The organism is Flavobacterium sp. FG139, assembly GCF_057809695.1.
In genome coordinates this window covers 1-57,671 of record NZ_JBMDKL010000012.1, presented here as the reverse complement: position 1 = coordinate 57,671, position 57,671 = coordinate 1, and the positions used below count along the sequence as shown (strand labels likewise).

Below are 57,671 nucleotides of genomic sequence, written 5' to 3'. Positions count from 1 at the left end.
GGTTTTCGGGAAGGACATTAATATTAATTCAAAAAATATATTTCTAAGTAAATATGAAATTGTTCTTATAAGCGACTCTGATTTCTTCGAAATAGATAAAGCAGAAGAACAAAATGAAGATGAATTTTCTAGATTAAAATTTATTGATCAATATATGATAGGATTTGAAAATGGTTACCATAAAACTTTTGACGATAAGGTAAAATATTTCGAAAGCTTAATACTTGGTAATAATTCCTTTGAAATATATGAAAGGCTAATGAAAATTCCTTAGTAAGTGAGCTACAATTTTAAATTTTAAAGAAAAGCTATGACATTAAGTCACGGAAGAAAAAAAGTAAAAGAAAAGGATAGAAGCATTAAACAGTTGAAAAATTAAACTTATTCTTAGTTGTCTTTCTGTGATTAACAATTAGTTCGTACGCCTCATTTATGCTTACAGTAATTCTATGTCTTGAATCTTTATCTTCTGTACTTTTATCAGGGTGGTATTGCTTTAGCAAATTTTTCCAAGAGCTTTTGACTTCTTCGTCGGTTGAAAATTTTGTAACCTTTAGAGTTGCGTATGCTTTATCTAATTCCGTGTGAAAAATAATTTTTTGTCTTCTTCGTATGTCAATCTCACTTTTAGATTCTATGATCTCTTTAAAAAAATTAAAAATATTCATACCTGTTGGCACTTCCATTGTCTGAGAAAAAGTCAATAATCCCGAAGCAAAACTTTTTTGTGAAATTCCTGATATCACTCCAAACGCTAGGCTAAGCCATAAAGATGCTTTTACAATCCCCGGATCTAATTTTGAAATGTCAAACGTGCCAGGATGATAACCAACTAATTTCGAATTTTTGAAAAGATAATACCCAGGTAGCATTTGTTCGCCTTTCTCCAATCCTATTTGCTCCATCTGGTCTCCAACCAACGATTTGATAAAGGAATCGCTATAATCTAATTTTTGAGTATTAATGGTTGCAGTACTCAACTCAATTTTATAGAATTGCTTTAATTGTCCATATAAAGCACTATTAAATATTGAAGACATTTCCAACCCCGCCTTTAAGACACAATATTTGTTACTAAGGGTAAATTTCAATAAATCTGACGAGGTAATTTTGGTTGGTTCGGTTTGCATAATATATTGGTTTTCTTAAAATTATGCTAAAATCGTTCCATTTATTTTAGTGCATTTTTTACTGCCATTTTAGCAGTTTATAAGCTTATATAGTTTATGACAACTAATCTTGTATAGCTGCCAATTTGAATTTCAAATCTTTCAATAGTTTTCGATGCATTTTTTGATGATTTTCGAGATAATTTATATTAAACTTTAATTTTTCAATATCCATTCTTTTTACGTAATTTTCTTTAGCAGCTGTGTCTTCATTTAAATCAAGAAGCTCACCTTGATCAAGAAGAATTTTAATAATAGCCATATCGATATCACCGGTTAAATTGGGTGAATTTTGAAACCAATACAGTTGTTCTTCATTTGTTAAATCTGCAGTAGCGTTAGCTAGCGCATAGTCTACACAAATTCTGGCATACTTATCAAAATGACTGGCTACCTGCAACCAGGAAACAACTTTACTTTTTTCGTTTGTAACTGTTTTTCTACTGTCACGCAAATCATTATAATAAAAAGGGGCGTTTCTATTAGGGTTAAACTTGCTCAAAAATTCAAACATGGGTTCGAAATTTTTAATTGGGTTTGAGTTAGCATTAATCTTCCATCTGTGATTCCAAATCTGCAAAATTGTATCAAAGCATTCTTTTTCAAGAATAGCTTTTTCTTTACCTAATGCGTTTTCAGCTTCAGACATTTTCAAAGCTAAATAGTGTGCCAACCATCTACCAAGGGTATCAACACTTTTATCAAGGTTAAGCTCTTTCACTAATAACTTACCCAAGTTGATAACTTTTTCCTGACTCTCTGATTTTTCCATCCGATGATAATATAAAAATTTTACTTTTTGATTCTCTGTATTTTTCGTCATCCATCCGATAACGATGGTAAGTATTGCGACCAATCTGCACTTCAATAATAAGTTCGCATTGTAACTGGGCGCAAAGTAATTTTAAAAATGTCAATGAGCCCATCATCTTTATTCCTTTTTGTGCAGGTTCATCATCCCGGGAATTGTTGTAATTTGCGTAAAGAGTACTAATAAGTGCTGGAGTTGAACTTGACTTTAAGTGCCATTTTTTTCCATCATCAGAAACTTTTAAACCCAATGCCTTTCTAATTTTTTTCCCTATTGTATATGGAGGGTAATAAATTTCGGCCGCATAGGGGTCAAATTCATCTATTCCTTTAGAGGTATCTCTTTCATTTATCCAACCTTTAAGCTCAAATTTTCCGGTTTTAATCTCCATCCGTCTTTCTTTATAATTTGGAAGTTTAAAATCATGAAAATCATCACAAGTGCTTAAAGCATTCAGCAGGGATTCTGACGTACTGGTCGAAACTAAAGCTGATGTAACGTAGTAGGTTCCTGTTACAGAGGAGTCGTTTTCATTCCAAGAGCCTTTGATATTTATCCATTGTTCTCCATCAACTTGCTCAATTAGCGAATTAAGGAATTCATCTTCTTGAATTTCCAGCTGAGCTTTCCCACTATAGTCACGGTCAAGCCAGGAAGGTCTATTCAAAGGAACCGGATCTCTAAAATCAGAAAGCCACAATCCGTCAGACCTTGTTAGCAAATGCCTCGACAACCAATCATTCCATTCATCATCTTCATAGTCTCCTCTTTCTAGGATAGGCATGTTTTCAAGTAAATCTGCAGCAACAACCATCATCGAGTGGTAGGATAAGTAAAAATCATACCTATCTGTAGTTGGATACTCTGACTTGCTGTACCATGTACTACGATCATTTGAGGAATTCCACAAATTTACTCTTGGGTCTTGGTTGTACCCTCCTCGTTCAACTACTCCCCAACTGCTTATTACATTTGCAGCAAGGTCTTCTACTTGTTTGTTTGGAACTCCAAATACGTCTCCTAAAGGCTGAAACCAGTAGCTGTCAAAATCATATCCAAAATGATAGTCAATCTCTCGGTTTACTTTTCCCTTAGCATGGCGATAACTATTTGTTTGAAAATTGTAATCAACCTTTTTTACCGGATACTTTGATTTTAAAATTTGTTGCAAAGCTTTTGTTTGATCCTCAGTAAAAAGTTGAGAATTTTCATTTTGCATTGCAGTTGCCACATCACCGGCGAATTTCTGAATAAGTATATGTTTTTCATTCAGGGCATAATGAATGACAAGATCTTTTTCTTTTATAAAAGTTCCAGGATTATTGATGGCAGCCCTACTAAACGCTATAAATAAATATAACTTTGCATGCAAATTATAAAAGGGATAACTCTTCATTCCAAACGAATCGATCGAGTCGTGCTTCAGCCACCAAAAAAGTTCATCTATAATACCTATACATTTACCTTCTACCAATTTTTTCACGCAGTGTGCAGCTTTCCATCTGATTTCTGATTCAGGGGAACCAAGCGACGAATAAATAAATCCGGCTAATACATTGTTTAGGTCATCGTTATCAACATTCATATCATCATAGGATCCGTCAGCAAACTCCTCATCAATATGCAATTCAAATCTTGAAATCGCAAACTCTAGAAGCTCAGTAGCTTCATTAATTGCTAGATATGGACAGGTTGTTACTGCAAATCCGAATAACATTTCGGAATTTGCAAATTCATTGCCCGATGACAATATTTCGAAAATCCCCTCTTGAAGTATTAAAAGTTGCTCTTTGTCAAGGTCTAATTTGGTTTCTAGCGAGTTCTTATAGTATGGAACAACTAATTCGTAGGCAAACTTCTGACCCAATTTCCGAATCAGTTTAGCAAAATTCCTTTTAAAACTAACCTTCTTTTTCCACGCTTCCGGAATAACTTGGAAAATCTCTTCAATATCATATAAATTTAAATCCTCAACTTGAAGAACTGTATCAAGAAATTGGAAAGCAGAATTTTCATTGATTTTTAAAATCATTTCTTTCCAAAACTCTCGATGTGGCATATATAACTTTACTTCCTTGTTCCTTTTCTTAAAATTAGCCCTTGCTAAAGTCATTCCATCTTTTGCATTCAGATCTAAATCTAAAAAAATTTCATTCCAATTAAATCCAGTGCTGCTTTCAACAGCAGGTGGTGTTTCTTCCGCTAGCCGTGCTTCTACTTTAGTTGCTGCAAAGAAACTTACAACTTCATCTAATTCTTTATTGGCTATTTTTGAAATATTGCAAGCAGTCTTAATTGATTTCCAATAACTCTCGCTTATGCCTTCATTTTTTATGATGGGCATCAATGCGTCAATCAACTTTAATTTATCTTCTTTGGAAATTTTTCGGTGTAAACATTTTAAAAGGAATTCGCAAATTTGTCCAATGTTCAAAAATGAGGTCATCGCTACAGCAATTTCAATTGAAATTTTCTTTTCGTCGATAAGTTCTAATAGTAAAGCAGCTTCAAGCCATTCAAACCTTCCTACATGCCTCTCACGCCATTTACTCAAAGATGATATACCTGCAAAATTTGACATCCTTGTGCAAATCTGTAACGCCTCTCCGCGATCCCAGTGCTTTTCCCTTAAATTATCTCCAACTAATTCAGCGATTCTGATGTATCTGAAAGCAAGGTTCGCATTGTTAGTACCACTTTTTGCAGCTTCTTTTGCCAAAGCAGTTGTAGCTTCCCATCTTTGATAGAGTTCATCACCGAATTTTGATACAATATCAATTGCATATTCAAAGTAAATACTGGCGTCATCAATTGAATCTACAAGTACAGCTCGTGCTATTGCAATATATCTCCCTGCAATCTCATCTGGTCCGTCGTCTGTAATAGACTTGATTAAATTAAAAGCGCTCTGTTCGCACTCCTTTCGATAATTTGTCAAATGATTTAGACGGTACACTGCTCTTAATAATTCTAAATGATGATAAGCATAAAAACTATCCTTGTTTCCAATCCATTCTCTAAAATACTGGTCAACTTCAATTTGGGGAAGATTACCTGACCATTTAAGAATCGAAATATAAATAGAATTTAGTTCCGAAGGAATTGAATCACTACTGCGGTATCTTCCCTGGAGAGCTTGATGGGAATTTTTACTCGTCTCACGTGCTGAATCAGGTAAATTTAGAGTCTGATTTGTTATTACTTTTAATCTAAGTAAGTACCAGGGCAATAAACCGTTTACCAAATATTTAAACTCTTTTAAATCGTCATCTGGTCTCCTTTTTTGCTCAGGGTTTATCAGATTGGAAGGAATAATGCGGTCCATTATTACATCCTCATTTTTATTTATATACATCCGGATTGCCAAAGCCCTTAAAAATAGTTCTCTATCGGTGCTAAAGTGGGAACTATGAACCATTTGATTTGCTCTTTCCGGAAAATAGTAATTCAAAGCCTTTAGAATTCTCTTGGAATCTAAATTTCTGAGTACGCAAGCTTCTAAAAATGATAGTATTGCAAGATGCAAGGTATCACCGTAACTTCGTGGTCCAACTTTTATTCGAGTTTTGCTTAAACATAACGATTTAAGGCAGTTTTCTAAAAAATTTAATGAAGGAGCATGTCCTACCTTTGCCAATTCATCCGTAATTGCAATTACGTAATAAGGATATTCAGAAACTGACTCAGATAGTTTCTCAATTTTTGCAAAATCACCAATATCAATAAGCTTTGCTGTCAGAGATTTAATAACGTTATAAACTGCCGATGCAGGTTTCAATTTTAAAATAAACTCAACTAAACCTTCTAAACCATTAATATTTAATTGTGCATAACACAGCTCCAAAACATCACCATCCTCTAGCTTAACATCATTATGAGATCGCTTCTTTTTCTTTCTTGATTCATCGAAGTATACATTAAGCCAGTACAATGCAGCTCTCAAATATCCTCTTGCTTCACCTTTATTACCTTCGATAGAAGACAACAATGAAGAACTGTAAACATTCTCTGATCCCATCCAACTTCCAGATAGTGTTCTCTTAAAAGCTATTTCCCTTACTTTATCTTCACTTTGCAACAATACGAATAAATCTAGGTTTTGCTGTAGGAGAGATAATTGGCGTTGTTCTCCGGCCATTTCTTCCCCGGCTCTAATCGCTAGTTTTACAGCATCTTTAAAACTCTGTAATTTTAATGCTGCTTTAAAAGCAAATTGAAGTCGGTAAATTCTAATATTTCTAGCATCTATAGGATTCTCTGTCGGTAAAAAATCGTCAGATAAGGCCGTGGTTATGAGCTTGTCATATTGTTCAGCTTGCAAATATAATTGCGGCAATACCTGCGAAACATATGCTGAATTATAAGCTAGTGGTTCTAGTGAAGAAATATAATCTCTAAAGTCACTAACGCTTCCGCAGAATTTTTTACGAAACCAGGTTTCAGTAGGTTCATCTCTAAATTGTACAGTAGAGTCTGAAATCCACAATGGCCTACCAATATCTGAAACAAAGCTCTTTACATTGGCATTTTCTACATTAGCAGCTTTTGCAAGAACTTCAATAGGAATATGCGGTGAAAGACTGGCTAAACCGGTACATATAGATTTTACTTGCTCTTTAAATTCATTAGGATATAAATCTTCTATTCTTTCTACTGCACGCGAAAGTTGAAGTTCAATTTGATCTTCTATGGTTGTTCCAGCCGGGCCCAAATTTTTCAACAACTCAGCTACCGATTCTGTCTTATAGTTAAGAGCATTAGCTTGTACCCTTGGATTACCATTAGTCAATCGATGAAATTCAACACCATCGTTTTTCGAAGCCTTAGGGAAATAGTTTTTTAAATTTTCGTAAGACTCAACTTCATTAAATCCAAGTAATTCAAACTTTTCATTTGAATTTAATGGTTGCAGAAGTTGCATTCTTTCAGTGCGGCACAAAAAGACTATTCTACAGCCTGCGGGCAATTGCTCTCTGATAAGTTGATGAGCAAAACAGGATTCATTAAATTCTTGAGCAGCCATCTCAGCGTTATCTGCAGCGTCTATTAACAATACCAACTGAGCATTACTACTAGATTTTAATAGTGCAGAAGCGGCAATTGTGATTCGGTCCAAAAAGGTACTCATTATTTCTATGTCTAATGAAGTACTTTGGGCCAGCATTGGCGGACAAAGTCCCTTGGCTGAAAGTTCATTTGCAATTTGTACTAATGCAGTTCGATGCATATGCCTTGTTGTACTGCGATTTCGATAATTTCCAGCCCCAAAACAATCGTATGCTATTCCTATCGATCCTTCAGGCAATGACTTCAACACCTGTCTCGTAAAAACAGATTTGCCAACTCCACCTTCAGCATGTATAATTATTGGACAAGTTGCTAAAAGTATATTTTCTATAAGGGTAGTGTGTTGTGATCGCGTGATTGTTTTATCAACATCTTCCCAGATAGCTTCGGCCGGATACATATCTCTTTCAGATGAAAAACCAAATCTCCGTAAAACATCGTTTTTGACAATTAATCCATTAGAATCAGGAAGAACTTTTTCTTGAATCAGCGTTGTGATTGTATCTATTGATGAATCGTCAAAAGTACCAGCGAGTAATTGAGATAGTTCTACTCGTAATTCTTCCCTCTGAGTATTATAATTTCCTTCTCCATCTTCAAGTAAAAGAGTGGCACAAAAATCGTATAATTTTTGCCCTGAAAAGCCAGTGTATTTCTCAATAGTTAATCTAAATGAGTTATCAACTTCCTTTCCATCACTGAGTAGTTTAATTTTCTTTTTAAAATTAATGTCAATTTTACGATTGGTTATTATTGTAAATGAAACTTCTTTTAATAAAAGCTCATCTTTGACACAATGTTGATCGTATCTTTTTGCAAAACCCTCAAGTGTGATTTTTAAATCACTTAAAATAAAAGGCTTATCTCCTTGTACTGTTGTGTGCTTGAGTTGAAAGTATTTTATTATTTGTTTTTCATTACTAGGCAAATATGTTTCCGTAACATCTATGACATACTCCCCAGCTTTCTCGACCTCTGGTGAACCTTCTATGGTAATTGAATCCAGTAAGGTGTTGGGATAAATTAATTGAAGAGATCTTCTTGCAGCCCATCTATAGTGAAATACATCACCTGCCCGAGAATACCCTACCAAATCATTTGACATCTTTTTTTATTTTGATTCAATTAATAATGTAAACTTGAAGAATGAAAGTAAATAAATAACATTCTTATCATTACTGCTTTAAAAAATTCTGCGATTATTTTATTAATGCAAATTGTACGAGTTAATAATCCGTTCTTAATTACAAAGATACCCAAACCCATTATTATGAGCAATAGTAACTAAGGGCTGAATACTCTCTTTATACTTATTATACTTAAAGCCATCAACACTAACCAAATCTGGGTAAATAGTCAAATACTCTTCCAGCAATTTACTTTTCGGGCTGTGTTGGTGCATGATTTCAAAAGCAGTTTTTTGTAGTTTAAAAAAGCTGTCAAAATGCGTTTCTATATTGGGCAGCTTATCGCTCTTAGTTGAGTTAAAACTGGTCTCAATGGGCACCAAATTCCAAATCAAATCATGTGATACAAAAGCATGGGGCACAAAATGGTCTAAGGCATAACGGTCTATGGTCAAAGCAGTATTGGTAAAAATGCAATCTAGGGTTCCAAGTTCTTTAAAAACAATATCCCAGTAATTCTTCCGTTGGTTGGTAAGTGAGCCTCTAAATGGCGGTCGTATCAACTTATTGGCTATATCCGGCACATTCGGGTTACGCACCTGCAAAAACAAGGTCAGGTTCCAATAAATATAATCCTTGAGTATTCTGGCATTTGCCTTTAGGTAATCAACCCATTTAGGGTTAACTACAATATGCTCATCATAAAGCGCATACAAACAATCATTTTCAAATACCTTTGAAGAGCTGTAAATCCTTTTCCGGTAAGTAACATCATTCTCCCCTCCCACTTTGGCAAACCACGGAGATAAAAACCAATGAGGTACATTTTTATTAAAATGAAACAAAGTTTGTTGAGTAGTTTTTAAGTTGGAGTCTTCTAATACGGCCAATAATACATTTTTCTTTACATCAATAGTCAATTGCTCCTGCTCTAATATTGAGAGTACTGCCTGCTGTATCAAATCCTGTTTCCCAAATGATACATGAAAATAATTCACAGTATACCAGGCATTCCCAATCATTCGGGCAAATAAATGCCGCTTTGGTATCGTTACCTGTCCTTCCTCCACCAATTCCAATATAGCCAACAACCAATAGAATTTATAAGTTGCAGAAGTGTTCCCAAACGAAGCGGCTAGTTTAGATACAGGAAGCAAACTGTTATGCGGAAGATTCATGTAGTATTTTATTGTGGTAGTGCTAAGATAGCAAAATTAAACTTTGGCAAAAAAGGAAATAAAATGCCAAAACTTAATCTTGAATTTGTATAATCAAATACGCTGAAAATCATTTTTTTTTGAGTGTATAATTGCTATCATAAGAGTTTCCACAAAGGATACTTTTACTACGTTCAATATCCCCCTAGAAAGATAAAAGAGTTGACCACGCAATTGTATAACTCGAGTAAATAAAAACGCCTTGATTTGTAATGCCTTAAAGTATTTTTCCGTTTTCCGGTCAAATAAAAACGGTACCATTGGCAAGCTGGTTTGCAATACTACACGCATCCTTGCAATGACATTTTGCAAACTCGAGCAAATAAAAAACCCTTTATTTATAAGGGATTAAAGCAATTTTCCGTTTTCCGGTCAAATAAAAATAGTATCTTTTGCAAACAGCTTTGCAATACTGGCATACCATGATTGCAGTGTATTTTGCAAACTCGAGCAAATAAAAAACCCTTTGTTTATAAGGGATTAACTCAATTTTCCGTTTTCCGGTCAAATAAAACCAGTACCATTGACAAACCGCTTTGCAATACTACCACACGATGATTGCAATCTTCTATAGTAACTCCTCTTTATTCACCCACTTATTCACCCACTTTAAATACAACTCCATCTATGGCAACACTATTAACATAAGTAACCTATTGCAATACTATTGCAAAATGCATTGCAATCTCCTGTAGTAACTTCTATTTATTCACCCACTTATTCACCCACTTTAAACACAACACCATCTATAGTAACACTATCAACATAAGTAACCTATTGCAACACCATTGCAATCTTCTATAGTAACTTCTATCTATTCACCCACTTTGGGAGCTATATAATGAAGAACCCAGTTACCTCCTTTAGTTCCTTCTCTTTCAACAAGTCCTGCATCTTTTAATGCATCTATATTTTTATCCACAGCACTACCACTAAGACCTGTTAGTTTTTCTAAAGCAGTCTTTTTTATAGTAGGATCATGATGCATTGCAGTTAGGATTGCAATACGTTTTTCAGATAAGTGATTCACCCACTTATTCACCCACTTTTCATAATCAAACGGTCGTCTTAAAGTTACAGTAAACATACCATCTGTATTAAATTCCGGAGGTGTCAAACTTTCATCACGCATCAAGTCTCGCATACGGGCAATTCCGGAACCAATTTGCTCAACCATTCTTGCTTTCTCAAATAATTTAAAAATTAACGGGTTACGGGTATGACTTCTTTTCCCAAATTCACTCCTCGGAATAGCACTTACTAAACCGCCCGGATTCGCTATTTCTACTCGGTCATCAAATAGTTCAATAGTTATCCTACTCCCTAAATCTGAGTAATCCCTATGAGCAAGCGAATTAATAATAGCTTCCTTAAATACAGTTTCCGGTATCTCCCAAAATTCTTTCCTCGGTCCCGCCCCGGCGCCTTCAATGTCATATCTTACATTAAGCTTGCTTTTAAGCCAGTCCATACTTTTAAAATATTGCTGCAATAATGTTCCCTCCATTACCTTATCGTCAATAATATATCTTTTGTCATTGCCTTCAAATTGTACACAACGAATTACTGCTTTTTCAAAAAACCGTTGGAGATCTTTTGCAAAAAATAAAGCAGCACCATTTTTCAGGTAACCATCACGGCTTATTAATTTCAGGTTCTGCATTATTTGTTCTCCTGAAATCCCAGGACTTAAATTAGCACGAGCCTTAAAGTCATCAATATGTGATGAGGGAATATCTTTTGATATATCAACTTCAATACAGGCTGCATCGTCAAAATAAATTCGTTCTGATTCTTGGTAAAAGCTTCGTATCTCCTCGGCAGCAGTAATCTTTTGCGAATTTGCACCTTGTCGTTGATAAATTACGCCCGATAGTGTATAAGGTTTACTGGTTCCTTCAGGCACTTTAATAACGGCAACAGTTACACCATCAACATCCACAAAATAAAATTCACAGGGCAGTGAAGGTGAAATTTCCCTTAAAACATTCTGAAGACTTGACCGCTTCGAATTATCTATTGTTACACCAACAATAGCACTGGTTTTATCGTCAATACCAATTAGGACAATACCTCCCGAAGCATTAGCGAAAGCACATACTTCTTCGGCTACATCTTTCAGTTTAGAGGGTAGAGTTATTTTAAATTCTGTACTATGTCCTTCTCCTAAACGAACTAATTCTTTAATGTCTTCTTTACTGAGCATAGAGGTATCTGTAGCAATTTAAAACAAAGATAGGAATATTAACGTTCAACTGTTTTGGGATTTAGTTTGCTTCTTCAATTCTTGCTCTTTTAAGAACCGCTCCACTTCCCTCAAAATATGCTCATTTGCCAATCGCTTTTGTTCTAAAAAACGCCTTTTGTCAAGCTGCACTTCCCGGAAGAACAAAATGACAAATACAATAAAAAGAAAAATCTCAAAAAATATTGCTATCATATCGTGTGAGTCAAAACCCAAATAAAAAATATACTCTCAAAACTTGGTATGCAATTCCAGAATATCCACTATGCAATTCGGATTTGAAATTAAAAGGAGGACTGCCGGTGGCAGTCAGGTATACGAACTTTAGTTCGTTCAAAATATTGTATGCAATTCGGGAATCTAAACTATGCAATTCTGGAATCACACACCTTTATCCTTGCACCCAACACCCTACTCCAATAGATTTGCCGAAAACCAACTTTCAACCAAAAGCACAAATGAAATCACTGGCAGCTTCCTTAAAAGCAGAGGTAGACAAGAGATTAGCTCTAATTCAGGCAGAAAACAGCAACCAAGTAAAGGCAGCACAGGAAGCCATAAAATTACTAATTAGTAGTTTAGAAAAATTAAAAACAGCCTGCCTGCAATACAATTTCGAGAGCAAATCGGAAGAAATAGAATTTTTTCGCAATACTAAACCCCAATTGGCTTGCCTTCTAATCTACTACAATGAAATCTACACTATAGAGAGTAATAAACCCTTTGGAAGCAAAAAAACATTGCGAAAATACTATAACAAGGAACTTTTAAAATTAGAGAAATTCTTCCGTGAAAATCTCGAATTCTACCGTTACTACCGCAGGGGCAATAACAGTCTTGACAAAAAATACTTTCTTCGCGGCAAATACGATATTCAGGTTTCACTCGATAGTTCCTACTTCCAGGCTGACCACCGATTCTCCACTTCTCATGATTATAAGGTAGCTCAAATCCTGGCAAACGAAAAGATAAAAGGATACTTGGAGGCAGAAATGGCCAAACTAGAAAATAACGAAAGTCAATCCCAAAAGAATACAACCAAATTTCCAAAATGGACAGGTTCAAAAGTAGCACTGACGGAGTTACTTTTTGCACTGCATACCGAAGGGGTATTTAATAACGGTAAAGCAGAACTCAAAGAATTGGCATCATTTTTTGAAGCAGTCTTTCAAGTAGATTTAGGCCAATTCCACAAAACCTTTCTCGAAATCCGGGAACGCAAATCCGAACGCACAAAATTCCTAAACGCATTAAAGGAAAATTTAATTATCCGAATGGAACAAGCTGACGAAAATTAAACAAAGCACCCCTCATTTGTGAGAGGGGTAGCTAAGTGTGGCTAAGGGGTGGTATTTAGTAATTTCGTTTAGCCGGTTGTAATGATACTATTGGTTAGACACAATCCCTGCAACCAATCCCTCAGTAATACTTTCAGCCATCCCAAACTCGGCACCATCTTCTGCAGTAGCTATATGCAATATGAGGATAGTCCAATCAGGGTTTGTATTCTTCTTAGGTTTCTTTCTTGCAAGATAAACTGTATGACGGGCAATCGAGGTTGTAGTTAACATAAGCTGCTTATCTTTGCTAGTGAAAGTAGCGTTATCTACAACCGTCTTTTCATAGGCAGCTACATAATTATAAAGTAGATCACAACTGGTCTCCACAGCAAATTTCTCATCCAAGGAGACCATAAAGTTACTAAGACTCAATTTGGCATTACTACTAAGAGTGGAATTAGCAATAACTTCAGAAACACAAGTTCCTTTATGGTCCAAAAGATATTGAATCCGTTCCTCAGAAACAGGATGATAACTTGCAGTCTTTATAACCTTAAAGTTTGAATTAGAATCCGCTATGGCTTCAACTCGGCTAATAACGCCGGCAATGGTTGTGGGCTTGGTTGAGCTTTCATAATACGTTTCAAAAAGTTCATTATGAATCCATCCGGCTTCATCATAAGGGTTGGCTGTATTACCCGGTAATTCGGTAGCAATTCTGCCGGTAATTCTGCTGTTGACAACATTTGGCGTTGCAATGGTAGCGTCATCATCACAGGAAATAAAAAAAGTCAAAATAAATAGGCATGAATATAGTGTTTTCATGTTGGTTAGTGTGTTAAAATGTTACTGATTACTTTTTTTCATCAGTTCATTTAGCCCGGGGTACTCTGAACAGTGGCTTGGTTTTGCTCATAACAAAACCGTTTGAATTCAGGGCAAAGCTACAGGGCGTTTTCTCGCTCCACAAGCCAACAAGTGTTACATTCTGGAATCTAATAAGTGAGATTCGGGAATGTAACAGTAAGGTTTTTAAAATAAAAATCAAGAGTTCAACTACTTAGATTAAAATCAGTTTATTCTCAATTTTCTCCATTTTAACCACCCATGTTTAATTTAAATTATTTACATTTATTCGCATTAATTTGACCGTTTCAGCCAATTATTTTGCATTATTTATTGGTTTAGGTTCCAATTGTTTAAAATGTTTAAAAAAGAACCATTAATCTTATGCTTCGTATTACTTTGCTTTAAGGCAGAAGCACAGCAATTAAAATCGAATAGTCTTGACAGTCTTTCATCAAAAAGTTATGACTACATAAGTAAATCAGTAGCCGAGAATAACACAGATACTGGTAAAGCTAAAATATATGCTCAGGCATGGGTTACAAAAGCAAAGCAGGAAAAAGAGTTTAACCAATTAACGCAGGCATATAAAGCCTTGTTATATACCTCAGAAAAAAAGCATTGGTTACAATATGCTGATAGTATGGTAGCATCAGCCAACAAAACTTCTGACAATATTCTGATGGGCACTGCCTATATGACAAAAGCAGCCGTATACTATGACCGGGGAACAATTAAAACAGCACTCGACAATTTTATTATTGCCGATAAGTACATTGTTAAAACACCTGATAAAAATGCCATATTTGAAGTCAAATTTGGAATAGCACAAACCAAATATTACCTAGGATTTTATGACGAAGCAATGGCGTTATTCAAGCAATGCATAGAATATTTCAAAGAGGAAAATGACCGTGCCTACCTCAACTCCCTACATGCATTAGGCGTATGCTACAATAAAGTAGGCAATATTTCATTGTCTTCGATAACTAACCGATTGGGTATCAACGAAGGCAAAAGATTGGAAAATAGGGATATGCAACCTTATTTCATACAGTCTGAAGGAGTTAATCAATGGGCAATAAAGAAGTATAAAGAAGCAATCCTAAATCTAAACAATACGCTTCCTTATTTTCTAAAGAATCAAGATTTTGCAACAGTAATGGTGACATATTGCTACATCGGCAAATGTTATTGGCAGCTAAACGAAAGAGACAAAGCAATTACCTATTTTAAAAAAGTAGATGCACTGTATAACGAACACAACTACATACGTCCGGATGTAAGAGAAGGATACGAGCTGCTGATTGACTATTATAAAAAAACAAACGATAAAGAATTGCAGTTACTCTATATCGATAAGCTATTAACCATTGACCAGTTACTTCATCAAAATTACCGGTACCTTTTAAAAAAAATAATTAAGGAGTATGACACTAGAAAATTGCTGGAAGCAAAGAAAGATATAGAAGACGAAATGAATTTCAGAACAGCTATTGGAGTCTGTATATTGGCAATGCTTTTAATGGTTATTGGTCTTTTGATAAATCGTCAACAAAAGAACAAGCGATTATTCCGGGAACTCATGAATCGTAATACGAATCTCGAACCTTCAAAAAAAGAGGATAATGAATCAAAGCCGTTTGTTCAAGAATTAATACCCGAAACGGAAAACAGTATTTTAAAACAGCTCGAAAAATTTGAGCGCACTAAAAAATACCTTGAAAAAGACATGACCCTGGTAAAAATGGCTTCAATATTAAATACAAATACAAAATATGTATCCAAAGTAATTGTAAAACACAAAGGAACCGGAACAATTGAGTATATAAACAAATTGAAAATTGATTATATAATCGAAAAGCTGAAAACGGAAAGTAAATACCGCAACTACACCAACAAAGCATTAGGAGAAGAAGCAGGATTCGGCACTACACAAATTTTTACAAGAACCTTTAAAGCACAAACGGGTATTTCACCAACGTTCTTTATTTACCAACTAAAAAAGGCCACAAATACAGATAGTTTAGACTAGATTCTAATTTTTTCATTCCCAACTTGGGAAGGACTTGGGATATAATACAAATCAAACTAAACAATTTTGCACCATAACTAATTAAATTATACGTTATGGCAATCGAAGTACTTACCAAGGAAGATTTAAACGAATTCCGCACGCTCCTACTTTCAGATTTTAAAGAACTTTTAAAATCAACACCTCAACAAACTAAACAGTGGCTCAAATCTAAAGAAGTCAGAAAACTGTTAAACATCTCTCCAGGAACATTACAAACCTTACGGATAAATAAAACGTTGTCTTATACCAAGATAGGCGGAATTATATATTATGCGCAAAAGGATATCGAAAAACTACTCGATGAAAATAAAGTAAGTGCAGAGCATTTGAAATAAAAAGGAGGACTGCCAGTGGCAATCAGGTACAAAAAGCAGCTTGCTGCTTTTCTTTTCTAATTTAATTCTCAATCTTCTAATCATGAATTACATTAAACACTTAACGGGTTTTTTTGATAAAGTATCTAAAGATCGGATGCTGAATCCAACGCATGTAAGTCTTTACATGTCCTTGTTCCAATTTTGGAACTACAATAGGTTTAAAAATCCGATAAGCATCTCCCGGGATGAAGTAATGAGAATTAGTAAGATTAGCTCAAAAGCCACTTATCATAAATGCCTCAAAGCTCTGCATGCACAAGGTTACATTAAATATGAACCATCATACAATCCGTTTAAAGGCAGCCATGTTTATTTATTCAATTTTTCTGATGACCTAAAGCCTTTACCAAAAAGCACCAGTACAAATTTTAAATCTGTTGATGAACAAGTTGCAGGCAAGTTGCAGACCGGTACTGAAACAAGTCCTGAACAAGTTACTGAACAAGTCGTAGTACCTTATATAAACAATACAAACAATACAAACGATGTAAACAATTCAAACAGTTTAAACTTGGGCGAGCAAGAAAAAAAAATGGAAGAAGAACAATTTGTTTTTAAAAGTGAGACGAACAATCCAAAAGAAAAAAGTTCCGCGCAAAAAGAAAAGGTACAGATGCCACAACTGGAAGAGGTGTTACAGTTTTTTCAACTCCAGGGTTATCCGGAACTTGAAGCAAACAAATTTTTCAATTATTTCAAAAGTATTGGTTGGCTGGTTGGTGGCAAAACGCCAATGGCCGACTGGCAGGCTGCTGCTAAGAACTGGATGCTCAATGCTGAAAAATTTAAAGGAGCAACAATAAAACAGCAACACTTGAGCACCAATAGTGATAAAAACTACGCAGAACCACTGTAACCATGAACACAGAACTAACTTACCCGGAAATAATAGCTTGGCTCGAAGCCAAAGGCCAAGAACTCTTCGGTGATCACTTCAAAATCATCGAAGAAGACTATCCCATCGTATACAAGCTCATCGCCTATTTTCTGAAGGACAAACAAGCCTGTTTCCAACTCGGTATAAACGGCAACAAAGGAATCCTAATCACAGGTCCAGTTGGCTGTGGTAAAACATCACTAATGACCCTGATGAAACACCTAACGCCAACAGAATATAAATTCATCATAAAACCTTGTAGAGATATAAGTTTTGAGTTTATAAAAGAAGGGTATGATGTTATTCATCGCTATTCAAAAGGAAAGCAACAACAACTCGACCCAAAAATTTATTGCTTCGATGATTTGGGATTGGAAAATAATCTGAAATACTATGGTAACGAATGCAATGTAATGGCCGAAATCCTATTAAGCAGGTACGACCTCTACATCAGCAGGCGCATTCAAACCCACATTACCACTAACCTGTCAGCTTCAGAAATTGAAGCTCAATATGGCAACCGTGTCAGAAGCCGGATGCGCGAACTCTTTAACTTAATCGCATACGATAACAACACAAAAGATAAACGCTAACGTAAAAACTAAAAACAATGAAAAAAGCAGCAACACATTTTTGGAAATGGTTTCTTGAACACAAAAACAAACTAAAGAATCTGATGGGTTTAGATTATAAGGAACAAAAAAACTACCTATTTTGGCTGGATTGGCACTTGCAATTCTATTTCCCCGGACTTGAGTACATAATTGTGTTTCCCAAAGTGAAGAAAAAAAAGACGCAGCTGATGCTATCAGCGAGAGGAAAACAGGAACTTTTCCATATGGCTATTGAACTTGAAAAAGCGGCACCACGGTTATGGGATTGGAAATTCACTGCACTTATCCAGCCACGTCAGGACATAGACGATATGGAAGCGGGAATAGACGACCCATACATTTTTCAGGATATAACTTTAAAAACAAGTGACCTTAAATTTATCCCCTTCGAATATGACGGTGAGAAAAAAATAGATATGATCGTTTACCTGAAGAATTTCACCATCTATTCCCACAATAAAAATTTACAAACTTTAATCAATATTATGCTCCAGGATTTGCTCGGCGAAAAATCAATGTCCGAAAATATCAATTTTGTCCAATTAGCACAAATGCCGGAACAGGTGGATGATGAATTGATTTACCTCTATGATTTACAGCTTTATTTAGATGATATAAATAAACTAAATGAACTATCCTAATGTTATTTTGCTACGAAATTAAGTGGTCATTTTGAGTTGGAATCAGGTGTCTAATATAACTGGAATATGCAATAATCACATTCTTTAAAACATTAATTAGTTGCAACCTTGGTCAAACTATATACAGTATAGGGATACAATTGTTTTGCGGTGTATTTTGAGACTAAACAAGCTATTAAAATTGGGATAAATAAAGTATAATCATCAACAACTGCACAAACTAAAAAAAGCGAGGTAAGAGGAGCATGAATACTGGCACTTAACATTGCCGCCATACCAATGATAATAAAATTAATTGCATACAAATTGGCATCAAAAAAATTATTTAAAAGTGTAACTACAAAAAAACCGAGAAAAGCACCAATTACCAAACTTGGAGCAAATACACCTCCATCACCCCCTGCTGCTAAGGTCACCGCAGTAATAATAGGTTTTAAAAGTACAATTCCAAAAACAGAAAAGAAAAAAGCAAAACTAATAGCACTGTGCGGATGTTTAAGAAGTGTCGCAATTCCATGGTAACCATCTCCATAAAGCACAGGATATAGAAACACTAAAACGCCTATAACAATCGCACCTAAAAATATTTTTATAGTATTCCTATTTATTTTATTGAATTTATGCTTAAAAAAAATAACACTTTTGGTGAGGTATACTGAATTTACACCTGACAATACTCCTAATAAAATAAAATAGGGAATAGCATGATAATGCCATGCCAATTTTTGAATCAAAAATAAGTGTGATTCACCTAAAAGAGAAACTAATAACATCGAAACCGCTACTGAAATAATTGTACAAAATAATATTCTTCGACTAACCTTCTTAAAAATAACCTCTAATGAAAATAGTAATCCAGCCATTGGACTCAAGAATAGAGCTGTAATACCTGCTGCAATTCCAGCGGAAATGAGCTCATCCTTGTATTTTCTCAAAAAAATATTTTTTTGTTGAGCAACAGAACCAATTGTAGCCGAAGCAACCACTGTTGAAACTTCTATTCCTGTTGAACCACCAAATATTACTGTAAAAAATCCATTAATAAAATGAGAAGGAACTTTATAAAGTGGCATTTTTTTCGATTTGTTTTGGGTACACTCAAAAATCTCCTTTATTCCTTTATTCTCCTTATTATTGAATAAGTAAATCCTAAGAAAATAAATTATAGTTAATCCAATTAACGGTAATAAAAGAAAGTAAAACCCAAAACTATTGGCTTTCCCTAAAAGGAATTCTTCATAATACTCCGTAATTTTTTTCAAAGTTACAGCCAAAAAAGTAGCTAAAAAACCGACAATGCTACAAGCCAAAATTAACTTAGCATAGACTATAAATAGATGATTTTGTTTTAAATAACGGTATAAATGCATGGCTGTTTTGTTGGAATAACAAAAATAAATAAAGTAATCATCATGTGCTTCAAATAGGCACACTTTAATATATAAACGTATTAATTAATACCTTAATTCACAATTTTTTTGAAATTAATTGCAATGTTTATTAAATAGTAGCTATGCTAAAAGACATTCTATTTACCAATTGTAAAATCTTCAATGCGATTTCGCAGAAATAAACAGAACATCTGCAAAATTTTGACTAAAATCCATTTATTCTATAAATTCTATTTTTAATAAGTCTGTTTAGTTTTTCTAAAATTCAGTTTAGAAAATAATTTTTAGATCTTAAATTAAAGAAGTAGTTCTTTAAACAATAAGTATTTATGACTAAATTTGTGCTCTCTACTGCGTTTATGCTAACAGACATATTTCTCCAACTAATTAAAAAATACTCCAATGATCATGAATTGGCTAATAACCTATGGTTGGAAATATTTACTAAATATTCCGAGCCCAAAAGGCACTACCATACTATTGACCATTTAGAAGACATGGTAACTAATTTAAAGGAAGTAAAAGGCAAAATTGATGATTGGGACACTACCCTATTTGCTGTTTTTTATCATGATATAATCTATAGAGCCTCCAGTAAAACCAATGAAGCAGACAGTGCGAAACTGGCAAAGAAAAGGCTGACAGAAATTGGCTTCAATAAGGATAAAATAGATAAATGTTTAGCTATGATTTTAGCAACCAAACAACATCTTCCATCAGAAGATAACGATACCAATTATCTAATCGATGCCGATTTAGCAATCCTTGGAAAAAACCCAGAAGACTATCAAAAATACTCCAATCAAATACGCGAAGAATATACGATCTATGCCGATTTTATGTACAATTCTGGCAGAAAAAAAGCACTCCTGCATTTTCTTGAAATGGATGCTATATACAAAACGGAACATTTCTTAAAAAAACAGGAAGAACAGGCTAGGATTAATATTAAAAACGAACTCGATAATCTAAATCATTGAGATTGATAGTATATTTTCAATTAAAATCGGACAGCTAAATTCACAAACACATTGCGCCCCATTCTTGGAAGATTATTCCAGTCGCTATAGGTAGAATAATAGGTGTCTAATACATTCTCTACCCCTGTTTTCATTTGTATTTTAATGGTATTCCATAAAAATTTATAGCCAAAACTCGCATTAATTACAGCATAACTTGGCGTTTTATCTTCTCCATAAAAAGGGCTGTAATTGGTCTGGGTGGCATTTCCATGAACCAAAATTTCTGCAGTTATTTTTTCCTTTGCAAAATGTAAGGAAGAAGTATAGCTAAACGGTGCTATAAAAGGGAGGTTCATACTATTGCAATCACTTCCTTTACTATAAACGAATTGTGAATTCCATACAAATTGTTTCGAAATTTGGTAGTCAGCCGAAAGATTAACATTGACAATAGTGGCATAATCCAAAGCTGAATACACTTTTACCCCATTAGCTCCTATAGTCATTGGAACTAAAACAGTATCCGGGATTGCCATAATGTAATTGGAAATGTGAAAATAGGAACCGGTCATTTTAATAGCTACTTTTCCTTTTTGATACCCAAGATAACCATTCCCTTCCAATGACTTTTCATTCTTAAGTTCGGAATTCCCAATATGATCAAATCCATCAAAACTATTAAATAAATAAAACCCATACCCTTCAGACACGGATGGTGCTCTTTCTCCATAGGCTATCCCTAACCCATACTCCCATCTCCCTTTAGTATAATTATAATTAATGGCAGAACCCATAAGAAAACGCTGCTTTTGTGAAGCCATCTTTGGATAAAATATTTGCAGGCTTTCAAGACCCATTTGACTCGCCACTCTATTTTGATGAAAACCGGCTGTTGCCGAAAGTTTAATACCGGAATGGCAATTCAAAGCATAATTATCTTCTGCATAAAGACCTTGGTATAAAGTCCGTACATCAGGCCAAGTATACATAAACATACTATTTTCATTCGGATCCGCAGGATACATGGTCATTTCAGCCAACGACTGATTATAAAACGCATTAAAATTAAGCAACAGATGATGCTGTTGCAGTTGAGCTTTTATTTTGGAATAATAACCATACGTTTTACTCCAGCCCGGCATATCCATATGAATGGGAACTATTGGTCGTTGGGTATCATCCATGCGATGTGTGACGGTATTAAAATATACTTTGGTTTCCCAATCTTTAATAGCGGAATGATATGGAATGTATTCTAATTTTAAGGAGCTGATGAGTGCCTCTGCCAACGAAACATCCATAGGTAATGCCGGATAACCTATATTAGTAGCCTTATCATATATTACGGAGGCTTCCACCAATTTAGTACTCCCCAGTTTATAACCCAGAGTAGTGGATAAATTCATTTTTTGGAATTGAGAAAATAGGATTTCCTTAGTGTTTCCTGCTCTATAATTTTCAGCATCTCTAAGCATAAAATCGGAATCTGCATAAAATAGGCTATCAGCATAACTTACCGCTGCGCCAATAATTTTTTGCCTATTATTGGTTTCATAGCCACTGTTCAAATTGAAATCCCATTGCTGTTCTCTAAATTGATTCCGGTTGCGCTTCAAATCAATAGAACCTCCTATGGTACTGCCAAAACAGGCTCCCTCCTGACCGGAACAAATAGTAGCTTCAGACAAATTAGACACCTCCACATACGAGGTAATAGGATCCATTTTATCAGTACAGGCACCAAAAATCCGCATACCGTCAATCGTAATTAAAGTTCTTTCAGTCGCCATACCATTGATGATAGGTTCCCATGCATAAGACCCGCGCTTTATCATATCAACTTTAGCCGATTGCTGCAAGTACTCGTCCAAAGTGGAGAGTAATTTGGATTGCTTTTCAAAAAGTTGGGCTTTTTTGCCTATAACGATAACTTCTTTAAGTTCTTTGGGGTGCGTGGTATCTTTTACTGTTTCCTGCGCCATTGAAGAATAAGTAAACAACAGTAAAAATGGTATAAAATATTTCATGATGTTTTAGGTTAAAAAGGTCAATAACATTTCGGTTAATGACCTTTTTGTTATAACGGAAATACTGCTAAAATTCGAAATCAAAATAAAGACTGCTCTCAGTAACGGAATCTGTAATACTTTCACCTTTAACTACTGTACCATCAGGTTTAACCAATTGCAAGTTAATTTTCCAATAACCGGTCATGGTAAGAGCCATTTTACCGGTATATAACTCTCCTGCCTTTTGTTGTACAGCATCTACATTATTCGGCGAGCCGTGATTGCCCATGCTTGGCATTCTTGGGTCAATTTTTAAGGTGTACCCATCAACTACCGGAAAATGCATCATATCCTGCATCTTGAAGATGCCCACAATCATATCATTTACAGAAACTTTGGGATGATGAGGTTCTGCATAAGCCACTATATATTTTTCACCGTCTGAACCTGTGAAAGTATTAACGCGTCTTTCTGTTGATTCGGGTACGTCAATTGTTGTAGTAGCAGTATAGGAAGTGCCATTGATTGTATAATCAATTTTAAGATCCCAATATTCCATATCATTTTGAGGCATTTGAAATACAATGTAACCTTCATATAAAGTACCATTAGGAGTAACTTTTTCTACGGCTGATTTTGGACAAGAATGAGTCATCATACTCATATGCATCAAAGGAGTCCAGCTAACCTCAGCATTTTTAACATAGTTACTGTTCGCATTGTCCTTGATTCTTATTTTAATTTCATTATAACCTTGCTCCACCGTCATGTGTGAATACAACTCTATCGTATGCGTGTCATTGACAATCTCTTTAAATTTGTTAATACCTGCTAATTCATCGGTTGCCGGAGTATCTTCGTTAGAAGAACAAGAAGTTAATACTGTTCCTAAGGCAATCATTGCCAATATGTTTTTTATAATACGTTTCATTTTCTTTTTTACTTAAGTTTAAACAATAGTCTGCCTGAAAAGATTTCTCTTCAAACAATTTTGGACATAAAAATCCTGTTGATTCCAACATAAGAAATCAACAAACAATAAAACTTAAACGTTAAAAGTGGGAGGATGAAACACAGCGTTACTATTCAAATGAGAATATAAATTTGAATAGTTCACATTCTTTTTTGTAGTTGTTGGATAAAAATCCTGAATCGTTTCAAATGGATGGATATCCTGGCAAAATAAGATTTCATTTTCGAACGCACCGTTTTTCTTATCAGAAGAAATAGGTTTTTCGCTTTCTGACTCTTTGGCCATTTCCTTCATCAAATGACATTTTCCATTACAATGCATTTGTGGTTTTGCTTTATTGACACAAAGTACTGTAGCTATATAATCATAATTTATCACATAATCTATAACCGGGAAAATTGGTTTGAGTAATATGACTAAGACTAATATGGATATTATTTTTTTCAATTTAATGAATGTTTATAGCTTTCTGTGAATATAAAGAAATCCCTTTGTTCATTGCGTTGCGACTATTCTTCTATTCCACTCTGCAAATTTAAGTCCGTAAAAAAGCAAGATTGTATGACTATGGTCATATTTTTAGTATTTTTATACTAACTAATTTTGTAACCCAAAGCGACAATAGCTGTTAAAAGCAGTTTTTGAAAGCTTAAAAACACTCGAAATCAATTATGCAAATAGATTTAGATTTACTCTTTACCTGGGGAGCCATAGCTAAAGAATATAAAAAAGGCGAAATGATTTTTTGTGAAGAAGAAATGGCAAATTTTTATTTTCAGATTATTGAAGGAAGTATCAGAATGTTCAATTCAAACGATGAGGGAAAAGAATTTACTCAAGGATATTTCTCAGACGGACAAAGTTTTGGCGAGCCGCCTTTGTTTATTGATGAATCTTATCCTTCTACAGCGGTAGCATTTCAAGACAGTAAAATAATAAAACTGTCAAAAGACAAACTGTTGAAAATTTTAGAAGAATACCCAGCAATACAAAAGAAGTTTTTAAATTTAATGTGCCGACGTATTCACTCCAAAGCACTAACCTCAAAAGACATTATTAATCAAAAACCTGAATTTAGAATTACAGCTTTCTTAAACGCCCACAAAAAAGGTAAAAAGTGTAATGATAAAGAATTGATTCCGTTTACCCGTCAGGAAATTGCCAACTTTACCGGTTTACGGGTAGAAACAGTGATTAGAGCTTTATCTAAAATGAGTAAATGCAAAAAAGTGGATATTATCAATCATAAAATATATTACTAATGAGCTTTAACAGTAAGTTTTGGTTAAAATTTTCACTAATCAATCTGCTGATTGTTGCCCTTTTAGGGCTTTTAATGCGTTACAAAATTGGTTTCGAATTTCCTTATTTTAATCAAAAAAGTCTACAACATTCCCACTCCCATTTTGCTTTTTCCGGCTGGATTAGTCATACCCTGATGGTCTTAATGATTGCTTATCTCAATAAAAAAAGCAACGCAACTATCGATTTAAAAAAATATAATAACATTCTTGCTGCTAATTTGATTTGTGCCTATGGTATGCTGATATCCTTTATCATACAGGGTTATGGAGCCTTTTCTATTGCTTTTTCAACGGCATCGCTTTTTGTTTCTTACGCTTTTGCATATTGTTACCTAAAACACTTGAAACAATTACCTTCAGATGATTTGTCTAAAAAATGGTTCAGCGCGGCTATTTTTTTTAATATTATTTCATCATTAGGCACCTTTTTCTTAGCCTATATGATGATTACAAAAAATATTCACGAAGAAGAATATTTGGCTTCTATTTACTATTACCTACATTTTCAATACAACGGTTGGTTCTTCTTTACGTGTATGGGCTTATTATATGGGTTTTTAAATCTAAAAAAAACAGACAACCCATTTTTTGATATTACATTCAAATTGTTTTTCTTTTCGTGTTTACCGGCTTACTTTTTATCCACTTTATGGGCTAATTTACCTATTTGGCTATATATACTAACAGTAATAGCATCCTTTATGCAAGTATTTGCCTGGTATAAATTTTTGATAATTATAGTTAAAACTAAAAAAGAGTATCTCACCAACTTCCCCTATTTTTTACGCTACATTTTACTTTTTGTTGCTTTTGCTGTAAGTGTCAAAGTGGTATTGCAATTAGGTTCTACCATACCGTCAGTCAGTAAATTAGCCTTCGGGTTCAGACCCATAGTAATTGCCTATTTGCATTTAGTCTTACTAGCTATTATCAGTTTGTTTTTGTTGTTCTATATTTATGCTAATCATTTAATTCATAGTAACAAAAGAATCAAGCTCGGTGTGATTATTTTCTCCATCGGTGTGCTGCTTAATGAAATTATTTTGGCAGTACAAGGTATAGCTTCTTTTAGTTATACATTAATTCCTTATGCAAACGAGCTACTTTTTGGTGCTGCCATCGTATTAGTGTTTGGAATAGGGCTAACTGTTTTTTACTCTATAAAAAAAGTCAAAATAGCAGTTAATTTATGATTCAACTCATAAAATTACCATTTCAGAATTAAGTACTTTGTGTGTATAAACCAAGTATTTATTATAATGAAAAAATCAATTAAATTATTGCTACTAGTAGGTCTGATATCATTTTTTGGATGCAAAAAAACAGACGAAGCTGCCCCTGCATCCGCAACGGAAAATACTGAAACAAAAGCTGCAGGTCAAGAAGGAGTTGTTGATGACACTTCTGCAAGAAACATTGTTCAAACTGCCATTGGAAGTAAAGATCACACAACATTAGTTGCTGCAGTAAAAGCTGCCGATTTGGTTACATCGTTAAGTAATGCAGGTCCATTTACTGTTTTTGCACCAACAAATGCCGCTTTTGACAAACTTCCGAAAGGAACGGTTGACGATTTATTAAAACCGGAAAACAAAGAAAAATTAACTAATATTCTTGGGTATCACACATATGTTGGTTCACTTAAAACAGAGTACATGCAGGATGGCCAAGAGTTTGATATGGTATTTGGGGGCAAAGTTAAAATCACCAAAAAAGGAGATAAAACCTTTGTTAATGGCTCTGAAATAGTAGCTTCTATACCAACATCAAACGGTATCATTCATGTAATTGGCGATGTGCTTTTACCAAAATAAAAATAATTATTAATTCAAACCAAGCCCTTTTTTAAAGTTGAAAAAGCGTGAGTTTTTACGAATTCACGCTTTTTTTATATGACTAAAATCATATTCTGTCTGTTGTGAAATGCTTCTATTTACATTGTTTCATCAAGTAATTTTTTAATGACTTCATCCTTAAAATACAGCGTTGCTCTATGTACTTTAATCATAGTATTCGTGACGTACAATATCATAATTTACACCTCAGACAAAGCTTATGGAGTTGTTCATTTATCAAAAAAAGCGCAGCAAGGCGAAAATCTTTGGCTACAAAACAACTGTAATTCCTGTCATCAGCTTTATGGTTTAGGAGGCTATCTCGGTCCGGATTTGACTAATGAATATTCCAGAGTATCAAATCAGGATTATCTCAAAGCTATGTTCAATAGCGGTGTTAAAACAATGCCTCAGTTTTATTTTAACTCAAAAGAAAAAGAAGCGCTAATTCAATTCCTAAAAGAAGTTGATCAAACGGGTTATTACCCAAACAATAAAACCAAAATAGAAACTAACGGATGGGTTACCCTGAAATATAAAAGTCCTCACTATGAAAAATAACCGTTATCCTTTTTATTTTATCTCTGTGGGGTTAATCTCTTTAGTACTAGGAATGTTTTGTGGTTTATTGGCAGGATTTCAATATATCATCCCTGATTTTATAAAATCGGTTTTACCCTTCAATGCACTACGTCCGTTGCATACTTTATTTGTTGTTTCCTGGATTTTATTATCCGCCATTGGAGGAATTTATTATTATCTCAACTTTACAGAAAAAAAAGTAAACCCAAAACTCATTTTACTGCATTTTTGGATATTTATTATAACCGGAATAGGGATTATTATCTCTTATGTCTTTGGAAATTTTGGAGGAAAAGAATATTTGGAATTTCCATTTTATTTCTATTTTCCAATAATGTTAGGGTGGATAATGTTAGGAATCACTTATTTCAAAACCACTCGTACTGCTTTTAAATCTTGGCCGGTTTATTATTGGATGTGGGGCACAGGGATAGTATTTATGATATATCATTTTACCGAAGCTCATCTTTGGTTACTACCTTATTTCAAAGGTCATTTTATTCAAAATATAGCGATGCAATGGAAAGCAGGTGGCTCGTATGTTGGTTCTTGGAATATGTTGGTTTATGGCACGTCCTTATACGTCATATCAAAAATCAGTAATGATTATAGTTATGTCAACTCTAAGAAAGCTTTCTTCTTTTATTTTCTGGGACTGACTAATTTAATGTTTGGCTGGGCACATCATATTTACATTATTCCAACTGCTCCGTGGATACGATATGTAGCATACGCCATTAGTATGACCGAATGGATAATTCTGTTTTCTATTTTATACGATTGGAAAAAGAATCTCTCCAAGGAAACTATTACCAATTACCCTTTGGCTTATAGCTTTATGAAACTGGCCAATTTTTGGGTATTCCTGAACATTGTTTTAGCTCTACTCATATCTATTCCTTCTATAAACCTATTTACACATGGAACGCACATAACAGTAGCTCATTCCATGGGAACTACTATAGGGATAAACACTTTAATCCTACTGTCTTCCGTATCTTATATTTTAGAATCGGCAAACCTGATTTCCATTGTTGCAGCAAATAAAATTCAAAGAAGTCTTCACTTTTTTAATATTGCTTTTACCGGATTTTGGTTCACACTTTTAATACTGGGTATTAAAAAAGGATATTGGGTCTATTGCTGCCAACAAATTTCCTTTGGCGAATTTCAGAATTCATTGCATTGGCTTTATATTTTGTTTTTCATTTTTGGTTTGGCAATGGCTGGCGGGCTCTATCGTATCACTTATGAACTGCTGAAAATACTAAAGTCCCAATAGATTAATTCATTACATGACATATATCATCCTTTTTACTAAATGATTTCGCAAAATTCGCAGTTTATTTTAAAAACGAACAGATGAATCACACCTTTCATATTCCCGTAATGGGGTTGGCCTATACCATTGACAGTCCTATTAGAGTGGCTCATTTTGGAATCTCGTCAGTAATTTCAATAACCGATGACGAGCTTACAGAAAAAATGCGTGCTTTTTACAGCAAAAAGTTCAGCCTTCATTATCAGGAGATTACTCAAAAATGCCAGGACTACCGGGCAGAGAGAATCAAGCAGTATCTCAATTTAGTGGATACTATTGTAAAAGATAAATTTGAACATTTCAAAAATGAATTAGCTGAAAGCAAGACGGCTTTGGAAAACTACCTGTCTATACTTCCCAATACATCTGAATTAAAAAATGGGCTCCAAAAATTCGTCGATGATGGTTTGTTACTAAAAGATGCAGTGAAAAAATATTTGTCTGAACATTTTTCTCCCGGTGGAATAGATGTAAATATTATGACCAAAGTGGATAAAGATAACTTTGAAAAAGACAAACAATTACCAATTGAATTTAATGATGCCCATGCTTCTTTACGCGGCTTTGCCAATAGCAATTTGAGTTCATCTGTGGTATTATCTGCCGGAATGAATCCAAGATTGTACAGCTATTTTGAACAATTTCCGATGTTTTATCCTGATGTAAATGGTCATTTGCAAAAGAAAATTATTCTTAAGGTCAGCGACTTCCGTTCGGCTATGATACAAGGTAATTTTTTGGCAAAAAAAGGGCTTTGGGTTTCGGAATACCGAATAGAATCGGGACTGAATTGTGGCGGACATGCTTTTGCTACCGACGGCTTTCTGTTGGGACCAATATTAGAGGAATTCAGAACCAAAAAAGAGCAATTAATTCAATCGGCTCACGAACTTATGGTTAAGGCTTTAGAAGTAAAAAACCTTCCGATTCCGACTCAACCATTGCCCTTAAAAATTACAGCTCAAGGAGGTGTGGGTACTGCCGAAGAACACGATTTTTTGTTATCTCATTTTCAGATGGACAGTGTGGGCTGGGGATCTCCGTTTCTTTTAGTTCCCGAAGCCACATCGGTTGATGAAGAAACCCGCATGTTGCTAGCGAAGGCGCAGGAAGATGATTTTTATCTAAGTGATATATCACCATTGGGCGTTCCGTTTAACGCCGTGAAAGGGATGAGTAATGATCTTTGGAAGCAAAACCGAATAACCGAAAATAAAGCCGGAAGCTCCTGTCCAAAAAAGCTTTTGGCATTGAGTAAAGAATATGATAGTCAGGGAATGTGTACCGCCTCCAAAAAATACCAGGATATTAAGTTGGCTGAATTGGAAGCTCAAAAAAAAGAGATATCAGCATCAGATTTGGAAAAGCAAAAAAACAAAATAATGACAAAATCTTGTTTATGTGTTGGTTTGGCTAATCCTTCCTATTTAGAAAATGGTATTGAAGTGAAAGGGCAACAACAAGGTGTGGTAATTTGCCCAGGGCCTAATTTGGCTTATTTTTGATAAAATAGTGTCGTTGGCTGAGATGGTAAAACATATTTATGGGAATACCAACATACTCAAAGATACGAATCGTCCTAATATGTTTATGAAAGAATTGAAAATGTATGTCGACTATTTGAAAAATGAAATACAAAACCTTACTGATGATATCACTGACGGGAAAATAAAAAAATGGAACTTGTTCAAAAAAAACATTCTGGAAGGAATTGAATATTATGAAACCTTATTTGCTACAACACCTTTTTTCAAAAAACACGTGATTGAAATCCATAGAGAACTGAAATTTTATAAAATGGAAATTAGTCGGATTACGTTTGACAAAAGCGAAAATGATCTAACGGTACTGATAACAAGTATTTCTAACTAAAATTAAAACAATGAAAGACTGGAAAAAGTTGACTTCAAATCAACGAGTGGAAAGAGTTCAACAAGCATTAAATGAGAATGTTGATTTTTTGCATGACATCTCATTGGGGTATCCTGCATCCAATTTGGATGGTAAAGTATTTTATGACGCGCCTTTTTTGAAAGATGCTCCGGTATTAATGACGTATGTAGCCAATCCCAATCATATTGGTTGTCACACAACCGGAACTTCTGAAACTGCTTTTAAAGGCACTCAGGAAATTGAACGAGAAGTTCTGGAAATAGTAGCTGTGGATATTTTTAAATCTGCTAAAAAACAATATGATGGTTATATTGCCACCGGCGGTACCGAAGCCAATATTCAGGCTTTGTGGATTTACAGAAACTTTTTTCAAAATACACTGGAGGCAAAATTGTCTGAAATCATGATTGTGGCTTCGGAAGACACGCACTATTCTATTGCAAAAGGTGCAAATTTGTTATCTCTTGATTTGATGAAAGTCAAAGTTGATTTTGAGACGCGTCGCATCTTGGTTAATGAGTTCGAAACCTCACTTTGTAAAGCCATAGCTGATGGAAAAAAGTATTTTATTGTAGTAGCCAATATGGGTACCACCATGTTTGGTTCCGTTGACAATCCTGATACTTACACCCAATTGTTAGAGAAATACGATGTACCATATAAGCTTCATATCGATGCGGCTTATGGCGGTTTTGTATATCCTTTCATTGCTCCTGACAGTAACTTGGATTTTGCTAATGCAAAGGTTTCCTCCATTACGATTGATGCCCATAAAATGCTGCAGGCACCTTATGGTACCGGAATATTTTTATGTCGGAAAAATTTAATCGAAAATGTATTGACTAAAGAAGCTGAGTATGTTGAAGGAATGGATTTAACGTTATGCGGTAGTAGATCGGGAGCCAATGCCATTGCTGCCTGGATGATTTTGACTACTTATGGTGAAAACGGATGGTTTGAAAAAGTAAAAATTCTTCAATTAAGAACGGATTGGATTTGTAAACAATTGGATGCTTTAGGCATTGCTTATTTTAGAGAGCCTTATATGAATATCGTAACTATAAAGGCAGAATATATCCCGATAGATGTAGCACACAAATATGATTTAGTTCCTCAAAAGCATAATACTGACAACCAATGGTATAAAATTGTCTTAATGGAACATGTAGAAGTCGATAGCTTGAATCATTTAATTGAGGATTTGAAGAAGCACATCATTATCTGAAAACTACTTTTATTTCTTTTGTTGCTAAAGTTTCTGCGGTAAGATTCTTTGAAGAATAATTTAATTTTTCGAGTGTTTCGGTATTATTCCTAAAATATTGGATGTAAAAATTCCCTGTGTAATTGTTGGTTTCCAAAACGGTTATCATTGTTTTTATATCACTTTCGTTGAGCAAATCCGAATGATAGGTTGTTCTTACTTCAAACGGAATTTTAAAATCGGTAAGTACTTTTAAGGACGCGATAAATTCGGCATAGAAATTCCTTTTGGTTATAGCGGTTAGCTTTTCTTTTGGACTTTTAAAATCAATCGCTACGTAATCGATTATTTTATCTTCTGCTAATTTTTTCAGCACTTTTGGTTTGCTTCCATTAGTATCGACTTTAACCAAAAAACCCATTGCTTTCACTGCTCTAATCTGCTCGATACTATTTTTGTGAATCAAACATTCTCCACCACTAAAAACCACAGCATCCAACAAACCTTTTCTAGATTCTAAAAAAGAAATTGCTTCAGGAAAAGTTACGACGCCCTTTCCTAAAACAATTTCCGGATTATAACAGTACAAGCACCGCATATTGCAACCAGCATACCAAAAAACGCAAGCCGATTTATTGGGGAAATCTAGCAACGTAAACGGTGTTATACTGTAAATGGACATGCTTAATTTTTACATTCCTGAAAATGCATACGTTGCTTGTGTTCTCCTTTTTTTCCAATGTTAAAGCTTTCTACAGGTCGATGGTATCCCATAACCCGGGTGTAAACCAAACATTTTGTTCTCAACTGTTGGTTTTGTTCTAAAATCTCAGTGGTCTTTGTTTTCATAATTTGAGTTGTTTTGATTCTCTAGTATAATTTCATCGCATTTTGGGCAGTAATCGTGCTCACCGTTCAAATAGCCATGAATAGGGCAAACACTAAACACAGGCGTTACAGTAATATAAGGCAATTTGAATTTTGATAATACCGTTTTGACAAAGTTTTTACAAGCTTCCGACGAGCTGATACGCTCATTCATATACAAATGCAGTACAGTTCCTCCTGTATATTTACATTGCAGTTCATCCTGCATCAATAAGGCTTCAAATGGATCTTGTGTAAAATCGACTGGAATTTGAGAACTGTTGGTGTAATATATATTTTCACCCAAGCCCGCCTGCAAAATGTTGGGATACCTTTTCTTATCTTCTTTGGCAAAACGATAGGTTGTACCCTCGGCAGGTGTAGCTTCCAGATTATAAAGATTTCCTGTCTCTTCTTGAAATTCTTTCATTCGATTTCTAATATAATCCAACACATCCATACAAAATTCATGACCAAATGACGATGTAATATCTACTTTGTCATTGGTAAAATTGCGTACCATTTCGTTCATACCGTTTACGCCTATGGTGGAAAAATGATTTCTAAAATGTGGCAAATAGCGTTTAGTATAAGGGTATAAGCCTCGATCATACATCTCTTGGATAAATTTTCGTTTTTTTTCAAGCGTCGATTTTGCCAATAGCATCAATTTATCCAATTGCTTGTATAAACCTTCCTCGTCCCTCTCATATAGATACCCTAATCTTGCCATGTTGATGGTGACCACTCCAATACTGCCTGTCATTTCTGCGCTGCCAAAAAGACCATTACCTCGTTTTAACAATTCTCTCAAATCAAGTTGTAAACGGCAGCACATACTGCGAACGGCGTTCGGTTTGTAGGCATTCGGATTTTCAACTTTTTCTCCTTTATCATTCAATGTGTATTGGCTTCCCATAAAATTCTGAAAATAAGAGGAACCAATTTTAGCTGTATTTTCAAAAAGCAGCTCGGTATTTTCTCCATCCCAATCAAAATCTTCGGTAATATTCACCGTTGGTATCGGAAAAGTAAAAGGCTGTCCGTTGGCATCACCTTCAGTCATTACCGTATAATACGCTTTATTAATCAGATTCATTTCGGTTTGAAAATGCTCGTAACGCATATCTAGAAGAGAAAAAACTCCGCGCTCTTTGGCACGAGTCAAAACATTTTCATCCTTTATTTTATCAAAAAGATGGTGGTCGTTTTTAGTTGGGATTTGCTCTTTCAAATCGGCAGGAACAACCCAATCCAAAGTAATGTTGGTAAATGGAGATTGCCCCCAACGGGCGGGAACATTCAGATTATATACAAAACTCCGAACGGCTTTCAGTACTTCATCGAAGGATAAATTGTCCTTGAAGACATAAGGAGCTAAATAAGTGTCAAACGAACTGAAAGCCTGAGCTCCCGCCCATTCACTTTGCAAAATCCCCAAAAAGTTAGCCATCTGACCTAATGCTTCTCTGAAATGAGACGGAGCCTTACTTTCAACTCTGCCTCGCACTCCATTAAAACCATCATTCAGTAGCACTCTCAAACTCCAGCCTGCACAATAGCCCGTCAGACAATCTAAGTCATGAATATGGATGTCACCGTTACGATGCGCATATCCTTCTTCTTTGGAATAAACTTTATCTAACCAATAATTGGCAATAACCTTTCCCGCTACATTATTCACCAAACCGGCATTAGAATAGGATGTGTTAGCATTGGCATTGATACGCCAATCCGTTTGTGAAATATATTCTTCTATAGTTTGAGTGCTGTCAACATAGGTGGTATCATCATTCAATCCTTGAATGTGTTCACGCTGCAACTTTCGCGTATGCCGATACAACATAAAGGAACGCATAACAGTAAAATACTCATTTTCAAAAAGCTTTTTTTCAATAATATCCTGAATTTCTTCTACTGCCCAAGTATCCTTAGAATTAATAGTGGCAATAACTTTTTCATAAACATGCTTGTCAAATGCAACTGCAACGCTCTGAAAACTCTTAACTATAGCATCTTTTATTTTATAACTTTCAAAGGGTTTATAATCTCCATTTCTTTTGATAACATATTTTTCCATGAAGCATTGGTTTTAAAGTAATGAATGATCCAATTTATCTAAAATGTTGAATTGCCTTTCCAATACTTGAGCTCCTGGAAAAAGAATATTGTTTTCCAAATGAATGTGTTTGTGTAAATCATCCTCGAATTCTTTTAGCATCGCAAAAGTTACTTTATAAGTTTCGCAAGCATCTGTTGGTGGGGTATAATTATTGGTTAACTCAGCTATCTTAGCGAATCGTTCTCCTTCTATTGTATGCTCATCCTTCATCATCGCTATTGGATTATCTACAGTCCCAAAATTTGGCATATTTATTGACTTGCTCTTTGTTTGGGTCATCCTTTTAATAAATGGGAATAAAATCAGTTCTTCTTTCATCATATGTTTTGCTAATACACCAGCTCCTTCGATAAATAACTTGTTGATTTCAAATAGCTCTGGATGACGTTCACCGTGAACTTTACAAAGTTTGTCCAGAAAACGATAAAGCACTGAAGATTTCTCTTCAACATACCGATGATGTGTCTTTTCAATATAGTCAACCAATAAGTCCAATGGCCAAGATTTAAAATCTATACTTTGATCATTTGACGTGTTCAGAATAGCATTGATTTCGTTTTCTAACACTTCAGGGCTTATAGCTTTCTTTTCACAGGCTTCATCCAAAGTTCGATTGCCTTTACAACAAAAGTCTATGCCATATTTTGAAAATAAGGCTGCTGTTCTAAAATCTTCTGCTACGTAATTACCTATTGTTTTTTTGTTTAGTGTTTCCATTTCATTTGTGTTTTAAATTACTTCAATATTACGGACTTATGAGCACTGCTACATATGATTAAAATCATATAAAAGCTTAATTTTCAGCAGTTATTTTGCATAGGAATCAATGGTAACTTTCTCTTTTGAATTTCAACCATTCCTCCTTAATACACAACACTATGCAAGCTCTTAAAGAAAAAATATTGGCTTTAAAAAAAACCAAAAATGCTGTTATATTAGCACATTATTATCAGGAATCCGATATTCAGGAAATAGCCGATTATGTGGGAGATAGTTTGGGACTATCGCAGGAAGCTGCCAAAGCAAATGCCGATATCATTTTGTTTGCCGGTGTACATTTCATGGCAGAAACGGCTAAAATTCTGAATCCAGGCAAAAAAGTAATCCTTCCTGATTTAGCTGCGGGTTGCTCATTAGCAGAATCCTGTCCACCTGATATCTTCAAAAAGTTTATTGCCGCTCATCCTAACCATATAGTAATAACTTATGTAAATTGTTCGGCTGAGATTAAAGCGATGAGTCATTTGGTTTGCACTTCTTCTAATGCGGTTAAAATTGTGTCTTCCGTTCCCAAAAACATTCCAATTATTTTTGCTCCCGATAAAAACTTAGGACGTTATATTGAACAGGAAACCGGGAGAAAAATGGTGTTATGGGATGGTTCATGTGTAGTGCACGAAGCTTTTTCTTTAGACAAACTGATTGCGCTCCATAAAAAACATCCAAGCTCCAAAATCATTGCGCATCCGGAATCAGAAACGCATATTTTAGAAACTGCTTCTTACGTAGGTTCAACTTCGGGCATGATTGACTTTGTGAAAACTAACTCTGCCAATGAATTTATTGTGGCAACAGAAGCCGGAATACTTTATAAAATGCAACAGGAAGTTCCTAATAAACTATTAATCCCGGCACCATCAGTTGAAAATAACACGTGTGCCTGCAGTGAATGTGGTTTTATGAAAATGAATACGCTACAAAAAGTATACGATTGTTTATTAAATGAAAGCCCTGAAATCAAAGTTTCTAAAGAAATCAGACAGAAAGCCCTGCTTCCTATCGAACGCATGCTCGAATTATCACACTAATGATACATACCAATTATTTAATCATAGGATCCGGAATAGCAGGACTTTCGGTTGCTTTGAAAATTGCAGAAAAATTTCCGGAAAGATCTGTTACCATTGTTACAAAATCGACAGCAGAAGAATCAAACACCAAATATGCTCAAGGCGGAATCGCAGTAGTGCAAGACCATCAGGGCGATACTTTCAAAAAGCACATAGAAGATACTCTTATTTGTGGCGATGGATTATGCGATAAAGCTGTGGTAGAAATGGTTATTACCGAAGGGCCAAAACGATTACAGGAACTGATTAGTTGGGGAGCACAATTTGATATTGCTGCCGACGGAAATCTCGATTTAGGAAAAGAAGGAGGTCATTCCAAAAACCGTGTGGTACATCATAAAGACCAAACCGGTTATGAAATTGAAAGAGCTATTTTACTTCAGGTTAGGAAAATGAGCAATATTACGCTGTATGATTTTCATTTTGCACTTAATTTAATAACCCGAAACGATAAATGTATGGGCGCTTATGTTCTTGATGAACACACTCATGAAATTCTGACTTTTGAATCCAATTATACGTTGCTGGCTACTGGAGGAATTGGTCAGCTTTATGGTCATACTACCAATCCGGCTATAGCCACTGGGGATGGAATTGCGATTGCTAACAGAGCAAATGCTCGTATTTTAGACATGGAATTTATTCAGTTTCATCCCACAGCTTTATATAACAAAAATCTAAGTTCTACCTTTCTTATTTCAGAAGCCGTTCGTGGTTTTGGTGCTTGTTTGAGAACTAAAGACGGTCGGCAATTTATGCAGGATTATGATGAAAGAGGTGATTTAGCCTCAAGAGATATAGTGTCGCAAAGCATAGAAACCGAATTGAAAAAATCAGGGGAAGCTTGTGTATACTTGGATGCCACTCATTTAAACATCACGGCGTTTAGAGAACACTTTCCTATGATTTATAACAATTGTAAACTATTGAATATTGATATTGAAAAAGATTGGATTCCGGTGATACCGGCACAACATTATTTGTGTGGTGGTATTTCGGTAGATAAGCACGGGCAAACATCTATAAAAAACTTATTTGCCTGTGGTGAATGTTCCCGAACCGGATTGCATGGAGCAAACCGTCTGGCTTCTAATTCGTTATTAGAAGCTTTGGTTTACGCTGATAACATTTACCGATTCCTTGTTGATGCGTCGATAAACAATTCAGAAACAAACCCAACAATTTCTGAATGGAAATCCAATTACGGTTCGTTAATTGATACTGATTTTTTGACGAAAATAAAATCCGAATTACAGTTGTTAATGCAAAGAAATGCTGGCATAGTCAGAAATAACAATGACTTATATAGAGCACTAATGCAGCTTAAAATTTGGCAAAATCAAATTTCTAGCATGGAAAAAAACCATCGGGTCAATAAAGATTTTTACGAATTAAAAAACATGATAACGGTTGGAATACTGATTATCGAACAGTCTATTCAAAGGAAAGAAAATCGGGGTGGGTTTGTAAAAGAATCACTCAATTTAGAAACCACCTATTCTGACTAAACTTCCCAAAATTAGCATCTCCACTCCTATAAGTGTTACCAAAATAATTTGAAGTGCTGCTTTAGGAAGGCTTTTTGAAGTAAGTTTCGGGAATAAAAATAACTGTGCATTAACCGCTAATGCCACTGTGATGAATAGCAAAATTAATTTGAGAGAAACTACTTTTTCAATACCATTAGAAAACGAAAACCATTTGGTAAACGTAACATCATAATCATACGCCATTAATATTCCTGTTAGTGTTGAAATAATAAGAGCTGGCATTCCTATTGGTTCAAATTTATCTTTGAAGTTTTTGATAATCGATACGTCTTTTTTTCTAAAGGCTTCTGGCAAAAATCTTATGGATAGGAATAAATGTCCACCCACCCAAATAGTAGCCGCTAATAAGTGTAAAATCAAAAGGATATGGTGGTACATTATGTTATTGTTTTATACATCATTACCAACGAAATATTAATCGCTCTACTTTTAATTTCTTCAGCTTTAGAACCTTCAAAAAGTCTATCAACAGTGTCGGTAAATAAAGCCGTCCAGTGTTTGAAATGTGCTTCAGTCATAGGGCTTTTTTCATGCAATTCTTTGTGTCGCATCATGGGGTTTCCATTATAATTACCGGTGCAAAATAGTATATTTTCCCAAAAATCATACATTTTAGGTAAATGTACTTCCCAATTTACACGAGCTACATCTGTAAATAAATAACCTATGACAGCATCGGTTTTAATTTTATTATAAAAAGTATTGACTAATTTTTCAATATCTTTTCTATTTCTGATGTCAGTTTTCATTGTTATAAATCTTTACGATTAAACTTTCTGAGTGAAATAAAAAACGGAATAACTACCCACAAACAAAGCAATAAGAAGGAAACAAATAATCCGATTGACGTGCCGAAAAAGTCTTTGAATATTGCACCGGTATAGCCCATCATAGCAGATACATCAAGATGCAATAATATTTGAATTCGAGCTAAATCAATCGGGCTTAAAGCGGTCACACCAACCATCGCATTTTCTATAGGATAATCGGAAAACTGAAATAATAAAAACAGTACTATTCCATCAAACAACAAGGCAAAATACAACCAAGTCATTATTGCAATCCCGATTCCCTTTGCTTTATCACGAGTCATTATAGAACTAAGGAAAGCTAAGGCTACAAACACCAACGAAATTAAACATCCCACAATAAGCATCATCAGTCCTACTCCATCAGGAGAGTTAATCAATAAAGGAATTCCGGCACCCACAAAAAAGGCTAATACCATCGCCAACGAAAGCCCGAAAAACAAACTCAACCATATCTTTCTTCTCTTAATAGGCTGACTCAATAATAGCTCAATAAATTCGGAACTATTATATAAATAAATAGTCGAGAACAGTATAGAAACCAAAGGCACAGTGAATAAAATCACATTCAAAATGGTTAGTATTCCTTTAGCAGAATTGTCTTCTAAGGCAAATGAACTCCAAGACAAAACAGCCAAAATAAGTGTATAGGCTAATACAATTTTGTTCTTGAGTATGTCGAGCAAAATAATTTTAATGATTCTGTTCATCTTTGTTTTTCTTTAATATTTGAGCAATCGCTTTGGATATTTTATCTTCTCCTGTTTCAGCTTTCAGTAATGCCACTTTTTTATGGAAAAAGACCTTTCCATCCTGCATAAAAATGATTTCAGTAATCAAATCATCCAATTCACTCAACAAGTGAGAAGTGATAAAAATAAGTTTGCCTTTTTCTTTTTCTTTTATGATTTTCTCTTTCAGAATTTCCGAAGCCAACGGATCTAAGCCGGCTGTGGGCTCATCTAAAATCAAAACATCAGGATTAAACAAAAATGCTAATACAGCACTTACCTTTTGGGTGGTTCCTCCAGATAATGTTCTCATTTTTTTGTCGAACATTTTTTCTAGTTCAAAAGCTTTCAGCAAATCTTCATCCAATTCATTAGTTGTGTTTCTGATTTTTTTAATCATATCGATAATTTGACCAATAGTCATGTTATCAGGATAGCGACCAATCTGTGGCATATAGCCAATGTTTTCGCGGTATAAATATTCTTTAAATACCGTTTCCCCATTGAACTCTATCGAGCCTTTATCAGGCAAAACCATACCTAACATTGACTTTATGAGGGTCGTTTTTCCGCAACCATTCGGGCCAATCAAGGCTATACATTCTCCTTTTTTACAAGAAAGATTGACATCAGAGAGTACTTCAAGTTTTCCAAACTTTTTATAAATATTTTTTATTTCAATCATAGCGGTAGCGACTTCATTAGGGGCGTTTTATCTATAAAATTATCAGGCGTTATACTGGGCAGTACTTTTTCGGATTTGTCTAAAAGGGTAATCATAAAGCTGCGATAAAGCAACATGGTGGAAGCATTTTTTTCGGTCAAAACGGCAAATAAACTTAACGGATGATAAGGCACATCACCTACTCCGTTTTTGTCCAAATCATACCCTTCATATTTATCCCAATAATTACTGTTGAAGGTATTTAAAACAAGGCTCCCATTGGTGCTGATGTCAAATGTGTTTTTGAGATAATTATTATTGAGAACTTCATTATCCATGCAACTGGCTTGTATTTTCATACCCCAACCATTTGATACAAAATCATTTTTCTCTACTTTCATGCGAGATGTACCCTCCATATAAATCCCGGAAGTGTTTTTTATAAATTTATTATTGAATATATAACCGTCTGCAATTTCTTTAAGCAATAAGCCATAAGCAGAATCACCCCAGTTTTCTTCAAAAGTATTGTTAAACATTTTAACGCTTTTAGAAAACATCACGGCGACACCGGCTCCGTTATTTTTAAACAAATTAGTAATATAAGAATCGTCGTTAGAAAACATGAAATGCAATCCGTATCGAATATTTTTGGTAGAAATATTTCTCCAAATCACCGAATTCGTAACAAATTCAAAATAAATTCCATCACGATGACCAGAAATTGTATTGGCAATAATTTGCAGGTTATAACTTTTCCAGCAATGAATACCGTTACCTATAAGTTGTTCCTGCGTACCGTGTGATACGATGGTGTTTCCTTTAACGATACAGTTATTACAATTTTGGAGATAAATGCCAAAGAAATTATTATCAAGCCGATTATTATAGATTCTAACAAAAGTTCGGTTGTAGACTTTAATTCCGCAAGGATCATCTAGTGCTGCAAAACCTGAGTTAATAATTTTAAAACCCTTAACAACAACACTGTCTGACTTTACAGATAATACCTCTCCTTTTTTTTGAGCATCTAAAACAGGAAAATCATTCCCTATAAAAACTATTTTTTTATTGATAACAATGTTACCTTCTCTATACAATCCTTTGTGAACCATAATGGTATCACCATCATTAGATTGTGCAACAGCTTGTTGAATACTTTTCACCGGATATTGCTTTCCAACGTGAATGGTATTGGCAATCAACACTTGAAAAGTAAAAAAGAGATAGCTTATATAGCGGAGTTTTTTCATTTAGTAACTACTGTAAAGTTCGTTCCAGGATAAAATGGTTGCATTGAATTTAGGCTGATAACGCTCCGCTTCTTTTTTGGAAGTAAAAGCAATGGCATTACCATTCATCGGACTATTAATAGTACCACCTTTCAGGAAATAGCATTTTTCAACCGGGACAAGTGTGTTACTCATTAAGTAATCGCATACAAAAAAGGCTTTATATGGAACCACTTTATTCGATTTAGCAAAATGAATCATGCAGGCAACATCGTCAAACTTGTAATATCTTCCTTTTTGTGTTATCAATTCGGCTCCATATTGCCCGTTGGAGATTGTCATTTTACAAAAGTCGCAAGCATCAGAATTTAACTGTAAAGGTTTTGGTTCTCCTGATACACAGGAAGCAAGCACTATTGAAACTAAAAGAAGTAAGACTGTCTTTTTCATAAACTATTATTTTTTCTTTAGCAAGTTATATTCTTTGACCACAATAACCAAAAGCAACACAGCTGCTCCTGTCATTAACCAACCTCCGGTATCGGGAATGGAATAAGCACCAAAGTTCAGGAGTTGTTTGTATCCTAACAGCGGAGGTTGGTATGCCATTCCTGGTACTTTTATTGCTGCATCAGGGTTGAGATTATGACCATATTCATAATTCCATCGATAGAAATCAGCGGCAGCTAAAAGTATAAAAACGGCATAAGTAATTAAAAATATCTTAACTCCTTTTCGTTTATTAATAAAAACCAAGAGCAAAGACATCAAAGCGAATACGCCAAATACAACAGGTAGTATCTTAAATTCTGGAAAGTTTTCAGTATGAAGAGTTGCCATACCTATGTAATGATTCAATCCATTGATGATGTCAACATCACCTCCAATTTTATTAGCAAACAATTGCAATACCAAGCCTTCAGGATATTGAGGCGCTTCCAATTCAATCCGCCACATCGGTACAAACAAAGAACCTGCAAAGAGTGCTGAAACTAGCAAAAGTAGAACTTTAGAGAGCAAAGAAATTTTTTGAGTTTTCATAATTGAAAAATAAAAAGGAGCAATTTTTAAATTGCTCCTTTGATGAATTGATTTTTATTTTTGGGTTGGAGCGGGTAAATTAGTTCCCAAGCTATAGGTAATCGGAACTGAACTACCTGTTGGTGACACTCTGATATATCCTTGCATTTCTTGGTGCAATGCACTACAGAAATCTGTGCAATAGAACGGGAACATACCTAGTCTGTCCGGATTCCATTTTAAGGTAGCAGTTTCTCCTGGCATAATTAGCAATTCGGCGTTGCTAGAACCCTTAATAGCAAATCCATGTGGTACATCCCAATCTTGCTCTAAGTTTGTAATGTGGAAGTAAACTTCATCACCCATTTTGATACCTTCAATGTTATCCGGTGAAAAGTGAGAACGGATACAAGTCATATATACATCAATACGTTTACCGTTACGAACAACTTTAGTTTCTTTCTCTCCTTTGGTTACAAACGGATGTTTATTGTCTTCTAATTTATAGAATTTCAATTGACCATTATTTCGAATTAAATCAGCAGGAGCTGCTTGTGCGTAATGTGGTTCTCCAATGGTTGGGAAATCCAATATTAATTGCATTTTATCACCGCTAATATCAAAAATCTGTGCCGATTGTGCTAACTCGGGACCTGTCGGCAAATAACGGTCTTTGGTAATTTTATTATAAGCGATAAGATATTTTCCAAATGGTTTTTTACTGTCTCCACCAGGAATACATAAGTGACCAACAGAATAATAAGTTGGAACTCTGTCTAATACTTTAAGTGATTTAATATCCCATTTTACTACTTCAGATGACACAAAGAAAGTAGTGTAGGCATTTCCTTTTCCGTCAAACTCTGTATGTAATGGTCCTAAACCTGGTTTTTGAACTTCACCGTGAAGAGCTGCTTCGTATTTAATTACCGGAATACCATCGTATTCACCTTCAAATTGTTTGTTTTTGATAGCTGAAATTAATTTATCAAAACTAAACACAGGAATTAATGCTGCTAATTTTCCTGAACCTACAATGTATTCTCCTGTTGGGTCAACATCACAGCCGTGAGGCGATTTAGGGCAAGGAATCATATAGCAAATATCTTTCAATTCTTTTGAATCTAAAATCAATACTTTTGTTTTGATTTCAGATGTTGCAGTATGAGTGCTTTCATTATATACGTTGTGTGCATACTTTGTCGGAGTAAGTTTTCCTTTTCCTGCCTTAATATACTCTTCCGCTTTTTTCCAGTTTACCGCCATGATAAAATCTTTATCTTTTTGTGATGCGTTCACTTCAAGCAAAGTATTAGCTTGTTCAGTATTATAGCAAGAGAAGAAGAACCATCCGTGTGATTTTCCTTTACCGGCATGAGATAAATCAAAGTTTACTCCGGGGCATTGAATTTGGAAAGCAATATCCATCTGACCTTCTTTACCCACTTTCACAAAACTTAAATGTCCTTTAAAATTTTGTTTATAAGTATTGATAGGTACATCACCATTAGAATTATCCGGTGGAACACTAAAACGAGTTCCGGCCACTACATACTCTGTATTTTCGGTGATGAAAGGAGAAGAGTGATTTCCTGCGCTGTTAGGTAACTCAATAATTTCTTTCGTTGTAAATGTTTTTAAATCAATACGAGCAATACGAGGAGTATTGTTAGCATTGCCAAACACCCAACGTCCATCTACTTCTCCGTTTGTTTGCGACATTTCGGTATGGTGTAAATCATCCCATGGCACAAAACCGTGTGAAGTGTTTAACATTGGTTTGGTTTCTTCATTATACCCATAACCTTTTTCAGGATCAACAGAGAAGACAGGTATAACACGGAATAATCTGCCGCTTGGCAAACCATAAACACTCATTTGTCCGCTAAATCCTCCAGAAACGAAGTTATAGAACTCATCATATTTTCCCGGAGCTACATAAGCCTTTTGAGCAGCATCACCACTCACGGCATCACCGGAGTTTTTTGGTTTACAGGAAATGAACAAAGCACTCCCCATAGCAATAGCAACTATTGCTTTCACAAATTTATTTTTCATTTTGGTATTAGATTAGATTAACAATCCTTTTAAACCTTTCAGTGATCAGATTGCATATTTTCGGTTATTTTACTCCGTCAATTTTTCGCATGTATTCTAAAATATTCCTAGCTTCCGCATCATTTAAACCCTGATTTGGCATACGAACTAAACAAATTTCCAATTGAGCCTGCATTTTAGGATCTTTAGTTATCATTGGATCAGGATTAGTAATAAAATTCATAATCCACTGTGGTTCATGACGAGAGGTAACTCCGTGCCAACCAGGACCAACTAATTTTTCGTCAGTAGGTTTATGACAAGAAGTACATTTTACGCCTGCTATTTTCTCACCTTCAGTTGCCATAGTTTGGTCTAACGTTGCTCCCAAGTCTACTTTATCAAATTTTCCTTCACCTCTTTTAGGGTCATAAGAAGATGGGTCAGCTTTTGTGGTAGCTTCCTCTGTAGTTGGTTTTGAAAAATCATCGCCTGATTGTTCCTTTTTGCCACAAGATATAAACAGTAACCCCACAGCAATAAATAATGATAGTTTGTACATGATATTTTTATTTTAAATTTTCTAATACAAATTTCAACATTAAACAGCTGTTAAATTTATGACTGAAATCATAATATTAAAAATTTCAAAAAAAATATATACCCCCTTAGCGTATTGCAATAATAGAAAAGTATGATATATATCATTTTTTAATAGTATCGGTTATAACGAATTTTGTGCTAATAATGGACTGCATATAAATTTGCATATGAAAAGCAACGAAAGTCTACAACTTAAAGTAACAAATCAGCTTAAAAAAGACCCACTGCTAAAGGATGTCTCAATAGTTGTAGAAATCTGCAATGGCGAAGCTATTGTATCTGGTAAAGTCAATAAGTTTTTCAAAAAAGCCTTAGTAGTTAAGCTTATAAAGGATGTATCAGGAATTAAAAATGTTATTGATAATATTGAGGTGTCCTTAATTAATCCTGAACAGTATAGGGATGAAGATATTACAAATTCAATTATAGAAAAATTTGAAAAAAACTTAGGATGCTCTTATAAAAATATTAGTATATCCGTTAAATATGGCCACGTAGTGCTAAAGGGGATATTAAAATGGCAATACCAAAAACTTTTGGCAACCGAATGCATCTCATATATAGAAGGTATTATTTCTATTCAAAATAACATAATTACGGGTAGCGTATCGGAACCCCTTATTAGAGAAAAGGACATCTTAGCTGCGATTTATAAAGAGGAATTGATTACAGCAGACATAAATGTGAACCTAAATGGCAGAAAAGTGATTCTAACTGGAAATGTTCCCTCTGCCTTCCAAAAAAACCTTGTTGTGAAAATAGTAAGTGAACTACCTGGTATACAAGAAATTGAAACCAAATTGGTAATTGAACAAAAACAATAGAATTAATTTTTAAGTCTCTCCAGTTTTTGTTCGTTAAGAATAATAATGGTACCTCCCTGCTTTTCAATTAATCCCTCCTCACTAAAGTCAGTTAAGGTCCTGCTAACAGTTTCTTGAGCGGTGCCAGTCATTGCAGCCAAATTATTACGGCTAACAGTTACACTATTATCACCATTTCCATGTTGACGATAAAACTTAAGTAAACCTTCCGCTACTCTTTTCCTAACTGAATTGTAGGCCAACTGCATTAAGTGTTCTTCTTTTTCCCGAACCTGGTTAGATAAAATTCTGATGAACTTTTCAGCTACATCGGGGAACAAGCTAATAAATTCCTCAAATTGCGAATTGGGGAATAGGACAAGATGCGAATCCTCAATTGCGACAGCACTATCAAGATAGACTCCTTCAGAAAATAGGGCGTTAGTGGCCAAAAAATCATCCGACTCAAAAATACCGGTAAGCAATTCGCGTCCGTCTTCTGTCATTTTGGTTGTCTTTACTTTACCGGAAAGCAGTAACCATATCCCTTTAACACCATCCCCTTCATCATAAACAACCTGTCTTTTTTTATAGGATCTAACTTTGCGCTCATCCAAAGCTTGCTTTAGTACGCCTAAACCATCTTCTTTTAAAATAAGCTCCTTTATGTTCTCAAATGATTTACTGTAAAAATCCTGCTGAATTTGCTTCTTTTTCAATCGGCTCTCAATAGCATTGATAAGCTCAGTATCATCAAACGGTTTAGTAAGATAATCATCAGCTCCCATTTCCATCCCTTTTCGTATATCGATTCTTTCCGATTTAGCTGTTATAAAAATAAACGGTATGGCTTTGGTTTCTTCATTAGAATGCAGTGTTTCAAATACGCCATATCCATCCATTCCTGGCATCATAATGTCGCACAGTATTATATCCGGTTTGTTTTCAGTAGCAAGTTCAATTCCTTTTTTTCCATTGTCTGCCTCAAAAACGGTATATCCCGAAAGGTTAAGGATTTCAACTACATTTTCCCTAATGTCAATGTTGTCTTCAACAATTAATACTTTTGTCATAGCTTATCAAATAAAAGTGTGAATAAGGTTCCTTTGTTTACAGCACTGTTACAGGTTATCTTACCTCCCATCAACGACACATGGCGTGCCACAATATTAAGTCCGAGTCCTGTTCCTGGTATACTTCCTGTATTATGGGCTCTGAAAAAGGCATCGAATAGATACTTCTGATCTTCTTTTGGAATTCCAATACCATCATCTTTTACCATTATAGCAATAGTTTTATCATTGATTTCTGTAGTAAATTCAATCTTGGCATTTTCACCCGAATATTTTACCGCATTGGTAATCAGGTTCACAATAGAGTTCTTCAGTAAATTTTTATCAAGAAGAATATTGGTTGCTGACCCTATATGTTTATAAGTAATGATTTGTAAATTCTTAACCAACAATTGCATTTCCTCCGTAATTTCCTCACCAAGCTCCCTAAGATTAAATTCTGCAAAAGTTGCAGCAATCTTTCCACTTTCTAGTTTTTCTAATTGTAGGAAGTTATTAAGTATGAAGGTAAGTCCAGCAACCGAGCTCTTTATTTTTCCAACATGCTTATTTATATCATTACTGTCAAATGGTTCGGCATATTTATCAATTAGTGACGTTGACAACAGTACTGCACTTAATGGGGTACGAAATTCATGTGAAGCCATAGACAAAAATCTGCTTTTTAGACGATTGAGTTCTTTTTCATTTTCAAGTGAAATGCTAATCTGCTCTTTGGCCGTTTCCAATTCCAGAATAGTGTCATTTAGGGTTTGAGTTCGCATTTCAACCAATTCTTCTAGATGTAAGGCATAGTCTTTCAGTCTTTCAGTATCTTCTTTCTGTTGGGTTTGGTCATGAATAAAACCAACGTAAAATGTTCTTTCAGAATAATGAACTTCACTTACCCCAAGCTTCATTGGAAATTTGGAACCATCCTTCCGAAGACCAGTGACTTCCCTTCCAATACCGATAATTCTAGGTTTATGTGTAACATCATAGCGATGTAGATATTGATCATGCTGCACGCTGTCAGGAGGTGGCATCAACATCGAAATATTTCTTCCTAATATTTCTTCAGGTTCATAACCAAAAAGTTTGCATGCTGAAGGGTTAACATGTTCTACAATTCCTTTAGCATCAATAGTAACGATACCGTCAATGGCATTTTGGACAATCGCCTGTAATAATTCGGAGTTTTTCATTTTTTGGAAAATCTAAAGCGGTTGAATTTCAAATTTAATCATTTAATTATTACATAATCAAAAATTAACTAAAAGCAAGTTGATAATAGGATTACTAAAAAAACGAATGTTCTTGACTATCATCATATTTTTACATGGAGTTGTCCTATAGATTTGCCATTATAAATGGAAATACAACAAAAACTATTATGACAGCCGATAACACTAAATTAAACGTACTTCTGATTGGAGAAAATATTGAAACCCGAATTGTATTTAAAAATGCCTTATATAAATTGGATCGATTATGTAGCATTGATGACCATTATTGTTTAGACAAAGCCGTTTCAAATCCATTTAAATTACGTGAACTAAAACCGGATATTATTTTTCTTGATACCAATGCAAATAATTGTAGCGATGAGGTTAGGAAAATAAGGGATTTTGAAAACTTTAGAGACTGTTCGCTGGTAGTCTATGATTCTTATTCCCGTTTGAGTGATACTGATGGCATATTTTCTGAAGGTGCCGATGTTTTCATAAACCAGCCTTATGATTTTCCTAGACTAAAAAAAGTAATAGGGAATATAGTCAATACAAATTGGGACGTAAGTCGTTTTACTAGCAATAGACAATATTATTTTCTATGACTTTGATTGCAAAAAATAAAAACCTTAATGTAAAGCTATTCTACAACTAAATGCGTCAAAACTATCTTATAAAATTATATTTAAGTCACTCCTGCCCAACGCTCCTAAAAAAATTACCGTCACAGTTATTGATGCAATAACATGTACACTGCGTGACTTGCGCCGGTAATTTTTTCTCCCAAGCTTCTTTACATAATGTAGCATTATAGTTCATAAAGAAACTCTCTGCATCTATAGAAACCAAATCATGAACTATAACAACATTATGTAAAAAAGCCGCGCACCCAACGCTCAAGGCAGCGGTTCAGCGGCAACTTTTTTAATAGCTCCCATCGCATCACCCAGCTATTAAAAAAACCACCACTTCACCGCCGCCATAAACAACGTTTTACTTTTCAATAGAAACTCTCCGGTCATCTATATTTCTATTATCTTTCTCATTAACCGTCTTTATCAGCTAACCGCTCAAATCGGTAGTGTTTGCATTGCTTTTATAGGTGCCTTCCAGAGTTCTTTACAACCTTAATACTGAACACTGCCACTTGAGTACCGAACACTAATTCCGGCACCCATAAAATCAAAGATCAAGCAAGAGTATCATTGTTTTATTTGCCCATTACCTCAGCATAAATTGCTTTCACGATAGCCGATGCCTCGTCGTTACAAAGCGCATTTATTTTGATTTCTAAACACTGTAACCTAAACATCGTCTCATGGCATCAGCTATCCATAAAAGCAATCACAGAAATCCCCTTCAGCAAATAAAAAATGATACCCTTGCCAGAACGTCCGCTAATAAACAAAGGAAGTATTTGCATTGCTTTTATAAGTGCCTTTCCGAATACTTTACAACCCACTTACTGAATACTGCCACCTGTGCACTAAACATTATCTCCGGCACCCATAAAACCAAGTCTAAGAAAGAGTATAAAATCCGTTCCGGAATTTTATACCCTTTCCAACACTACCGCTCTTCGATTGAACCACGTTAATCTAACAAAAAGTGGATTTGGAAATCAAAATAAAAAAATAAAAAAAGAGAGCAAAGGTAAGTTCCGGGTATTCAAAAAAGCAAGTTCTAGCCCTTCGGGTTTTGAAAAAAATCTCCACCCATACCTGTCCACAACAACTTCCATTTTCAGCAGATAAAAACCGCTACTATTGAAAGTATCGGGTAGTATTTTTTTTAAAAAACTGGCTTTTTTGAAACCCTCCACTTCAACAAACGGCTTTCTTTTTTTCTTTTTTTTCTTTTGAAAAATTTTATGGGCGGAGCGTAGCGAGGCAGTCAGATATTCAATAGAAGTATAGCAGGAAATAGAAGAAAAGCGAATCTTTTAAATCCAAAGCCATGAAGAATTACATTATCAAAACCCACAAAAAAGACACGCAATACTCGAAACCACATTTGTTCATTTTAAACAAAGGACTGAACAGCGGGAAACCTCAAAAAGAACCATTCACCAACAGTTTTGTGGTCATTTTCCAAAACGAAGAAGATTGCGAAAATATTTTTTGGATAACCTATAGCCTTTGGCAATCCAAATTTTGGCACAGAAACCTGGTTGGCTCCGTAATACCTTTTTTGCGAATCCACGATTTCATCAAAGAGTTTTCGCAAAAAGTAGATGAAATGTTAGCCGACTTTGAACAGCATCAAAAAGATGTCCAAGCCTTGCAATTACTCGAACAAAAAGCAAACCAATTCCAACAAAACATTAACCTTATAAATGACTTACGAAGAGTAATTCTCCATCGCTATTGCAAATAATCAACCTTAAATCCAACACTATGACATTATTCATTCTTTACCAAACAGACCAATGGAAAACCAAATCATCAAGAGTTTTCTTTGGTGTATTCGATAGCCGGATTAAAGCAATCGACTGCGCTAAATATCAGAGCTTATATTCAAACACTACTGAAGTAGTCATTGAAGAAGTAACATTAAATTTATGCGAGGAATGCCAATAAAAAAAGCCAGGTCTTGCGACTTGGCTTTCTTTTTGTTTAACCCAAAGGTCACCACAACAGAGTTAAACTATTTTTTGTGCTTCTTGATAATACTTTTGAGTACTAATGATATTGTAAAACTGACAACCGCACCAATAGCAGCTAATAAAGCAGTTTTCAAAACATCCGCTGACTGAATATTTGGGATGATACTCAAAAATGTCCCACCGACAGTACCTATTACAGTATGACTATTTGTATCCATTTTCTCCTATAGTAGTTAATTGACTTACTGCCGAGGCAACACCACCGGCAACAACTAAATAGCCACCAACCGAAGTTAGAACAACTGGCAAAGCAATAGGAGCGGCTAGTATCGTTCCGCCAACAGCTGCCAAAACCAAACCAACATTTCGAAGCACTTTAAAAAACTTTGGAGTTGGCGCCGTAGCTCTACGTTTAATATTCATGACTTTTATTGAATTAAATGAATAATCAAGAATCCAGTCCGAGCGCCGTTGTGCTATCAAAATCCGAAATAACGGAAAATAAAGGATCTTGGCTTCTTCCGCCAATATCGCAGGTAATTTCGCCTCCGGTATTTCTTCCACCGATGTCAAAAATTGTAGCAAGTGCAATGTCATAACTATTTTGACCTACTCCGGAATCTGAACCGGTTCCTCTACCACCAATATCGTTATTGGTATCTTGACAATAATTAGTAGCATAACTTCCTAAACCGCCTGAAGAATCCCTTCCGCCAATCTCGTAACCATAAGGCAAAGTCGGAACCTCTTGTCTTCCACCAATGTCATTCACATCGGTGCTTTTACCACCAATTACAAGTAACCCTGTACCAACGTCACCTCGGCCACCAATATCGTACTTAATTTCTCCTGTGGGTGTTTTGTTCTCTCCAATAGCAACATGAACTTCAGGTTCAGGCGTTTTACTTCCGCCAATTGGGTTAATAATTACATGGGGTTGGGTTGTCTGTGCAATCCCAATAAAGCTGCATAAAGCAACCAAGAAAAGAAACATCGTTTGTTTCAGATTTTTAAAAACATTTGTTTTCATAAGAATAAAATTTAAGATTTGATGATGATTAAAACTCTTTGCTTTTCATCTAATGCTTTATAAACAATAGTTTTAAGCTTAGTAAAAGCTTTTAGGGATTGTAAACCTAAACCGGCTCCCGAAATTTTTGTAACCGGTGCGATACAGCCATTTAATTCTTTCAAAGCATTATTGGCAGGATGAAACAGAATCAGACTTCTGTTTTTTACTTCAATTAATTCCAAATGCCATTGGAACTTTTTGCTAAATCGCTTTCTTATAAAATATTTCCCTTCAGGAATGCAGGAAACCTTCGTTTCGTTATTCTTCCAAGGCAATTCAATTGTGTAGCAAATCAATTTGCCCTCGCATTCGAGTTTGCCATTAGTCCCTTCAGGGAAATAAGTTCTGGTTAAGAAAATAACCATTACACACCACTATCTACTTTCGCAATTGATAATGGGTTAAAAGCACCGTTTTTAAGCGGATACATTTGACCATTAACTTCTTGGTAGAATTCAATTCCTAACGCCAAGAAAAGAGGTTTTGTACTGGCAGCTGTCACTGCATTCGTTTGGCTGATAGCTGCCGTTGCGTTAGCATCCCATGGCAGAATAGCAGTTTCTGAAGTTTCAACTATAAAAGTTTCCGCCTCAAAGTCAATTTCTGCTCCGCCGGAAATGATCTTAAAGTGCGTCGTTCCCGATGGTGCTGCAATCATGTTTATCGGAACAAACGATGGAACATCAACAGTGATTTCACCTGAAACTCGGTCAATAGCAGCTGTAAAAGGCGCATATAAACTGGTTCCAAGTTTACCACGAATGTTAAACTCAAATCCCAACAGTAATTCCGCCTCCCCGTCAATTACATTTCTAAGACCTCTTTCGCTCACTAAATCAGCTTGGATAACTTTAACCATAGCTTGAGTAAGTCTACTAACCATTCTGCCATCGGCAGAGTTTAATAGCAAAGCTCGTAGTGCAGTTCTAAGCAATTTTCCGGCCTTCCCAGCCCGTCCAAATTCAGAACCGTTCTCACGGGTTCTCTGAAACGCAGGGTCATTTTCTATCCTGCTTTTTTCGATACCTCCCTTCTCGCGGGCAAGGTGCCCGTCTTGCGAAGTTTTGTAAAAGGTGATACCTCCGATAGTACCTTTTAATTTAATTATGCCTTTCTGTCTTGCCATAATTTCTAAACTTTTGATTAATACTCATTTTCACAATTCACTTTCATTTCGTTAATCGTTGCAACTAAATCCCGAATGATTTACTCAAAGGTTCAAACAGAAAAAGTTCATATCAAACACCTCGTTATCAAAAGCAACTAAAACCACAAATTATCGCTTATAATCACTTCCCACATTTACAAAAAAAATCAATAGCTTTGTGATATGCCATCGGCGTACTAAAGCCTAGGCAAAGGCATAGATAAAGTATTAAATATTAGAAATTGTGATACCAAGCAGCACCAGGGTATGTATATATCCAAAAGATGTGCAGCGCATCATGGGAAAAGAATATACACAAGCAAGATTATATTTATTGAAAATAAAGAAACACCTGAATAAAGAACCTCATCAATTAATTTCAATTGAAGAATTTTGTGAGTATACAGGATTAAAAATTGAGCATGTAGTGCGTTGCATAGTTGGATAAAAACAGAACAGCTATTAAGACTGCTAAACCTCTAAACTCAGTTGAAACTAGTTCAAAAATTAGTATGATTTAGCCCAATAAATTTGTTTGAACAATCAATTATCACTAAATTTACGTCATAAGATTTGATGATTTTTGCAGTACAGATGCAAAATCGAGACCCTAGTTTTTAAGGTTTTTGAAACCATCGTAAATGAAGGGATTAGCAGATTGGTTCGAATCCTGCTCTCCCCACAAATTTTAATCCTAAGATAACCTCTTAGGATTTTTTGTTTTCTATCATCTTAATATTATTTTAATTTGCAATTAAGTGCACTCTAAATTAAATTATCTACTTTTGTAGGTGCGTTTATAAATCAATAATAATGTTAAAAATTAGTACTAAGTATTTATCGTTTTTTATCTTACTTTCATTCTTTATTAGTCAAAAATCATTTTCACAATGTTTTGAAGTAGAAAGTATTTTAGTGGATGCTTGTTCTCCTAATAATCCTGTAAACGAAGAAGGATACAATGAAATGGTTCGTTTTAAAATTGGACCAGCTCCTTTAAATGTAAGTACCTTAAATGTTACATGGCCTAATGGTGCCAATCCTTGGCTTGGTGTAATTCAAAACGCTACAACAGCCGCAAAAGTGGCTGCATTGAATGCAGATATTCAGGCAGCAGGAAGTTGCGGACAAATTTTAGAACCTACTGGAGGAGTTTTACCTGCCAATGCAACGGTTATTTTAGTAACGAGTCAAAATCTTAATACAACATTCAATTCATTTGGGTCTTTAACTGGTGTATTATATATGATTTTTCAAAATAATCCATCAACAATTGGTGGGAATTTTGCTAATTACAATGTCGTTCCAGGTTTACGAACCTTAGTAATGACTTTTGGTGGTACTTGCACTGAAACGGTATCTTATGAGAGAAGTTTGCTCGTTAATATTAATGGAACTTATGGTGGAACGACAGCAGATAATGATGGATCTACCGTTAATTTTTCACCTTCAGGAACGCCAACTTATGTTAACTTTGGCTGTAATGCTCCAATTCCGCCTTTTACTGTAAATGCAGGAAATACTATTACAGCTTGTAAAGGCAGTACCGTTAATTTAACAGGAACAGCAGTTGGGCAAGATTCTGTATTATGGTCGGCACCAAGTGGTACATTCTCAAACCCAACAAACTTAACTACCAATTACACTATTGATCCTAATGCAACAGGAACCTCGGTAACTATAACCTTAAGTGGTATAAAAACTAATGGAGCGTGTACACAAACTAAGACTTCTACCTTAACAATAAATTTCACGTCAACACCAACGCCTACAGTGACTTCGCCTGTAAGCTACTGTCAAAATGCCGTAGCTATACCTTTAGTTGCAACACCAACTGCAGGTGGAATATTAAATTGGTATGGTACTAATGCCACAGGTGGAACAGCTTCAGCAATTGTTCCTACACCATCTACTGCAACACTAGGAACCACTATATATTATGTAAGTCAAACGGTTGCCGGATGCGAAAGTACCAGAGTACCTATTACAGTAAACATAGTAAATACTGGTACGCCATTGAATCTATTTTGTGATTTTGCAAGTCCAAACACTACTTCAACCTCTATTAATTTTGATTTTAGTAACGTAGGACAAGTCAATTTTACCTACAGTTATTCAATTGCGGGTGGACCGCCAGTAACAGGTACTTGGGTTGCCCCATCAAATTATACCGTTACAGGATTAACTCCTGGACAATCGGTTACTTTCACGATATCTGCCAATGGGGTTTCATGTGTGGGTCCAGAGACTGTCACTTGTAACACTCCTTGCGCTTCTACAACAACACCAACATTTACTGCTATTACACCCTTATGTGTAGGTTCTACAGCGCCAACTTTGCCAAGCACATCCAATAATGGAATATCTGGTACTTGGTCACCAACAACAATAAATACAGCAACAAGTGGAACAACTACTTATACTTTTACCCCAAATTCAATTTTGTTTCCATGTGCCACAACGGCAACATTATCGGTAATAGTAAACAATCCTGTGACACCTACTTTTGTTGCGTTAGGACCCTATTGCCAAAATGCAACTCCAGGGGTTTTACCAACAACTTCAACTAACGGAATAACTGGAACTTGGTCTCCAACTACAATATCAACTGCCACTGTTGGAACTCAAACCTATACGTTTACACCTACTGCTGGTCAATGTGCTACTGCAACTACAATGAATATTACAATTACAGCTCCTATAACTCCTACATTTACAGCAATGGGGCCGTATTGTCAAAATGCTACAGCTGGAGCACTACCAACAAATTCAACTAATGGGATTACTGGAACATGGTCTCCTGCAACAATATCTACAACAACAGTAGGAACTCAAACGTATACCTTTACTCCTACTGCTGGGCAATGTGCTACAACAACTACAATGAATGTTACCATTACTACTCCTGTGGCAACAACTTTTACTGCATTAGGGCCGTATTGTCAAAATGCAACTCCTGGTGCTTTACCAACAACTTCAACAAATGGAATTACAGGAACCTGGTCTCCTGCAACAATATCAACAACAACAGTAGGAACTCAAACCTATACTTTTACTCCAACTGCTAGCCAATGTGCTACGACAACTACAATGAATGTTACCATTACAACTCCTGTAGTAACAACTTTTTCAGGAATGGGACCGTATTGTCAAAATACAACTCCAGGTTCTTTACCTACAACTTCAACAAATGGAATTACAGGAACATGGTCTCCAACCACAATATCAACTGCTACTGTTGGAACTCAAACCTATACGTTTACACCTACTGCTGGTCAATGTGCTACAACAACCACAATGTCTATTACAATTACAGCGCCTATAAATCCGACATTTACAGCATTAGGACCATATTGCCAAAATACAACTCCAGGTCTACTTCCAACAACCTCAAATAATGGAATAACGGGAACTTGGTCACCATCAACAATTTCAACTTCAACAATTGGAAATCAAGTTTATACATTTACTCCAACTGCAGGACAATGTGCTGCATCAACCACTTTGAGTATTACAATTACTACACCTCAAACACCAGCATTTTCAGCTTTAGGGCCCTATTGTCAAAATGCAATACCAGGTATTTTACCAACAAATTCAACTAATGGAATCTCAGGAACTTGGTCACCTGCAACAATATCTACAGCAACTGTAGGAACTATAACATACAATTTTACCCCAACAGCTGGTCAATGTGCTACAGCAACAACCATGACTATTGTTACTAATTCTCAATTTACTCCAACCTTTAATAATTTTGGACCTTATTGTCAAAATTCAATTCCAATTAATTTACCTAATACCTCAAATAATGGAATTATTGGAACTTGGTCACCTGCAACTATTTCAACTGCAAGTGTTGGAACTCAAACGTATACATTTACACCTAATGCAGGTCAATGTGCCGTTTCAACAAGCATACAAATAACCATAATTAGTTCCCCAACAATCAGTACACCAACGGACTATGTAGTTTGTGATGACAACGCAGATGGGGTTTCTTGTTCGTTTGTATTAAGCACGAAAGATGCACAGATTTCAACGCAACCAGGAATCCAAATCACGTATCATCTCACGCTTTCGGATTCCCAAACAGGTAGCAATCCGATACCGAAAAACACACCGTATTGCAACATTGTTACTCCACAAACGATTTTTGTTCGTGTGTTTAATCCTGCGGCGCCTGCGTGTTCATCGTATACTACCTTCCAGTTGATTGTCAATCCAAAACCGATGGCTCATGCTCCAAATGACTACCATTTGTGTGACACCAATCCAAGTAGTTCGGTAACAGAGGCAACGTTTAATTTAACTGCCGTAGTAACCCCACAAATCTTAGGCAGTCAATCGGCAGCGAATTTCACAGTGACCTATTACACAACCCTAGCCAATGCACAAGCGCCAACAAATGCTATAACTGGAGCATCGGCTTATTTATCAGGGACAAAAACTTTGT

49 protein-coding genes and 1 pseudogene (1 of these 50 running past the window's edge) are annotated in these 57,671 nt (G+C 35.2%); 21 read left to right on the top strand and 29 right to left on the bottom strand.

What is annotated here, in order from left to right; all coding sequences use genetic code 11:
* Positions 1 to 274, top strand: partial view of a hypothetical protein gene (locus ACODSI_RS11305; RefSeq protein WP_488916962.1) — the end only. The gene continues 605 nt to the left of window position 1, outside the view; 274 of the gene's 879 nt are visible here — the last part of the coding sequence; its start codon lies beyond the left edge, outside the window; it ends in the stop codon at positions 272 to 274.
* A gap of 85 nt (positions 275 to 359) precedes the next feature.
* Here the strand turns inward: ACODSI_RS11305 and ACODSI_RS11300 are convergent, their stop codons facing one another.
* The 5 genes from ACODSI_RS11300 to ACODSI_RS11280 form a co-directional block, all read right to left on the bottom strand.
* Positions 360 to 1,130, bottom strand: a complete 771-nt coding sequence (locus ACODSI_RS11300) for a J domain-containing protein (RefSeq protein WP_488916961.1) — start codon at positions 1,128 to 1,130, stop codon at positions 360 to 362.
* Between the two features lie 103 nt (positions 1,131 to 1,233).
* Entirely contained in the window at positions 1,234 to 1,941 is a 708-nt protein-coding gene (locus ACODSI_RS11295) for a hypothetical protein (RefSeq protein ID WP_488916960.1), read from the bottom strand.
* A complete protein-coding gene (locus ACODSI_RS11290) occupies positions 1,898 to 8,152 on the bottom strand; it encodes a P-loop domain-containing protein (protein WP_488916959.1) in 6,255 nt (2,084 codons plus the stop codon). Before ACODSI_RS11290 ends, ACODSI_RS11295 begins: the two co-directional genes overlap by 44 nt.
* Positions 8,153 to 8,287: 135 nt before the next feature.
* On the bottom strand, positions 8,288 to 9,352 hold the full coding sequence (locus ACODSI_RS11285; protein WP_488916958.1) for an HNH endonuclease domain-containing protein: 1,065 nt from the start codon (positions 9,350 to 9,352) through the stop codon (positions 8,288 to 8,290).
* An 853-nt stretch (positions 9,353 to 10,205) separates the two neighbouring features.
* Complete coding sequence (locus tag ACODSI_RS11280) at positions 10,206 to 11,597, bottom strand: RNA-binding domain-containing protein (RefSeq protein WP_488916957.1); 1,392 nt, start codon at positions 11,595 to 11,597, stop codon at positions 10,206 to 10,208.
* 497 nt (positions 11,598 to 12,094) lie between these two features.
* Between ACODSI_RS11280 and ACODSI_RS11275 the strand changes: the two genes are divergently transcribed.
* Positions 12,095 to 12,934: an RteC domain-containing protein gene (locus ACODSI_RS11275; RefSeq protein ID WP_488916956.1), complete on the top strand. Its 840-nt coding sequence runs from the start codon at positions 12,095 to 12,097 to the stop codon at positions 12,932 to 12,934.
* An 87-nt stretch (positions 12,935 to 13,021) separates the two neighbouring features.
* Here ACODSI_RS11275 and ACODSI_RS11270 read toward each other — a convergent pair whose 3' ends face one another.
* Positions 13,022 to 13,741: a hypothetical protein gene (locus ACODSI_RS11270; protein WP_488916955.1), complete on the bottom strand. Its 720-nt coding sequence runs from the start codon at positions 13,739 to 13,741 to the stop codon at positions 13,022 to 13,024.
* Positions 13,742 to 14,120: 379 nt separating this feature from the next.
* Between ACODSI_RS11270 and ACODSI_RS11265 the strand changes: the two genes are divergently transcribed.
* The 5 genes from ACODSI_RS11265 to ACODSI_RS11245 all read left to right on the top strand — a co-directional run bounded on the left by ACODSI_RS11265 (position 14,121) and on the right by ACODSI_RS11245 (position 18,348).
* Positions 14,121 to 15,797: a helix-turn-helix domain-containing protein gene (locus ACODSI_RS11265; RefSeq protein ID WP_488916954.1), complete on the top strand. Its 1,677-nt coding sequence runs from the start codon at positions 14,121 to 14,123 to the stop codon at positions 15,795 to 15,797.
* A gap of 95 nt (positions 15,798 to 15,892) precedes the next feature.
* Entirely contained in the window at positions 15,893 to 16,174 is a 282-nt protein-coding gene (locus ACODSI_RS11260) for a helix-turn-helix domain-containing protein (protein WP_488916953.1), read from the top strand.
* Between the two features lie 82 nt (positions 16,175 to 16,256).
* Positions 16,257 to 17,072, top strand: a complete 816-nt coding sequence (locus tag ACODSI_RS11255) for a transcriptional regulator (protein ID WP_488916952.1) — start codon at positions 16,257 to 16,259, stop codon at positions 17,070 to 17,072.
* 2 nt (positions 17,073 to 17,074) lie between these two features.
* The gene (locus tag ACODSI_RS11250; RefSeq protein WP_488916951.1) at positions 17,075 to 17,686 is read left to right on the top strand and encodes an ATP-binding protein; all 612 of its coding nucleotides are present in this window, start codon (positions 17,075 to 17,077) and stop codon (positions 17,684 to 17,686) included.
* A 17-nt stretch (positions 17,687 to 17,703) separates the two neighbouring features.
* The gene (locus ACODSI_RS11245) at positions 17,704 to 18,348 is read left to right on the top strand and encodes a hypothetical protein (RefSeq protein WP_488916950.1); all 645 of its coding nucleotides are present in this window, start codon (positions 17,704 to 17,706) and stop codon (positions 18,346 to 18,348) included.
* Positions 18,349 to 18,440: 92 nt separating this feature from the next.
* Here ACODSI_RS11245 and ACODSI_RS11240 read toward each other — a convergent pair whose 3' ends face one another.
* The gene (locus tag ACODSI_RS11240; RefSeq protein ID WP_488916949.1) at positions 18,441 to 19,718 is read right to left on the bottom strand and encodes a chloride channel protein; all 1,278 of its coding nucleotides are present in this window, start codon (positions 19,716 to 19,718) and stop codon (positions 18,441 to 18,443) included.
* A gap of 380 nt (positions 19,719 to 20,098) precedes the next feature.
* Between ACODSI_RS11240 and ACODSI_RS11235 the strand changes: the two genes are divergently transcribed.
* Positions 20,099 to 20,719, top strand: coding sequence for an HD domain-containing protein (locus ACODSI_RS11235; RefSeq protein ID WP_488916948.1), 621 nt, complete (start codon positions 20,099 to 20,101; stop codon positions 20,717 to 20,719).
* Between the two features lie 20 nt (positions 20,720 to 20,739).
* Here the strand turns inward: ACODSI_RS11235 and ACODSI_RS11230 are convergent, their stop codons facing one another.
* From ACODSI_RS11230 to ACODSI_RS11220, 3 genes are all read right to left on the bottom strand, one after another.
* Complete coding sequence (locus tag ACODSI_RS11230; RefSeq protein ID WP_488917007.1) at positions 20,740 to 22,683, bottom strand: TonB-dependent receptor plug domain-containing protein; 1,944 nt, start codon at positions 22,681 to 22,683, stop codon at positions 20,740 to 20,742.
* Between the two features lie 112 nt (positions 22,684 to 22,795).
* Entirely contained in the window at positions 22,796 to 23,641 is an 846-nt protein-coding gene (locus ACODSI_RS11225; RefSeq protein WP_488916947.1) for a hypothetical protein, read from the bottom strand.
* Positions 23,642 to 23,755: 114 nt separating this feature from the next.
* Entirely contained in the window at positions 23,756 to 24,130 is a 375-nt protein-coding gene (locus tag ACODSI_RS11220) for a hypothetical protein (RefSeq protein ID WP_324327025.1), read from the bottom strand.
* Between the two features lie 224 nt (positions 24,131 to 24,354).
* On the opposite strand from ACODSI_RS11220, the gene ACODSI_RS11215 reads away from it, so the two are divergent.
* The 7 genes and pseudogenes from ACODSI_RS11215 (at position 24,355) to ACODSI_RS11185 (ending at position 31,843) form a co-directional block, all read left to right on the top strand.
* Positions 24,355 to 24,945, top strand: a complete 591-nt coding sequence (locus ACODSI_RS11215; RefSeq protein ID WP_488916946.1) for a Crp/Fnr family transcriptional regulator — start codon at positions 24,355 to 24,357, stop codon at positions 24,943 to 24,945.
* Positions 24,945 to 26,180 (top strand): hypothetical protein, encoded by a 1,236-nt coding sequence (locus ACODSI_RS11210; RefSeq protein ID WP_488916945.1) that lies wholly within the window; start codon positions 24,945 to 24,947, stop codon positions 26,178 to 26,180. The genes ACODSI_RS11215 and ACODSI_RS11210 overlap by 1 nt, the downstream gene beginning before the upstream one ends.
* 66 nt (positions 26,181 to 26,246) lie before the next feature.
* The gene (locus ACODSI_RS11205; RefSeq protein ID WP_488916944.1) at positions 26,247 to 26,801 is read left to right on the top strand and encodes a fasciclin domain-containing protein; all 555 of its coding nucleotides are present in this window, start codon (positions 26,247 to 26,249) and stop codon (positions 26,799 to 26,801) included.
* A gap of 147 nt (positions 26,802 to 26,948) precedes the next feature.
* Positions 26,949 to 27,383 (top strand): c-type cytochrome, encoded by a 435-nt coding sequence (locus tag ACODSI_RS11200; RefSeq protein WP_488916943.1) that lies wholly within the window; start codon positions 26,949 to 26,951, stop codon positions 27,381 to 27,383.
* Entirely contained in the window at positions 27,373 to 28,686 is a 1,314-nt protein-coding gene (locus ACODSI_RS11195; RefSeq protein WP_488916942.1) for a cbb3-type cytochrome c oxidase subunit I, read from the top strand. The genes ACODSI_RS11200 and ACODSI_RS11195 overlap by 11 nt, the downstream gene beginning before the upstream one ends.
* An 80-nt stretch (positions 28,687 to 28,766) precedes the next feature.
* A pseudogene (locus ACODSI_RS11190) lies at positions 28,767 to 30,597 on the top strand (hypothetical protein).
* A 10-nt stretch (positions 30,598 to 30,607) separates the two neighbouring features.
* Positions 30,608 to 31,843: a pyridoxal phosphate-dependent decarboxylase family protein gene (locus ACODSI_RS11185; RefSeq protein WP_488916941.1), complete on the top strand. Its 1,236-nt coding sequence runs from the start codon at positions 30,608 to 30,610 to the stop codon at positions 31,841 to 31,843.
* Here ACODSI_RS11185 and ACODSI_RS11180 read toward each other — a convergent pair.
* From ACODSI_RS11180 to ric, 4 genes are read right to left on the bottom strand one after another with little or no spacing between them, the layout of a single operon-like run.
* Complete coding sequence (locus tag ACODSI_RS11180; protein WP_488916940.1) at positions 31,836 to 32,504, bottom strand: anaerobic ribonucleoside-triphosphate reductase activating protein; 669 nt, start codon at positions 32,502 to 32,504, stop codon at positions 31,836 to 31,838. The genes ACODSI_RS11185 and ACODSI_RS11180 overlap by 8 nt on opposite strands.
* A gap of 2 nt (positions 32,505 to 32,506) precedes the next feature.
* Positions 32,507 to 32,671, bottom strand: coding sequence for an anaerobic ribonucleoside-triphosphate reductase (gene nrdD, locus ACODSI_RS11175; RefSeq protein WP_488916939.1), 165 nt, complete (start codon positions 32,669 to 32,671; stop codon positions 32,507 to 32,509).
* Positions 32,652 to 34,769 carry a ribonucleoside triphosphate reductase gene (locus ACODSI_RS11170; RefSeq protein ID WP_488916938.1) on the bottom strand — a complete coding sequence of 706 codons (2,118 nt, stop codon included), beginning with the start codon at positions 34,767 to 34,769 and terminating at the stop codon, positions 32,652 to 32,654. The genes nrdD and ACODSI_RS11170 overlap by 20 nt, the downstream gene beginning before the upstream one ends.
* 12 nt (positions 34,770 to 34,781) lie before the next feature.
* The gene (gene ric, locus ACODSI_RS11165) at positions 34,782 to 35,528 is read right to left on the bottom strand and encodes an iron-sulfur cluster repair di-iron protein (protein ID WP_488916937.1); all 747 of its coding nucleotides are present in this window, start codon (positions 35,526 to 35,528) and stop codon (positions 34,782 to 34,784) included.
* Positions 35,529 to 35,689: 161 nt separating this feature from the next.
* On the opposite strand from ric, the gene nadA reads away from it, so the two are divergent.
* Both nadA and nadB read left to right on the top strand, forming a co-directional pair.
* Entirely contained in the window at positions 35,690 to 36,619 is a 930-nt protein-coding gene (nadA, locus tag ACODSI_RS11160) for a quinolinate synthase NadA (RefSeq protein ID WP_488916936.1), read from the top strand.
* Complete coding sequence (gene nadB, locus ACODSI_RS11155; protein ID WP_488916935.1) at positions 36,619 to 38,169, top strand: L-aspartate oxidase; 1,551 nt, start codon at positions 36,619 to 36,621, stop codon at positions 38,167 to 38,169. The genes nadA and nadB overlap by 1 nt, the downstream gene beginning before the upstream one ends.
* On the opposite strand, the gene ACODSI_RS11150 is transcribed toward nadB, so the two are convergent.
* From ACODSI_RS11150 to ACODSI_RS11110, 9 genes are all read right to left on the bottom strand, one after another.
* Positions 38,146 to 38,589, bottom strand: a complete 444-nt coding sequence (locus ACODSI_RS11150; RefSeq protein WP_488916934.1) for a CopD family protein — start codon at positions 38,587 to 38,589, stop codon at positions 38,146 to 38,148. The two genes, nadB and ACODSI_RS11150, sit on opposite strands and share 24 nt — an antisense overlap.
* Positions 38,589 to 38,960, bottom strand: a complete 372-nt coding sequence (locus ACODSI_RS11145; protein ID WP_488916933.1) for a group III truncated hemoglobin — start codon at positions 38,958 to 38,960, stop codon at positions 38,589 to 38,591. Before ACODSI_RS11145 ends, ACODSI_RS11150 begins: the two co-directional genes overlap by 1 nt.
* Before the next feature lie 2 nt (positions 38,961 to 38,962).
* Positions 38,963 to 39,730 carry an ABC transporter permease subunit gene (locus ACODSI_RS11140; protein ID WP_488916932.1) on the bottom strand — a complete coding sequence of 256 codons (768 nt, stop codon included), beginning with the start codon at positions 39,728 to 39,730 and terminating at the stop codon, positions 38,963 to 38,965.
* Entirely contained in the window at positions 39,714 to 40,436 is a 723-nt protein-coding gene (locus ACODSI_RS11135) for an ABC transporter ATP-binding protein (RefSeq protein WP_488916931.1), read from the bottom strand. Before ACODSI_RS11135 ends, ACODSI_RS11140 begins: the two co-directional genes overlap by 17 nt.
* Positions 40,433 to 41,668, bottom strand: coding sequence for a nitrous oxide reductase family maturation protein NosD (locus tag ACODSI_RS11130; protein WP_488916930.1), 1,236 nt, complete (start codon positions 41,666 to 41,668; stop codon positions 40,433 to 40,435). The genes ACODSI_RS11135 and ACODSI_RS11130 overlap by 4 nt, the downstream gene beginning before the upstream one ends.
* The gene (locus tag ACODSI_RS11125; protein ID WP_488916929.1) at positions 41,669 to 42,097 is read right to left on the bottom strand and encodes a nitrous oxide reductase accessory protein NosL; all 429 of its coding nucleotides are present in this window, start codon (positions 42,095 to 42,097) and stop codon (positions 41,669 to 41,671) included.
* A gap of 6 nt (positions 42,098 to 42,103) precedes the next feature.
* Entirely contained in the window at positions 42,104 to 42,646 is a 543-nt protein-coding gene (locus tag ACODSI_RS11120; protein WP_488916928.1) for a hypothetical protein, read from the bottom strand.
* A gap of 96 nt (positions 42,647 to 42,742) precedes the next feature.
* Positions 42,743 to 44,725, bottom strand: coding sequence for a Sec-dependent nitrous-oxide reductase (gene nosZ / locus ACODSI_RS11115; RefSeq protein ID WP_488916927.1), 1,983 nt, complete (start codon positions 44,723 to 44,725; stop codon positions 42,743 to 42,745).
* 64 nt (positions 44,726 to 44,789) lie between these two features.
* The gene (locus tag ACODSI_RS11110; protein ID WP_488916926.1) at positions 44,790 to 45,266 is read right to left on the bottom strand and encodes a c-type cytochrome; all 477 of its coding nucleotides are present in this window, start codon (positions 45,264 to 45,266) and stop codon (positions 44,790 to 44,792) included.
* A gap of 208 nt (positions 45,267 to 45,474) precedes the next feature.
* Between ACODSI_RS11110 and ACODSI_RS11105 the strand changes: the two genes are divergently transcribed.
* On the top strand, positions 45,475 to 46,131 hold the full coding sequence (locus ACODSI_RS11105) for a BON domain-containing protein (RefSeq protein WP_488916925.1): 657 nt from the start codon (positions 45,475 to 45,477) through the stop codon (positions 46,129 to 46,131).
* 2 nt (positions 46,132 to 46,133) lie between these two features.
* Here ACODSI_RS11105 and ACODSI_RS11100 read toward each other — a convergent pair whose 3' ends face one another.
* Positions 46,134 to 47,183, bottom strand: coding sequence for a response regulator (locus ACODSI_RS11100; protein ID WP_488916924.1), 1,050 nt, complete (start codon positions 47,181 to 47,183; stop codon positions 46,134 to 46,136).
* Positions 47,180 to 48,367, bottom strand: a complete 1,188-nt coding sequence (locus ACODSI_RS11095; protein WP_488916923.1) for a PAS domain-containing sensor histidine kinase — start codon at positions 48,365 to 48,367, stop codon at positions 47,180 to 47,182. Before ACODSI_RS11095 ends, ACODSI_RS11100 begins: the two co-directional genes overlap by 4 nt.
* Before the next feature lie 188 nt (positions 48,368 to 48,555).
* On the opposite strand from ACODSI_RS11095, the gene ACODSI_RS11090 reads away from it, so the two are divergent.
* Both ACODSI_RS11090 and ACODSI_RS11085 read left to right on the top strand, forming a co-directional pair.
* Positions 48,556 to 48,996: a response regulator gene (locus ACODSI_RS11090; RefSeq protein ID WP_488916922.1), complete on the top strand. Its 441-nt coding sequence runs from the start codon at positions 48,556 to 48,558 to the stop codon at positions 48,994 to 48,996.
* A 1,351-nt stretch (positions 48,997 to 50,347) separates the two neighbouring features.
* Positions 50,348 to 50,767, top strand: coding sequence for a DUF6943 family protein (locus ACODSI_RS11085; RefSeq protein ID WP_488916921.1), 420 nt, complete (start codon positions 50,348 to 50,350; stop codon positions 50,765 to 50,767).
* 433 nt (positions 50,768 to 51,200) lie between these two features.
* Here ACODSI_RS11085 and ACODSI_RS11080 read toward each other — a convergent pair whose 3' ends face one another.
* The 4 genes from ACODSI_RS11080 to ACODSI_RS11065 are packed head-to-tail and all read right to left on the bottom strand — an operon-like array spanning position 51,201 to position 53,194.
* Positions 51,201 to 51,419, bottom strand: a complete 219-nt coding sequence (locus tag ACODSI_RS11080) for a hypothetical protein (protein ID WP_488916920.1) — start codon at positions 51,417 to 51,419, stop codon at positions 51,201 to 51,203.
* Positions 51,420 to 51,444: 25 nt separating this feature from the next.
* Positions 51,445 to 52,026: a hypothetical protein gene (locus ACODSI_RS11075; protein WP_488916919.1), complete on the bottom strand. Its 582-nt coding sequence runs from the start codon at positions 52,024 to 52,026 to the stop codon at positions 51,445 to 51,447.
* Between the two features lie 11 nt (positions 52,027 to 52,037).
* Entirely contained in the window at positions 52,038 to 52,433 is a 396-nt protein-coding gene (locus ACODSI_RS11070) for a DUF5675 family protein (protein WP_488916918.1), read from the bottom strand.
* Entirely contained in the window at positions 52,433 to 53,194 is a 762-nt protein-coding gene (locus ACODSI_RS11065) for a hypothetical protein (protein ID WP_488916917.1), read from the bottom strand. The genes ACODSI_RS11070 and ACODSI_RS11065 overlap by 1 nt, the downstream gene beginning before the upstream one ends.
* Before the next feature lie 834 nt (positions 53,195 to 54,028).
* Here ACODSI_RS11065 and ACODSI_RS11060 point away from each other — a divergent pair.
* Positions 54,029 to 57,671 (top strand): hypothetical protein (locus ACODSI_RS11060; protein WP_488916916.1); only part of this gene is annotated, 3,643 nt, incomplete at its 3' end.

What these genes read in the sequence shown, in the direction of transcription:
- ACODSI_RS11300 (WP_488916961.1), bottom strand. Translation starts at nt 1,130, where the DNA reads ATGCAAACCGAACCAACCAAAATTACCTCGTCAGATTTATTGAAATTT.
- ACODSI_RS11295 (WP_488916960.1), bottom strand. Translation starts at nt 1,941, where the DNA reads ATGGAAAAATCAGAGAGTCAGGAAAAAGTTATCAACTTGGGTAAGTTA.
- ACODSI_RS11290 (WP_488916959.1), bottom strand. Translation starts at nt 8,152, where the DNA reads ATGTCAAATGATTTGGTAGGGTATTCTCGGGCAGGTGATGTATTTCAC.
- ACODSI_RS11285 (WP_488916958.1), bottom strand. Translation starts at nt 9,352, where the DNA reads ATGAATCTTCCGCATAACAGTTTGCTTCCTGTATCTAAACTAGCCGCT.
- ACODSI_RS11280 (WP_488916957.1), bottom strand. Translation starts at nt 11,597, where the DNA reads ATGCTCAGTAAAGAAGACATTAAAGAATTAGTTCGTTTAGGAGAAGGA.
- ACODSI_RS11275 (WP_488916956.1), top strand. Translation starts at nt 12,095, where the DNA reads ATGAAATCACTGGCAGCTTCCTTAAAAGCAGAGGTAGACAAGAGATTA.
- ACODSI_RS11270 (WP_488916955.1), bottom strand. Translation starts at nt 13,741, where the DNA reads ATGAAAACACTATATTCATGCCTATTTATTTTGACTTTTTTTATTTCC.
- ACODSI_RS11265 (WP_488916954.1), top strand. Translation starts at nt 14,121, where the DNA reads ATGTTTAAAAAAGAACCATTAATCTTATGCTTCGTATTACTTTGCTTT.
- ACODSI_RS11260 (WP_488916953.1), top strand. Translation starts at nt 15,893, where the DNA reads ATGGCAATCGAAGTACTTACCAAGGAAGATTTAAACGAATTCCGCACG.
- ACODSI_RS11255 (WP_488916952.1), top strand. Translation starts at nt 16,257, where the DNA reads ATGAATTACATTAAACACTTAACGGGTTTTTTTGATAAAGTATCTAAA.
- ACODSI_RS11250 (WP_488916951.1), top strand. Translation starts at nt 17,075, where the DNA reads ATGAACACAGAACTAACTTACCCGGAAATAATAGCTTGGCTCGAAGCC.
- ACODSI_RS11245 (WP_488916950.1), top strand. Translation starts at nt 17,704, where the DNA reads ATGAAAAAAGCAGCAACACATTTTTGGAAATGGTTTCTTGAACACAAA.
- ACODSI_RS11240 (WP_488916949.1), bottom strand. Translation starts at nt 19,718, where the DNA reads ATGCATTTATACCGTTATTTAAAACAAAATCATCTATTTATAGTCTAT.
- ACODSI_RS11235 (WP_488916948.1), top strand. Translation starts at nt 20,099, where the DNA reads ATGCTAACAGACATATTTCTCCAACTAATTAAAAAATACTCCAATGAT.
- ACODSI_RS11230 (WP_488917007.1), bottom strand. Translation starts at nt 22,683, where the DNA reads ATGGCGCAGGAAACAGTAAAAGATACCACGCACCCCAAAGAACTTAAA.
- ACODSI_RS11225 (WP_488916947.1), bottom strand. Translation starts at nt 23,641, where the DNA reads ATGAAACGTATTATAAAAAACATATTGGCAATGATTGCCTTAGGAACA.
- ACODSI_RS11215 (WP_488916946.1), top strand. Translation starts at nt 24,355, where the DNA reads ATGCAAATAGATTTAGATTTACTCTTTACCTGGGGAGCCATAGCTAAA.
- ACODSI_RS11210 (WP_488916945.1), top strand. Translation starts at nt 24,945, where the DNA reads ATGAGCTTTAACAGTAAGTTTTGGTTAAAATTTTCACTAATCAATCTG.
- ACODSI_RS11205 (WP_488916944.1), top strand. Translation starts at nt 26,247, where the DNA reads ATGAAAAAATCAATTAAATTATTGCTACTAGTAGGTCTGATATCATTT.
- ACODSI_RS11200 (WP_488916943.1), top strand. Translation starts at nt 26,949, where the DNA reads ATGACTTCATCCTTAAAATACAGCGTTGCTCTATGTACTTTAATCATA.
- ACODSI_RS11195 (WP_488916942.1), top strand. Translation starts at nt 27,373, where the DNA reads ATGAAAAATAACCGTTATCCTTTTTATTTTATCTCTGTGGGGTTAATC.
- ACODSI_RS11185 (WP_488916941.1), top strand. Translation starts at nt 30,608, where the DNA reads ATGAAAGACTGGAAAAAGTTGACTTCAAATCAACGAGTGGAAAGAGTT.
- ACODSI_RS11180 (WP_488916940.1), bottom strand. Translation starts at nt 32,504, where the DNA reads ATGTCCATTTACAGTATAACACCGTTTACGTTGCTAGATTTCCCCAAT.
- nrdD (WP_488916939.1), bottom strand. Translation starts at nt 32,671, where the DNA reads ATGAAAACAAAGACCACTGAGATTTTAGAACAAAACCAACAGTTGAGA.
- ACODSI_RS11170 (WP_488916938.1), bottom strand. Translation starts at nt 34,769, where the DNA reads ATGGAAAAATATGTTATCAAAAGAAATGGAGATTATAAACCCTTTGAA.
- ric (WP_488916937.1), bottom strand. Translation starts at nt 35,528, where the DNA reads ATGGAAACACTAAACAAAAAAACAATAGGTAATTACGTAGCAGAAGAT.
- nadA (WP_488916936.1), top strand. Translation starts at nt 35,690, where the DNA reads ATGCAAGCTCTTAAAGAAAAAATATTGGCTTTAAAAAAAACCAAAAAT.
- nadB (WP_488916935.1), top strand. Translation starts at nt 36,619, where the DNA reads ATGATACATACCAATTATTTAATCATAGGATCCGGAATAGCAGGACTT.
- ACODSI_RS11150 (WP_488916934.1), bottom strand. Translation starts at nt 38,589, where the DNA reads ATGTACCACCATATCCTTTTGATTTTACACTTATTAGCGGCTACTATT.
- ACODSI_RS11145 (WP_488916933.1), bottom strand. Translation starts at nt 38,960, where the DNA reads ATGAAAACTGACATCAGAAATAGAAAAGATATTGAAAAATTAGTCAAT.
- ACODSI_RS11140 (WP_488916932.1), bottom strand. Translation starts at nt 39,730, where the DNA reads ATGAACAGAATCATTAAAATTATTTTGCTCGACATACTCAAGAACAAA.
- ACODSI_RS11135 (WP_488916931.1), bottom strand. Translation starts at nt 40,436, where the DNA reads ATGATTGAAATAAAAAATATTTATAAAAAGTTTGGAAAACTTGAAGTA.
- ACODSI_RS11130 (WP_488916930.1), bottom strand. Translation starts at nt 41,668, where the DNA reads ATGAAAAAACTCCGCTATATAAGCTATCTCTTTTTTACTTTTCAAGTG.
- ACODSI_RS11125 (WP_488916929.1), bottom strand. Translation starts at nt 42,097, where the DNA reads ATGAAAAAGACAGTCTTACTTCTTTTAGTTTCAATAGTGCTTGCTTCC.
- nosZ (WP_488916927.1), bottom strand. Translation starts at nt 44,725, where the DNA reads ATGAAAAATAAATTTGTGAAAGCAATAGTTGCTATTGCTATGGGGAGT.
- ACODSI_RS11110 (WP_488916926.1), bottom strand. Translation starts at nt 45,266, where the DNA reads ATGTACAAACTATCATTATTTATTGCTGTGGGGTTACTGTTTATATCT.
- ACODSI_RS11105 (WP_488916925.1), top strand. Translation starts at nt 45,475, where the DNA reads ATGAAAAGCAACGAAAGTCTACAACTTAAAGTAACAAATCAGCTTAAA.
- ACODSI_RS11100 (WP_488916924.1), bottom strand. Translation starts at nt 47,183, where the DNA reads ATGACAAAAGTATTAATTGTTGAAGACAACATTGACATTAGGGAAAAT.
- ACODSI_RS11095 (WP_488916923.1), bottom strand. Translation starts at nt 48,367, where the DNA reads ATGAAAAACTCCGAATTATTACAGGCGATTGTCCAAAATGCCATTGAC.
- ACODSI_RS11090 (WP_488916922.1), top strand. Translation starts at nt 48,556, where the DNA reads ATGACAGCCGATAACACTAAATTAAACGTACTTCTGATTGGAGAAAAT.
- ACODSI_RS11085 (WP_488916921.1), top strand. Translation starts at nt 50,348, where the DNA reads ATGAAGAATTACATTATCAAAACCCACAAAAAAGACACGCAATACTCG.
- ACODSI_RS11080 (WP_488916920.1), bottom strand. Translation starts at nt 51,419, where the DNA reads ATGAATATTAAACGTAGAGCTACGGCGCCAACTCCAAAGTTTTTTAAA.
- ACODSI_RS11075 (WP_488916919.1), bottom strand. Translation starts at nt 52,026, where the DNA reads ATGAAAACAAATGTTTTTAAAAATCTGAAACAAACGATGTTTCTTTTC.
- ACODSI_RS11070 (WP_488916918.1), bottom strand. Translation starts at nt 52,433, where the DNA reads ATGGTTATTTTCTTAACCAGAACTTATTTCCCTGAAGGGACTAATGGC.
- ACODSI_RS11065 (WP_488916917.1), bottom strand. Translation starts at nt 53,194, where the DNA reads ATGGCAAGACAGAAAGGCATAATTAAATTAAAAGGTACTATCGGAGGT.